Annotated in this window: 51 protein-coding genes and 1 pseudogene (2 of these 52 running past the window's edge); 36 read left to right on the forward strand and 16 right to left on the reverse strand. The window is 69.2% G+C overall.

Translation table 11 applies throughout. The features are described from left to right. The 7 genes in view from AC4HOU_RS26130 to AC4HOU_RS26160 are tightly spaced (each overlapping or abutting the next) and all read left to right on the forward strand, a layout consistent with a single transcriptional unit that may run on beyond the window. Positions 1-1,840 carry the 3' portion of an AMP-binding protein gene (locus AC4HOU_RS26130; RefSeq protein ID WP_490725485.1) on the forward strand. Its footprint begins 1,670 nt before the window's first position, so 1,840 of the gene's 3,510 nt are visible here — the last part of the coding sequence; its start codon lies off the left edge, out of view; it ends in the stop codon at positions 1,838-1,840. Then, a complete protein-coding gene (locus tag AC4HOU_RS26135; RefSeq protein ID WP_194992316.1) occupies positions 1,837-2,097 on the forward strand; it encodes an acyl carrier protein in 261 nt (86 codons plus the stop codon). The genes AC4HOU_RS26130 and AC4HOU_RS26135 overlap by 4 nt, the downstream gene beginning before the upstream one ends. Then, a complete protein-coding gene (locus AC4HOU_RS26140) occupies positions 2,094-3,179 on the forward strand; it encodes an SDR family oxidoreductase (protein WP_490725486.1) in 1,086 nt (361 codons plus the stop codon). Before AC4HOU_RS26135 ends, AC4HOU_RS26140 begins: the two co-directional genes overlap by 4 nt. Next, complete coding sequence (locus tag AC4HOU_RS26145; protein ID WP_195021388.1) at positions 3,176-4,096, forward strand: nucleoside-diphosphate kinase; 921 nt, start codon at positions 3,176-3,178, stop codon at positions 4,094-4,096. The genes AC4HOU_RS26140 and AC4HOU_RS26145 overlap by 4 nt, the downstream gene beginning before the upstream one ends. Further along, entirely contained in the window at positions 4,093-5,085 is a 993-nt protein-coding gene (locus tag AC4HOU_RS26150; protein WP_163814121.1) for a ScbA/BarX family gamma-butyrolactone biosynthesis protein, read from the forward strand. Before AC4HOU_RS26145 ends, AC4HOU_RS26150 begins: the two co-directional genes overlap by 4 nt. Then, positions 5,085-5,702, forward strand: a complete 618-nt coding sequence (locus tag AC4HOU_RS26155) for a nitroreductase family protein (protein ID WP_195021387.1) — start codon at positions 5,085-5,087, stop codon at positions 5,700-5,702. The genes AC4HOU_RS26150 and AC4HOU_RS26155 overlap by 1 nt, the downstream gene beginning before the upstream one ends. Then, on the forward strand, positions 5,678-6,676 hold the full coding sequence (locus AC4HOU_RS26160) for a hypothetical protein (protein WP_324197446.1): 999 nt from the start codon (positions 5,678-5,680) through the stop codon (positions 6,674-6,676). Before AC4HOU_RS26155 ends, AC4HOU_RS26160 begins: the two co-directional genes overlap by 25 nt. Positions 6,677-6,742: 66 nt before the next feature. On the opposite strand, the gene AC4HOU_RS26165 is transcribed toward AC4HOU_RS26160, so the two are convergent. From AC4HOU_RS26165 to AC4HOU_RS26180, 4 genes are all read right to left on the reverse strand, one after another. Beyond that, positions 6,743-7,840 carry a methyltransferase gene (locus AC4HOU_RS26165; protein WP_195021386.1) on the reverse strand — a complete coding sequence of 366 codons (1,098 nt, stop codon included), beginning with the start codon at positions 7,838-7,840 and terminating at the stop codon, positions 6,743-6,745. A gap of 85 nt (positions 7,841-7,925) precedes the next feature. Beyond that, positions 7,926-8,699: a MerR family transcriptional regulator gene (locus AC4HOU_RS26170; protein ID WP_163814118.1), complete on the reverse strand. Its 774-nt coding sequence runs from the start codon at positions 8,697-8,699 to the stop codon at positions 7,926-7,928. A gap of 92 nt (positions 8,700-8,791) precedes the next feature. Then, the gene (locus AC4HOU_RS26175) at positions 8,792-9,730 is read right to left on the reverse strand and encodes a D-isomer specific 2-hydroxyacid dehydrogenase family protein (protein WP_490725487.1); all 939 of its coding nucleotides are present in this window, start codon (positions 9,728-9,730) and stop codon (positions 8,792-8,794) included. 186 nt (positions 9,731-9,916) lie between these two features. Then, the gene (locus AC4HOU_RS26180; protein WP_163814116.1) at positions 9,917-10,390 is read right to left on the reverse strand and encodes a hypothetical protein; all 474 of its coding nucleotides are present in this window, start codon (positions 10,388-10,390) and stop codon (positions 9,917-9,919) included. A gap of 227 nt (positions 10,391-10,617) precedes the next feature. Between AC4HOU_RS26180 and AC4HOU_RS26185 the strand changes: the two genes are divergently transcribed. From AC4HOU_RS26185 to AC4HOU_RS26195, 3 genes are all read left to right on the forward strand, one after another. Continuing rightward, positions 10,618-12,741, forward strand: coding sequence for a RecQ family ATP-dependent DNA helicase (locus tag AC4HOU_RS26185; RefSeq protein WP_490725488.1), 2,124 nt, complete (start codon positions 10,618-10,620; stop codon positions 12,739-12,741). A gap of 54 nt (positions 12,742-12,795) precedes the next feature. After that, the gene (ligD, locus tag AC4HOU_RS26190) at positions 12,796-13,746 is read left to right on the forward strand and encodes a non-homologous end-joining DNA ligase (protein WP_194989890.1); all 951 of its coding nucleotides are present in this window, start codon (positions 12,796-12,798) and stop codon (positions 13,744-13,746) included. Positions 13,747-13,903: 157 nt separating this feature from the next. Next, on the forward strand, positions 13,904-15,127 hold the full coding sequence (locus tag AC4HOU_RS26195) for an RtcB family protein (protein WP_490725489.1): 1,224 nt from the start codon (positions 13,904-13,906) through the stop codon (positions 15,125-15,127). A gap of 99 nt (positions 15,128-15,226) precedes the next feature. Here AC4HOU_RS26195 and AC4HOU_RS26200 read toward each other — a convergent pair whose 3' ends face one another. Together AC4HOU_RS26200 and AC4HOU_RS26205 are read right to left on the reverse strand one after the other, a co-directional pair. Further along, positions 15,227-16,102, reverse strand: coding sequence for a ribokinase (locus AC4HOU_RS26200; RefSeq protein ID WP_490725490.1), 876 nt, complete (start codon positions 16,100-16,102; stop codon positions 15,227-15,229). Beyond that, positions 16,099-16,587 carry an NADPH-dependent F420 reductase gene (locus tag AC4HOU_RS26205; RefSeq protein ID WP_194989887.1) on the reverse strand — a complete coding sequence of 163 codons (489 nt, stop codon included), beginning with the start codon at positions 16,585-16,587 and terminating at the stop codon, positions 16,099-16,101. Before AC4HOU_RS26205 ends, AC4HOU_RS26200 begins: the two co-directional genes overlap by 4 nt. 96 nt (positions 16,588-16,683) lie before the next feature. On the opposite strand from AC4HOU_RS26205, the gene AC4HOU_RS26210 reads away from it, so the two are divergent. Continuing rightward, a complete protein-coding gene (locus tag AC4HOU_RS26210; protein ID WP_490725491.1) occupies positions 16,684-17,049 on the forward strand; it encodes a winged helix-turn-helix transcriptional regulator in 366 nt (121 codons plus the stop codon). Position 17,050: 1 nt separating this feature from the next. Here AC4HOU_RS26210 and AC4HOU_RS26215 read toward each other — a convergent pair whose 3' ends face one another. Continuing rightward, the gene (locus AC4HOU_RS26215; RefSeq protein ID WP_490725492.1) at positions 17,051-17,722 is read right to left on the reverse strand and encodes a pentapeptide repeat-containing protein; all 672 of its coding nucleotides are present in this window, start codon (positions 17,720-17,722) and stop codon (positions 17,051-17,053) included. A 136-nt stretch (positions 17,723-17,858) separates the two neighbouring features. Here AC4HOU_RS26215 and AC4HOU_RS26220 point away from each other — a divergent pair, with 136 nt between their 5' ends. The 13 genes and pseudogenes from AC4HOU_RS26220 (at position 17,859) to holA (ending at position 35,281) form a co-directional block, all read left to right on the forward strand. Then, positions 17,859-19,124 (forward strand): glutamate-5-semialdehyde dehydrogenase, encoded by a 1,266-nt coding sequence (locus AC4HOU_RS26220; RefSeq protein ID WP_490725493.1) that lies wholly within the window; start codon positions 17,859-17,861, stop codon positions 19,122-19,124. Positions 19,125-19,184: 60 nt separating this feature from the next. Next, positions 19,185-20,081, forward strand: coding sequence for an AAA family ATPase (locus AC4HOU_RS26225; protein ID WP_175585906.1), 897 nt, complete (start codon positions 19,185-19,187; stop codon positions 20,079-20,081). A gap of 4 nt (positions 20,082-20,085) precedes the next feature. Then, the gene (locus tag AC4HOU_RS26230; protein WP_194989884.1) at positions 20,086-21,510 is read left to right on the forward strand and encodes a vWA domain-containing protein; all 1,425 of its coding nucleotides are present in this window, start codon (positions 20,086-20,088) and stop codon (positions 21,508-21,510) included. 51 nt (positions 21,511-21,561) lie between these two features. Beyond that, complete coding sequence (locus AC4HOU_RS26235; protein WP_490725494.1) at positions 21,562-23,397, forward strand: HSP90 family protein; 1,836 nt, start codon at positions 21,562-21,564, stop codon at positions 23,395-23,397. Between the two features lies 1 nt (position 23,398). After that, on the forward strand, positions 23,399-26,041 hold the full coding sequence (locus AC4HOU_RS26240) for a hypothetical protein (RefSeq protein WP_490725495.1): 2,643 nt from the start codon (positions 23,399-23,401) through the stop codon (positions 26,039-26,041). A 51-nt stretch (positions 26,042-26,092) separates the two neighbouring features. Beyond that, the gene (gene nadD / locus AC4HOU_RS26245) at positions 26,093-26,734 is read left to right on the forward strand and encodes a nicotinate-nucleotide adenylyltransferase (protein WP_081597211.1); all 642 of its coding nucleotides are present in this window, start codon (positions 26,093-26,095) and stop codon (positions 26,732-26,734) included. A gap of 28 nt (positions 26,735-26,762) precedes the next feature. Then, the gene (rsfS, locus tag AC4HOU_RS26250) at positions 26,763-27,167 is read left to right on the forward strand and encodes a ribosome silencing factor (RefSeq protein WP_036534670.1); all 405 of its coding nucleotides are present in this window, start codon (positions 26,763-26,765) and stop codon (positions 27,165-27,167) included. Beyond that, positions 27,164-27,826 carry a histidine phosphatase family protein gene (locus tag AC4HOU_RS26255; protein WP_490725496.1) on the forward strand — a complete coding sequence of 221 codons (663 nt, stop codon included), beginning with the start codon at positions 27,164-27,166 and terminating at the stop codon, positions 27,824-27,826. The genes rsfS and AC4HOU_RS26255 overlap by 4 nt, the downstream gene beginning before the upstream one ends. Positions 27,827-28,502: 676 nt before the next feature. Next, positions 28,503-29,240 (forward strand): diglucosylglycerate octanoyltransferase, encoded by a 738-nt coding sequence (octT, locus tag AC4HOU_RS26260; RefSeq protein WP_163814104.1) that lies wholly within the window; start codon positions 28,503-28,505, stop codon positions 29,238-29,240. 3 nt (positions 29,241-29,243) lie between these two features. Next, positions 29,244-30,083, forward strand: a complete 840-nt coding sequence (locus AC4HOU_RS26265) for a DegV family protein (RefSeq protein WP_490725497.1) — start codon at positions 29,244-29,246, stop codon at positions 30,081-30,083. A gap of 651 nt (positions 30,084-30,734) precedes the next feature. Next, complete coding sequence (locus tag AC4HOU_RS26270) at positions 30,735-31,406, forward strand: ComEA family DNA-binding protein (RefSeq protein ID WP_324191401.1); 672 nt, start codon at positions 30,735-30,737, stop codon at positions 31,404-31,406. Between the two features lie 359 nt (positions 31,407-31,765). Then, positions 31,766-33,328, forward strand: a pseudogene (locus tag AC4HOU_RS26275) (ComEC/Rec2 family competence protein); the annotation flags it as partial. Positions 33,329-34,312: 984 nt separating this feature from the next. After that, positions 34,313-35,281, forward strand: a complete 969-nt coding sequence (holA, locus tag AC4HOU_RS26280; protein WP_280499110.1) for a DNA polymerase III subunit delta — start codon at positions 34,313-34,315, stop codon at positions 35,279-35,281. 120 nt (positions 35,282-35,401) lie between these two features. Here holA and AC4HOU_RS26285 read toward each other — a convergent pair whose 3' ends face one another. Together AC4HOU_RS26285 and AC4HOU_RS26290 are read right to left on the reverse strand one after the other, a co-directional pair. Further along, a complete protein-coding gene (locus tag AC4HOU_RS26285; protein WP_490725498.1) occupies positions 35,402-35,665 on the reverse strand; it encodes a DUF2798 domain-containing protein in 264 nt (87 codons plus the stop codon). A 138-nt stretch (positions 35,666-35,803) separates the two neighbouring features. After that, positions 35,804-36,868 (reverse strand): aldo/keto reductase, encoded by a 1,065-nt coding sequence (locus AC4HOU_RS26290; RefSeq protein WP_490725499.1) that lies wholly within the window; start codon positions 36,866-36,868, stop codon positions 35,804-35,806. A gap of 118 nt (positions 36,869-36,986) precedes the next feature. Here AC4HOU_RS26290 and AC4HOU_RS26295 point away from each other — a divergent pair, with 118 nt between their 5' ends. Further along, on the forward strand, positions 36,987-37,949 hold the full coding sequence (locus tag AC4HOU_RS26295; RefSeq protein ID WP_490725500.1) for a helix-turn-helix domain-containing protein: 963 nt from the start codon (positions 36,987-36,989) through the stop codon (positions 37,947-37,949). Between the two features lie 130 nt (positions 37,950-38,079). Here the strand turns inward: AC4HOU_RS26295 and AC4HOU_RS26300 are convergent, their stop codons facing one another. Continuing rightward, positions 38,080-38,325: a hypothetical protein gene (locus AC4HOU_RS26300; RefSeq protein WP_163814100.1), complete on the reverse strand. Its 246-nt coding sequence runs from the start codon at positions 38,323-38,325 to the stop codon at positions 38,080-38,082. Positions 38,326-38,460: 135 nt separating this feature from the next. Then, the gene (gene rpsT / locus AC4HOU_RS26305; protein WP_014349721.1) at positions 38,461-38,721 is read right to left on the reverse strand and encodes a 30S ribosomal protein S20; all 261 of its coding nucleotides are present in this window, start codon (positions 38,719-38,721) and stop codon (positions 38,461-38,463) included. Positions 38,722-39,116: 395 nt separating this feature from the next. Here rpsT and AC4HOU_RS26310 point away from each other — a divergent pair, with 395 nt between their 5' ends. Then, positions 39,117-39,905 carry an aquaporin gene (locus tag AC4HOU_RS26310; RefSeq protein WP_163814099.1) on the forward strand — a complete coding sequence of 263 codons (789 nt, stop codon included), beginning with the start codon at positions 39,117-39,119 and terminating at the stop codon, positions 39,903-39,905. A gap of 52 nt (positions 39,906-39,957) precedes the next feature. Here the strand turns inward: AC4HOU_RS26310 and AC4HOU_RS26315 are convergent, their stop codons facing one another. Continuing rightward, positions 39,958-40,539, reverse strand: a complete 582-nt coding sequence (locus tag AC4HOU_RS26315) for a type II toxin-antitoxin system PemK/MazF family toxin (RefSeq protein ID WP_194989910.1) — start codon at positions 40,537-40,539, stop codon at positions 39,958-39,960. Positions 40,540-40,701: 162 nt separating this feature from the next. On the opposite strand from AC4HOU_RS26315, the gene lepA reads away from it, so the two are divergent. The 3 genes from lepA to AC4HOU_RS26330 all read left to right on the forward strand — a co-directional run bounded on the left by lepA (position 40,702) and on the right by AC4HOU_RS26330 (position 47,044). Further along, positions 40,702-42,579 (forward strand): translation elongation factor 4, encoded by a 1,878-nt coding sequence (lepA, locus tag AC4HOU_RS26320; protein WP_130919267.1) that lies wholly within the window; start codon positions 40,702-40,704, stop codon positions 42,577-42,579. 223 nt (positions 42,580-42,802) lie between these two features. Next, positions 42,803-45,133 carry a hypothetical protein gene (locus AC4HOU_RS26325; RefSeq protein WP_490725501.1) on the forward strand — a complete coding sequence of 777 codons (2,331 nt, stop codon included), beginning with the start codon at positions 42,803-42,805 and terminating at the stop codon, positions 45,131-45,133. Between the two features lie 105 nt (positions 45,134-45,238). Continuing rightward, entirely contained in the window at positions 45,239-47,044 is a 1,806-nt protein-coding gene (locus tag AC4HOU_RS26330) for a dynamin family protein (protein WP_163814096.1), read from the forward strand. A 70-nt stretch (positions 47,045-47,114) separates the two neighbouring features. Here AC4HOU_RS26330 and AC4HOU_RS26335 read toward each other — a convergent pair whose 3' ends face one another. Then, positions 47,115-49,085: a glycoside hydrolase family 15 protein gene (locus tag AC4HOU_RS26335; RefSeq protein ID WP_163814095.1), complete on the reverse strand. Its 1,971-nt coding sequence runs from the start codon at positions 49,083-49,085 to the stop codon at positions 47,115-47,117. 80 nt (positions 49,086-49,165) lie between these two features. Continuing rightward, positions 49,166-49,822, reverse strand: coding sequence for a class I SAM-dependent methyltransferase (locus AC4HOU_RS26340; RefSeq protein WP_490725502.1), 657 nt, complete (start codon positions 49,820-49,822; stop codon positions 49,166-49,168). A 95-nt stretch (positions 49,823-49,917) separates the two neighbouring features. On the opposite strand from AC4HOU_RS26340, the gene AC4HOU_RS26345 reads away from it, so the two are divergent. Next, entirely contained in the window at positions 49,918-50,193 is a 276-nt protein-coding gene (locus tag AC4HOU_RS26345; protein WP_194989912.1) for a hypothetical protein, read from the forward strand. A 66-nt stretch (positions 50,194-50,259) separates the two neighbouring features. On the opposite strand, the gene AC4HOU_RS26350 is transcribed toward AC4HOU_RS26345, so the two are convergent. Continuing rightward, the gene (locus AC4HOU_RS26350) at positions 50,260-51,327 is read right to left on the reverse strand and encodes a M48 family metallopeptidase (protein WP_194989913.1); all 1,068 of its coding nucleotides are present in this window, start codon (positions 51,325-51,327) and stop codon (positions 50,260-50,262) included. Between AC4HOU_RS26350 and AC4HOU_RS26355 the strand changes: the two genes are divergently transcribed. The 5 genes from AC4HOU_RS26355 to AC4HOU_RS26375 all read left to right on the forward strand — a co-directional run bounded on the left by AC4HOU_RS26355 (position 51,262) and on the right by AC4HOU_RS26375 (position 55,515). After that, positions 51,262-51,486 (forward strand): Ms4533A family Cys-rich leader peptide, encoded by a 225-nt coding sequence (locus AC4HOU_RS26355; protein WP_375139397.1) that lies wholly within the window; start codon positions 51,262-51,264, stop codon positions 51,484-51,486. The genes AC4HOU_RS26350 and AC4HOU_RS26355 overlap by 66 nt on opposite strands. Positions 51,487-51,673: 187 nt before the next feature. Continuing rightward, the gene (locus AC4HOU_RS26360) at positions 51,674-52,720 is read left to right on the forward strand and encodes a sulfate ABC transporter substrate-binding protein (RefSeq protein ID WP_163814091.1); all 1,047 of its coding nucleotides are present in this window, start codon (positions 51,674-51,676) and stop codon (positions 52,718-52,720) included. A gap of 98 nt (positions 52,721-52,818) precedes the next feature. After that, positions 52,819-53,667, forward strand: a complete 849-nt coding sequence (cysT, locus tag AC4HOU_RS26365) for a sulfate ABC transporter permease subunit CysT (RefSeq protein WP_178127973.1) — start codon at positions 52,819-52,821, stop codon at positions 53,665-53,667. Then, positions 53,664-54,470 carry a sulfate ABC transporter permease subunit CysW gene (gene cysW / locus AC4HOU_RS26370; protein WP_194989914.1) on the forward strand — a complete coding sequence of 269 codons (807 nt, stop codon included), beginning with the start codon at positions 53,664-53,666 and terminating at the stop codon, positions 54,468-54,470. The genes cysT and cysW overlap by 4 nt, the downstream gene beginning before the upstream one ends. A gap of 49 nt (positions 54,471-54,519) precedes the next feature. Next, positions 54,520-55,515, forward strand: a complete 996-nt coding sequence (locus tag AC4HOU_RS26375) for a sulfate/molybdate ABC transporter ATP-binding protein (protein ID WP_036534722.1) — start codon at positions 54,520-54,522, stop codon at positions 55,513-55,515. Here the strand turns inward: AC4HOU_RS26375 and AC4HOU_RS26380 are convergent. Continuing rightward, on the reverse strand, positions 55,473-55,829 hold the full coding sequence (locus AC4HOU_RS26380; RefSeq protein ID WP_194989916.1) for a hypothetical protein: 357 nt from the start codon (positions 55,827-55,829) through the stop codon (positions 55,473-55,475). The genes AC4HOU_RS26375 and AC4HOU_RS26380 overlap by 43 nt on opposite strands. Between AC4HOU_RS26380 and AC4HOU_RS26385 the strand changes: the two genes are divergently transcribed. Further along, on the forward strand, positions 55,822-56,778 hold the 5' portion of the coding sequence (locus tag AC4HOU_RS26385) for an Hsp70 family protein (RefSeq protein WP_280498745.1). It continues 129 nt past the right edge of the window; only the first 957 of its 1,086 coding nucleotides appear in the window; its start codon is at positions 55,822-55,824; its stop codon lies beyond the right edge, outside the window. The genes AC4HOU_RS26380 and AC4HOU_RS26385 overlap by 8 nt on opposite strands.

Genomic DNA, 56,778 nt, shown 5'->3' on the forward strand with positions numbered 1-56,778 from the left:
CGTGGTGCACGAGGCCGACGGCACCGCGTCCTCCGCGGCCACCGGCGCGGCACCGGCCGATGCCGGCACGCCGACGCCGACCCTGTCCGCCGACCGCACCAGGGAACTGCTCGACGCCGCGCTCGCTCAGGTGGCCATTCCGGCGGATTCGGCGGTGCTGTTCGAGGGCTCGCTGGCCGAGGGCTTCGGCAACGAGGGCTCCGATGTGGACTTCCTGGTCGTCGCACCCGGCGCCGAGGAGCTGCCGACCCTGCCGACGGTGCTGTTCATCGATGGTCGCCGCGTCGAAGTGCGCACGCGTTCGGAAGCCCAGTTGCGCAGGCAACTGGACACGGTCGCTCAGGCCGCCGATCCCACGGTCCTGGACGAGGACCTGCTCAATCGCTGCCAGCGGTTCCTGCGCGCCACCGTGGTGCGCTCGGGCACACCCGCGATCGACGATCTGCGCGCCGCCCTGCCGCACGGCGAGTTCGCGGCCGCGCTGGCCGACTGGTGGGCCGCGCGCGCACGTCAGGCGCTGCGGTACGCGGTGGCGCTGCGCACCCTCGGCGCGGACGCCGAAGCTCGCGAGTGGGCGCAGGACGGGCTGCGGCAGGCGATGAAGGCCTGGGCGGCCGGAGTGAACGAGACCTACCTCGAAACCAAATGGCTGCCCCAGCAGTTGACGCGCATCGGCGCGGACGAGCGGATCACTCGATTCCACGATCTGCTCACCGGCGGTCATGCGGCGATCGCCTGCGCCACCGGCGAGCAAGTCGGCGCTGGTGGCGCTGGAGAAGCGGATTCCGTTCGTCCGCAAGGCATCCTGGGTGCGGGCACCGAGCGGGCCCTCGAACAGCGCCTGTGGTGGGAGCAGCTGCTCGCGTTGGCCGCCGACCTCGGCGTGACCGGTGTCGCCGACGACGCGGACCAGATCCTGTTCGCCCGGGTTCCCGGCGTGACCACCTGGAAGATCGGCGAGCGTATCCACGTCATCCGCGAAGACCGTGACGTCTACGTGCTGTCCGAACGCGGCGGCCGCGCCTGGCGTTCGGTGGTCTTCCGGCATTCGCTGGCCGCGGTGCTCGGTCGCGCGAGCACAGATCTGCGGGCCGAACTCGCCGAGTTCCTGCGGCTGGGCTTGGTCGGCCTGCACTGGCGCGGTGACCGGCCCATCGAACCCGCGCTGGCCATGTGCAAACCGCTGCGGCCCTATACGCCGGTCCCCTCGTGGGCGGCACCGACGCTCGGCGTCACGGGGGCGGTGAGCACCGATCCGATCGCCACCCTCTCGCCGCTGCCCGCCCCCAGGTTCACCGAATGCGCGATGAACCTGGTGTGGTCGAACATCGTGCTGGAGAACGCCCGCGAGGATCTGGCCGGCGCGGTGAAGAACGCGCAGGGCGCGGTCGCCGATATCGCCGCGCACCGGATGATCGCGATGGCGGTGCGGGTGCTGCTGTCCGCCTTCGGGATTCATCCGCTGCCCGCCGACGTCGCGCCCGTCGAGACGGTGCGCCGATTGCTGCCGCCGCACGCCGGGCGCCGCGGTGAACTGCTCGACGCGCTGGAAACGGCGCAGGCGGTGCGCTTCTCGACGGCCATCGGCTCGGGCGCGGACATGATGGCAGGGTTCGCCGCGATCGACGATTTCGTGGTCCTGGTGCGCGCGGTCGCCGGTGGTGCCGACTTCCCGGCCTCCTTCGATTCGCGCGAACAGTGGCGGCGCACCCTCGCCATCGGCTACGACTGGCTGCGCATCGCCGGCTATCTCGACACCGACCTGCCGCTGGACGAGGCCCGCGATCTCCTGAGTACCGGCGGCCGGCAACCCCATCTACGCGAAAGCGAGACCTCATGAGCGCCATCGACACCGCCGTCGCCGACCGGGTCCGCGCCCTCATCCGCGCCATGGCACCGGACCAGGACGCGGCCATGGCCGACGATCAGCGGCTCATGGAGGACCTCGGGTTCGATTCGCTGCGGCTGATGGAACTGACCGTGGTGCTCGAGCGCGCCTTCGAGCTGCCGAGATACAAGCCGGAAGAGCTGGCCGGGGTGCGCCGGGTCGGTGAGGTCGTCACCCTGATCACCGGCAGTCTGGACGGCCGGTCATGAGCGATCGCGATACCGCCCTCGTCACCGGCGCGACCGGCCTGGTCGGCGCCGAAGTGGTGGCCAGGCTGGCCGCGGCAGGTCGCCCGGTCGCCGCGGTGCTGCACAGCAAGGGTGAGATCACCCGCAACGACGGCACTCTGCTGGAACCGGGAAGCGCGGTCACCGGCGATATCCGGGTGTCGGGTTTCGGGCTGAGCGATCGCGACGCCGACGGTCTCGCCGAGCAGGTCGGGGTGATCGTGCACTGCGCGGCTACCACCGCCTTCGACGCCTCCGACACCGACTACGAGCAGCTCAATATCGCGGGCACCGCCAACGCCATCGACCTCGCGCAACGCTGGCAGGTGCCGCTGGTGCACGTGAGCACCGCGTACGTGTGCGGGATGCGCGGCGGCACCGTCCGAGAGGACGAACTCGACACCGGCCACGAATTCGGCAACGGCTACGAGGCCAGCAAGTTCCGGGCCGAACAGCTGGTCCACGCCGCGGGTGAGCGCGGTCTGCGCTGGGCGATCGTGCGGCCCGGCATCGTCACCGGTGCGAGCGGCACCGGCGTCATCCGCGAGTACAAGAACCTCTACACCGTGGTGAAACTGATGGTCGAGGGCAAGCTGCGCTCGCTGCCGGGCCGCTACGACGCGACGCTGTCGTTGGCCCCGGTCGACCATGTGGCCGATGTGGTGGCCGCGGCGGTGCTCGACTTCGATTCGGCCTCGGGACGCACCATGCACGCGCTCGGCCGGGACACGCTGTCATTGCGCGAGGTCTCCGACGTGCTGGCCGAATATCCGTCCTTCGAGGTGGCGACGTTCGTCCCGGAGAGCAGCTTCGCCGAATCGGACCTCGCGCCTATCGAACGCGAGTACTACCGCCGCATCGGCTCGCTCTACACCAGCTACTTCCGGCGCAGGCTGGTCTTCGACACCGAGCACGCCGACGCGCTGCTCGGCAGGCCGTCGCCGGCCACCGGCAAGGACTATTTGCGCACACTGCTCGACTACTGCCTGGAATCCGGGTATCTCGGTGTGCCGCTGCCCTCGATCGAGGACGTCCTGGCGGGCGTCGGCGGGGTGCGCCGATGAGCCACGCGCTGCGCGAGCTGTTGGGCGCGTTGACCACGCAGCCGGAGAAGGTGCACGCCTATGCGGGTGACACCTACGTACAGGAGAGCGTCGATCAGCTCGACCGTGCCGGGGTGGACGCGGCGACATTCGCCAGAGCACATTCGCTGCTGCTGCTCAAACCCGATGCCATCGTGGGCCGTGCGGTCGAGCCGACGTTGGAGTGGCTGGCGGACAACGGTTTCCGGGTGGTGGATGCCGACCGCGTCACCGGTGACCGGCTGCTGGCGCGCGCCCTGTGGTACTACTCGTGGAACATCGCCTCCACCGAGCGCCGCCGCCTGGCCGATCTGCTGGTCGGCATCTGCGATGTGCTGGTGCTCGTGGTGGCCGGAGCCGATGCCGAACTGCCCGTCCCGGTCCGGCTGACCGAGGCCAAGGGCCCCACCGATCCCCGGAAACGCCGCGAGGGCGAACTGCGCCATCGGCTCGGGCAGCACAGCTACCTGCTGAATCTGGTGCATTCGCCCGATGATCCCGCCGACGTGCTCCGCGAGCTGGCCATTCTGTTCGATGAGCCGCGCCGCGCCGAGCTGATCACCCGCGCCGCCGCGGGCGCCGACCGATCCGCTGACGCCGGGCAGCTGGCCGCCGAGCTCTACGCGAGCACCGCGGCCCGCGATTTCGACCGGGCCGCAGCCGCCCACCGCCTGATCGCCGAAGCCGAAGACGCGGGAATCAGGCTGCCCGGTGGCATCGATCCCGAATCCGATCCCGATTGTGCACGGCTGCTGACCACGGCCTGGGATCAGGGCGTCGAGCTCGATCCGTGGTCGGTGATCGTGCTCGGGTCCTACGTACTGCCCATGCGGGTGGGGACGCAACCGCAGACGTTGCGCCCGGTGACCGCATCCGACTGGTTGGAGGCCCGGCCGTGAGCGTCGAGACAGTGAATGCCGACAACACCGCATCGCATACCCGCACCATCTCCCGCGAGTTGGCGCACCGCTGCGCGGTTTCCGAGGTGTTCGTCACCTCCCTCGACAGCCTCGGCGAGGACCAGTTCGTCGCCGGCGCGCAACTACCACGCATGCACTCCTACTACGGCGACCACGCGGGCACCCTGGCGCTGCGCCACGATCCGCTGGTGGTGATGGAGGCTGCCAGGCAGGCCGCGATCGCGTTGACCCACGAGTTCTACGCCGTCCCCACCGACCGGGCATTCCTGGTGCGCACCTTCAACGGTGCCGGCTCGGACACCGCGGCCTGGGACGTCGGATTCGCGCCGGCGGATCTGGTGCTGGCGGTGCGGGTGCCGCGCAAACACCATGACGGCACCGATATGCACGGCGTCGATATGGTGCTCGACATCTCCTGCGGCGGCGTTCCCATGATGACCGTCGACGGGTCGTTCTCCTGGACCACCGGCCGCCGCTGGGAGCGGATGCGCAGCGGCTTCCGCGACAGCCTCGGCCTCGGCCCGTTCGTCGGCGCCTCCGCGTTGACCGAGCGCGCCGAACCGGCGGCGGTGGGCCGGGAGAACTGGCGCAACGTGGTGGTCGGCCCCGTCCGGCGCGAAGCCAGCACCGCGATCGCGACGCTGGTGCCCGATATCGGGCATCCATTCCTGTTCGACCATCCGCTCGACCACGTCCCCGGCAGCCTGCTGATCGAGGCGTGCAGACAGACCGCGCTGGCCATGGTGCTCGAGCAGGCACCGCGGCTGCTCGGCGTCTCGAGCACCTTCGACCGGTTCGTCGAGCTGGACAGCCCCGCCGAATGCCGCGCCGAGATCATCGGGCGCACCGGTGACCGCACGGTGGTGCGCTGCGAGATCCATCAGGCCGGCGCCGTCGCGGCCCGGGTGGATGCCGAGTTCATCGACGACACCGTCGTCGCCGAACCGGGCGACGAGGCGGGCCGGTGATGGGCGGCGCCGAACTGCTCACCACCACCAGGGCGTTCCGGCGCAGGCTGGACCTGACCCGTCCGGTCGAACGCCGCGAGCTACTCGAATGCCTCGATATCGCGGTGCAGGCGCCGAGCGGCACCAACCGGCAGCCGTGGCGATTCCTCGTCGTCGAGGACCCCGATACCAAACAGCAGATCGCCGAGTACTACCGCAAGGGCTTCGCGGCCTATCTCTCCGCGCGCACGCCGCGGCCGGATCAGCTGGGCGACCTGGCCTCCGGGCAATACCTGGCCGCGCATCTGCACGAGGTGCCCGCGCTGGTGGTGGTGTGCTCGCTGGGCCGCCCACCGTCGGAGGCGTCCTCGCGGCTGCTGGCCAGCTTCTACGGATCCATCTATCCGGCGGTGTGGAATCTTCAACTGGCCCTGCACGATCGAGGCCTGGGTTCCTGCCTCACCACCGCGCATCTCGCTTATGAACGCGAGATCGCCGACCTGCTCGGCATCCCGTTCGCGGAGGTGACGCAGGTGGCGCTGCTGCCGGTCGGCCATCTGCTACCCGGCGAGGCGCGCCGGGCCAGCCGAGCCCCCGCGGCCGAGGTGACCATGTGGGACCGCTGGGGTGCGCGGTGAGCGAGGGCGGCAGCGTGCGCACCGGCGAACAGGTCTCCGGCCGGGCCGACCGGGCACCGGGCGGCGCGGGGCCCGTCGCCTCGTTCGTGCGCATCGCCCGCTTCACCGCGGTGATGTACAAGCCGCACTATCTGCTCTACGGCATCCTGTGGGTGCTGGCGCTCGAAGGCACCGCCGCGCTGGTCACCGATCCGGAGGCGAGCTGGCGGCCGAGCTGGGCGACGGCACTGCGCATTGTCGTGGTGGCCGTCGTCCTGCTGTATCTGCGGATGGTCGACGAGCAGAAGGATCTCGACTACGACCGGGTGCACAACCCGGACCGGCCGTTGGTGACGGGCGCGGTCACCGCGTGGGATCTGCGGGCCGCGATGGCCGTCATCGCGGTCGGCGCGATCGCCGCGAGTCTGCTGCTGTCGATCGGTTCGGCCGTGGCCATCGCCGCGGTGCTCGGCTACGGGCTCGGGCTGTGGGGACTGGAGCGGATCTCCGAACCGATTCGCCGCAATATCCTGCTGAATCTGGTGGTCACCTATCCGGTGCAGTTGCTGGTCACCGCTTATGTCGTGGTGTCGGCCATCGACACCGGCGACGTCGCATCCGGCTGGCAGGCGGCTGCCGCCGCGGTGATCTTCGCCGGGGCGTTCCTGCAATTCGAATTCGCGCGCAAGACCTCGCGGATCCCGCGGCCGGGGGAGATGTACTACTCGAACTCGCTCGGCACGGCGGGGTCGGTGTTCGCGGCGCTGGGCTGCGCGGTGGTGGCCGTCGCGGCCGATCTGGCATTGGTGCGGCCCTGGGAGCACCAGGGTGCCCGCGCGGTGCTCGGTTGGATTCCGCTGGTATTGCTGGTGATTCCGCTCCTCGGCGGGCTGCGGTTCATGCGCTCCGCGGACGAGGAATATCCGGTGATTCCGGCGGTGCTGTTCATCCTCACGCTGTACCTGGCGCTCATCGTGCAGGCGGTGGCGGGGTAGGAGCGCTGGAAGGTCGAAAGGTGCGGTGTCCACAGGGATCAGCGAGGCCTGGACATCCGGTCACGCTCAGCCCGCCGGGACGGCTTCGAGCACATTCTCCGGGGACAGGGTCGGTGTCACCGAGGTGAGCGTGAAGCCGCATTCGGCCAGCAGCGCACGGTATTCGGCCTCGGTGCGTTCCCGCCCGCCGGTGTTGACCAGCATCTCCAGATCGATGTACTTGCCCGGATGCGGGCGATCGTCGTCGGGCAGGACGAGTTCGATCAGCAACAGCCGTGCCTGCGGTGACATGGCATTGCGTACGGTGCGCAGAATCCGGGTGACGTGATCGTGCGGCCAATCGTGGATGACGTGTTTGAGCAGATAGGCATCGCCGCCCTCGGGCACGGTGTCGAAGAACGAGCCTGCCACCACCGCGCAGCGATCGGCCACACCCAGCTCGGTCAGCCGTTCACGAGCCTCGCCCACCACCTCCGGCAGGTCGAACAGGATGCCGCGCGACCGCGGTGCCCGCTGCAAGATCTCGGCCAGCAAGGCGCCCTGCCCGCCGCCCACATCCACGAGCGTGCGATAACGGCCGAAATCGTAGGCCGACAGCAGCGGCTCCCGGCCGAGAGTATCGATGCTCGACATCGCGCGATCGAACATCACGCCGAACTCGCGGTCGGTGCGCAGATAGTCGAACAGCGGGACGCCGTCGACGGTATTGCCCACCGCGTCGCCGGTGCGCACCACCTGCACCAGCTGTGTCCAATTGTCCCGGTGGATCTTCGAACCGAAGAACAGGGTGGCGTCGCGCAACGAGACGTCGGCGTCGGCGCGCAGCGCCTGCGCCATCGGTGTCAGCGCGTAGCGGCCGTCGCGGCGGCGGGTGAAGATGCCATGGCTGATCAGCAGCCGCATCAACCGGCGCAATGCGTCCTCGTCGGCGCCGACCGCCTGCGCCAGATCCGCGCTGTCGCGGGGCCCGTCGGCCAGCGCGTCGGCGACCCCGAGTGCCGCCGCGGCGTGAATGGCCTGGGTCAACCAGCCGGCCGCGACCATCTCCAGCAGCGCGATATGGCCCGGCACCATCCGCCGGTGCGCGCTCGCCATGACATTGCGCACCCGCTCCACCACCCGCACCAGGCCCTGCGGCGGCAGCTTCGCTCGATCGGAGGTCATGACGACTCCATTCGTCGGCAACGCTTGCCAAGCAGATTACGGCCCGAACCGTCTCCCGGGCGTGAATCGCGTGTCGTTGCCGTCGCTAGCGGGTCGATTCGCCGGTGGCGGTGGCGCGATTGCGTTCACGTTGGGCCGCGGTTTCCAGGTATTCACCGAGTTCGCGGCGCAGATTGGTGTCCAGCGAGCGGGCCAGCGTGCTGTGCACCGACGCCACTCCGAGTTCGCGCATCTTGTTGAGCATGGCCGTGGTCTCGGCGATCTCTTCACTGGTTTCCGGCAACCAGCCGGGGCCGTGCTCATCGACGATGTGCTGCTTCGCGGCGGTGATCATGATCTTGGTGATGTCGTCGATGTGCGCGGCGAGCTGGGCGTGCACGCTGATCAGGGCGCGTAGGTCGAAGCCGTACTCGTCGAGTTCGGCGAAGGTGCTCAGCAGCTGGCTGTCGGTGAAGACCACCGTGTCGTGCTCGACACGGACCAGGCCGAGATCGCGCAGTTGGCCGACCAGCTCGTCGGCGTCGGCGCCGAGGATGGATTCGATCAGCTCCCGCGAAACCTCGAACGGCTCCTCCTTGGACCAGGTCGCCGTCACCGCGTGCTGGAGGCCGAGCACCTCGGTCAGATCTTTGCCGGTTTCCCAGCTGGTGATGAAATCCGCGATGTGCGCGGTGGTGAAACCGCGCTGCAGCAGCGCGTCGATCAGCCGCAACCGTTCCAGATGAGAGTCGTCGTAGATGCTGGCGCGGCCCTCTTTACCGACCGGTGGCGGCAGCAGCCCGCGCTCCTGATAGGCGCGGACATTACGACTGGTGGTCCCGGCGGCACGTGCGAGGTCATCGATCCGGTAGTTCGGCATCGCTGCACCTCCTCGAGTCCCCACCTGCGCCGGACCGGCGGGCGCCCGGCCGTCGACCGCCCGAGTCTATCGCTCGCCGCTTCCGCCCCACCTCAATACCCACGGTCTGGTTCGATCGGTGCCAGCAACGGCTGCCCATCGGCGAAACGGATGACGTTGGCCCGTACGTGCTCGGCGAATGCCGCCATGCGCAGCTGGGGCGGATTCGAATCATGCGGTGTGACAATGGCATTGGGTAGCGACCAGAGCGGATGCCCATCGGGCAGCGGTTCCGGATCGGTCACGTCCAGCCCGGCGCCGCCGATCGTGCCGGTGCGCAGGGCCTCGACCAGGGCGTCGGTGTCGACGAGCCTGCCGCGAGCCACATTGATCACCCACGATGCAGGCCGCAGCTGCGCCAGCTCCTTCGCGCCCACCAGATGCCTGGTCTCGGCCGTGGCCGGCGCCGCGATCACCACATGGTCGGTGCGCGACCAGACCCCGGCGAGTTCGCCTGCGGGCACCGTTTCCATGTCCTCCGGGATACCGGGCCCGGTCACCGGCCGGCCCGACCGATTGACCGCGATGATCCGCGCCCCCAGCGGCGTCAACATCGGTATCAGCGCCCGGCCGATCCCACCCGCGCCCACGATCGCGACCGTCGCCCCGCGCAACGACCCGACATGCGGAAAGAACTCGCGCTGCCGCCAGCTCTCGGCCCGCACATGTTCCGGCAGATACCGCACCCCCGCCAACAGCAGCATCAGCGTGTGCTCGGCCACGCTCGCGGCGTAAGCGCCTGCGGCAGAAGTGAACCGGACGCCGGGAAAGCGTTCGAACACACCGGCGTCGAACCAGTCCTCGACACCGGCCGCATTCAACTGCACCCACGCGAGGCCCTCCGGAAGCCGATCCGGGAACTGCGCCGGCGGACCATTCCAGATGAGCGCGCGCGCCTCGTCGAGCCCGGCCGGCTCCGCACCCGCCTCCCGCACCGCCTGCTCGAGCAGCGGCTGTTCCCCCGGACCGACCGCAACCCTCGTCCGGCTCATCCTCGGACCTCCTTCACTCAGCGCACCGGCCTTCCCGGGCCCGGCCCTCCTCGCACCGAACGTACCGCCCGATCGGGGAGAGCTGGTTCTCGATCACCTCTGGCCGATAGCAGGAGTGGCCCGCCAGATCGGGTAAAGGGCGGACGCGACTGTTTCGGTGGCCGGTCCCAGTGGGGCGGTGTGCACTCAGCGACGCTTCAACGTCGCGACGACACCCGCGCCGAACAGCAGCGTCCCGACGATCAGCACCATCCCGCTGACCAGCCAGGCATGTAGCGCGACGTGCAGCTCGGCGGCCAGACCGGGAATGTCGCCGATCAGGCGGAAGGTGTCCTCCGGGAAGAAGATCTGGATGATGCCGGGCAGGATCCCCCAGATCAGGCCCGCGATCATGGTCGCGGCCGGCGAATACGCGGCCAGCACCGCCACCAACAGCAGCAGGACCGCACCGAGCACCGACTGTCCGGGTGCGCTCCAGCGGTCCACCGAATCCCACCACCGGCTGGTGGCGAGCGAACCATGCGCGGCGATCCCGATTCCGATCGGCGTCACCACGAGCGCGACGACGGTACCGATCAGGGTGCGGCCGAGCGCGCCACGATTCTGGAACTGCGCTCCGGGCGGCGACCACCCCGCGGGCGACTGAAATCTGTCCGGCATTACGTCCTCCTACCAGGTCATGGCGCCCGGCGCCCCCCACTGCCGCCGCACCGCGATTCGCGGCCGGACGCGGGTGGGTCGACAGTAGCGTCGGCGGCCGGCGGTGACGGGTCGGACAGGTAGCCCGTACCCGACGAGTTACCCACAACACGGCGAAATCAGTCGTCACCGTCGGATTCGGTGCGGGGATCGATGATGTGTCGGTGGTGTAGGGCACCATGGCCCCCATGGACACAGCTGAGGGGACGACAACGGCGGGTATCGACGTTGGCGGGCTGCGGGAGCGGGCCGAGAGCCTGTTGCGGGAGCTGGCCGGGGGCGCGGCGCGGCTACGCGAGGACCAGTGGACCGCCATCGAGGCGCTGGTGGTGCACCGGCGTCGCGCCCTGGTGGTGCAGCGCACCGGGTGGGGAAAATCCGCGGTGTACTTCATCGCGGCGAAACTGCTCCGGGCGCAAGGGCGCGGGCCGACGGTGATCGTGTCGCCGCTGCTGGCGCTGATGCGCAACCAGGTGGCGGCCGCCGAACGCGCCGGGGTGATCGCCGCGACCATCAACTCCGGCAACGTCACCGAATGGGACGACATCCACGTCAAGGTCGCGGCCGGTGAGGTCGATGTGCTGCTGGTGAGCCCGGAGCGGCTGAACAACCCGGATTTCCGCGACCAGGTCCTTCCCAAGCTGGCAGCCGACGCGGGCCTGGTGGTGATCGACGAGGCGCATTGCGTGTCCGACTGGGGTCACGACTTCCGGCCGGACTACCGGCGCATCCGCACCCTGATCGCCGACCTCGGTTCGGATGTACCGGTGCTGGCCACCACCGCCACCGCGAACGACCGCGTGGTCACCGACGTCGCCACCCAGATCGGCACCGACACGCTGGTGCTGCGCGGCACCCTCGACCGCGAATCGCTGCACCTGTCGGTGGTGCGATTCGACGATGCCGTCGAGCGCACGGCATGGCTCAGCCGCCATCTGGGTGAGCTGCCCGGCTCCGGCATCATCTACACCCTGACCGTGGCCGCGGCACAGGACCTGGCCGACGTCCTGAACTCGCACGGCCACACGGTCGCCGCCTACACGGGCCAGACCGATCCCGCCGAACGCGAGATGCTCGAGGCCGCGCTGCTGAACAACGAGGTCAAGGCACTGATCGCCACGTCGGCGCTCGGCATGGGGTTCGACAAACCGGATCTCGGCTTCGTGGTGCACGTCGGTGCGCCCTCCTCGCCGATCTCCTACTACCAGCAGGTCGGTCGCGCCGGGCGTGGAACCGAACGCGCCGAAGTGGTGCTGCTGCCCGGCCCGGAGGACGCACGCATCTGGAGCTATTTCGCCTCCGTCGCCTTCCCGCGTGAGCACATCGTGCGCTCGGTGCTGGCGGCGCTGGACACCGAGCGTCCACAGTCGACGGCGGCGTTGGAGCCGCTGGTGGAGCTGAACCGGTCGCGCCTGGAAATGGTGCTGAAGGTGCTCGACGTCGACGGCGCGGTGCGCCGGGTGCGCGGCGGCTGGTTGTCCACCGGCCAGGACTGGGTCTACGACAGCGAGCGCTACGAGCGGCTGGAGGCGGCCAGATCCGCAGAACAGCAGGCCATGATCGACTATCAGACGACCACCGGTTGCCGCATGGTGTTCCTGCGCGGCCAGCTCGACGATCCGGGCCTGCACGGGGCCGGCCCCGGCAGCGCCGACTGCGGCCGCTGTGACAACTGCACCGGCGTCCGGCCGGACACCGCGCTCGATGCCGAGGCGGTAGCCGCCACGCGTGCCCGCCTGGACCGTCCCGGAATCGACCTGGCGCCACGCAAGATGTGGCCGACGGGAATGGCGAAGCTCGGTATTCCGTTGTCGGGCAAGATCACCGAGGGCGCGGAGACCGGGCGGGTGCTCGGCAGGCTCAGTGCCCTCGGCTGGGGGCAGCGGTTGCGGTCCCTGCTCGACGGCCCGGATCAGCCGGTCCCCGACGCGGTGATCCAGGCCTGCATCGCGGTGCTGCGCGACTGGGATTGGGCGGCCCGTCCTACCGCGGTGCTGGCCCTGGAATCTCCGACGCATCCGGTGCTGACGGCGAGCGTCGCCGCGCGGCTGGCCGAGATCGGCAAGCTCCGCGATCTCGGCACGATGCGCGTGCGCCCGGACCGGCCGCCGGTATCGGCGGTGAACTCCGCGCACCGGGTGGCCGCGCTGCACGACCTATGGGAACTGCCCGATCTCGGCCCGCTGGACGGGCCGATCCTGCTGGTCGACGCTCTCACCGATACGGGCTGGACCTTCACCGCCGCCACGCATCAACTCCGCAGGGCCGGCGCTCCGGCGGTCCTGCCGTTCGCGCTGGCCACTCCGACCTGAGCCGGCGGCGTGGTTCGGCCGGAGGATCTGCCCGGCGCGGGTTATGGTCGGGACGTGGCCAGTGGCAAGGGGTCGGCGATCGAGCTCGAGGTCGGGGACCGGCTGGTTCGTGTCTCCAATCCGGATCGGGTCTACTTCCCTGAATCCGGTGCCACCAAGCTCGATCTGGTGCAGTACTACCTGAGCGTCGGCGACGGCATCGTCAACGCGCTGCGGGATCGGCCGTGCATGCTGCACCGCTTCCCGAAGGGGCTCGCCGGGGACAAGGTGCACCAGAAGCGGTTGCCCGCGGGCGCGCCGGACTGGGTGCCGACGGTGCGGGTGTTCTTCCCTCGCTACGGCAGGCATGCCGACGAACTGTGCGTGTCTCAGTTGGCGGATGTGATCTGGGCGGTCCAGATGTCGACGGTGGAGTTCCATCCGTGGAACTCGCGCCGCTTCGATACCGAGCGCCCCGACGAATGGCGCATCGACCTGGATCCGATGCCCGACTGTCCGTGGACGCGTGTGCAGCGGGTGGCCGGGGTGGTGCAGGAAGTGCTCGACGAGATCGGTGCGGTGGGCTGGCCGAAGACCTCCGGCGGGCACGGGCTGCACGTGTATGTGCGGATCGCGCCGGAGTGGGGCTTCAAGGATGTGCGTCGCGCCGCGCTGGCCTTCGCTCGCGAGGTCGAGCGGCGCGCGCCGGAGGACGTCACCACCACCTGGTGGCGCAAGGACCGCGACCCGCGGATGCTGTTCGTCGACTACAACCAGAACGCCCGCGACCACACCATCGCCGCCGCCTACTCGGTGCGGGGCGTCCCCGAGGCCACCGTATCCACCCCGGTGGCATGGGACGAGATCCCCGATATCGACCCGCGTGACTTCACCATCGCCACAGTGCCCGCCCGCTTTCAGAAGCTCGGTGACCTGCACGCGGGCATCGACGACGCCGTCTTCGAACTCGATCGCCTGATCGAGTGGGCCGACCGGGACAAGGTCGAGCTGGACGACGAGGACTGACCGCGGCCGACATTCTGTCGCATGGCCGCGAAGGCTCTTCGAATCACATCTCGCTGCCCTCCCTTCCGCCGAAATTCAGGTGCGTCGCGGCGGTGCCGTGCCTACCGTTGATTGTGTAAGGCGAAGCGAATTCGCAAGGAGTGAAAGGACCGAGACAATGTTTCCCGTCGAGCTGCCCGGCACCCGGGCGCGGACGTTGATGTGGGCCTCCGAGCACGATATCGAGCCGGCCGCGCTGCGCCAGCTGCGGAATATCGCGCAACTGGAATGGGTCCACGGCGTGCGCGTCATGCCGGATGTGCACCTCGGGAAGGGCGCGACAGTCGGTTCGGTTATCGCTATGAAAGACGCGGTCGCACCCGCCGCCGTCGGTGTGGATATCGGCTGCGGCATGGAAAGCGTCAAGACCAGCCTTACCGCCGCCGATCTGCCCGCCAACCTGCATTCGCTGCGCAGTCGCATCGAGGCCGCGGTACCGGTGGGATTCCACGCCCACGACGACCCGGTGGATGTGCGCCGAATCGGCGCCGAGGTTTCGAGGCTCGGCGCGAGTACTGCGACGTTGCGTTCGGGTTGGGATCGGTTCTGGGGATCGTTCGGCGACCTCGACAGGAGTGTTCGGGACCGCGAGTCCAAGGCCCATAAGCAGATGGGGACGCTGGGATCTGGCAATCATTTCATCGAGATATGCCTGGACCAGGACGACGCGGTGTGGATTCTGCTGCATTCCGGAAGCCGGAATATCGGCAAAGAACTTGCAGAACGTCATATGGCTGTCGCTCGTAAACTTCCGCATAACGTGGACTTGCCGGATCGGGATCTGGCCGTGTTCCTTTCCGGCACTCCGGAAATGGAAGCCTATCGTCGGGATCTGACCTGGGCGCAGGAATACGCTGCCCGCAACCGGGCCGTCATGCTTGCGCTCGTATGCCGTGCGGTCCGCGACGAATTCGCCGGTCGGCCCGTTCATTTCGATGCACCCATTTCATGCCACCACAACTATGTGGCCGAGGAGATCATCGACGGCATGCCGATGCTGGTGACCCGAAAGGGCGTGGTACGTGCGGGTAAGGGCGACCTGGCCCTGATTCCTGGTTCGATGGGAACTCGCTCATATGTCGTGCGCGGCAAGGGAAATCCCGACTCCTTCCAGTCCGCCTCCCATGGCGCGGGTAGGCGGATGAGCCGTACCGCCGCGAAGAAGCGCTACAGCGTCGCCGACCTGATCGCTCAGACCGAGGGCGTTGAGTCGCGCAAGGACGCAGGCGTGGTGGACGAGATCCCGGCCGCGTACAAGGACATCGACGAGGTCGTCGCCGCCCAGCGAGACCTCGTCGAGGTCGTGGCGACACTGCGTCAGGTGCTGTGCGTGAAGGGATGAGCGACACTCCGGCCGTACCGCCATGGTTCGGCCGGAGTTCCGCCCGGCCCGCCACCTTCTCAGCGGTCGCCCGCTTGACGTGCCCAGACGGCGTTCGGCTCAGCCGTCACCGAGGGCGGCGTCGATCTCGGCGCGGCCGGGTATCGAGGCGCTGGCGCCCAGCCTGGTGGTGGCGAGGGCGCCCGCCGTGCAGGCGAAGCGCAGGGCCTCGGCCGGTCCGCGCTGCCATGCGACGGCGAGGGCGCCGGTGAAAGTGTCGCCGGCGGCGGTGGTGTCGACGACGTCGACCACCGAACCGGGCACGGCGAGTTCGGTGCCGTCGGGGCCGCGGTAGCGGGCTCCGTCCGCGCCCAGCGTCACCACCAGGTGCGGGACCGGTTCGAGGGCCGATCCGAGGTCGGTGAATTCGCCGGAGTTGACCACCGCGACGTCGACGGCGGCCCACAGCTCCGGTGGAAGCTGCCGGGCCGGCGACGGGTTGAGCACCACCACGGTTCCGTTCGCCTGCGCGTGCGCGGCCGCGGCGGCCACGGTCGGCACCGGAATCTCCAACTGGCACAGCAGGATATCCGCGGCGGCGATGACGTCCAGATCCTCGCCGGCCAGTTCGGTCACCGTGGCATTGGCCCCACCCACCACGATGATGCTGTTCTCCCCGCTGGCGTCCACGACGATGGCAGCGATACCGCTCGCCCCGTCGACGGTCCGCAACCGCGCGGTCCCGACGCCGGATTCCCGCAGCACCGCGCGCAGCCCGTCGGCGAACACATCGTCACCGACCGCGCCGATGAACTCCACCCGCCCACCGGCCCGCCCCGCCGCGACCGCCTGATTCGCGCCCTTTCCGCCCGGCACCATCGTGAACCCGGTGCCGAGCACCGTCTCGCCCGGCTCCGGCCGCCGCTCGGTCGTGGTGACCAGATCCATATTGATGCTGCCGAGCACCGCGATCACGGGCTCACGTCCGTCGGTCATACCGGCACGGTAGCGGCAGGCCGGCTGCCGTCGCCGCACATCGCCACCGTCACCGGCCCGGCGACCGCATCGGTCCACTGCTGCGCGGGAAACAGGTGGAACGCCTTCACCACATGGGCGCCGGGGGCCAGCGCGGCGATCCGCTCCGCCTGAGATTCGCCAGCGCCGGTGAGCAGTATCCCGATGCCGTGGTCGACGGCATTCGTCGGGTCGATCAGCGTTGCGCCGCACAGCGAGCCCTTCCCGGCCCCTGCCTCGCGCAAGATGTCGGTGACACCGTGCCAGCTCACCGCGAGCAGCACGGCCTGCCGCCCCTCGACTGCCGCACGCGGAACGGCCGCACGCGTACCGTGACCGATTCGCGCCGCCAAGGCCCGCGCCTTGTCCATAGAACGGCCACCGATCACCAGGTCGTGACCCGCCCTTGCCCACATCGCGCCCAGGGATTCCGCCAGTAGGCCCGTTCCCAAGATGGTGATCCGCATCGTGTTCTCCTCTGTTCGATCCGATGGCCGACCGGCGCGAGAGTAGGCATTCCGGCGCGCACCGATCGGTGCGAATCGGCCGGTCATACTGGGGCGATGACGCAGCACATCGACCGGATCGTGGATTGCAGGCTCCGGGCGGCGACCGAGCTGTTCACCCATGGCTGGGATCCACTGGTGCTGGCCGCGCTGCGTGCGGGCCCGCGCCGACGCCGGGAGTTGCGGTTGGCGATCGGCGGGATCAGCGACGAGGTCCTCACCGAGTCCCTGCATCGGCTGACCGGAACCGGTCTGGTGCGGCGGCGGACGTTTCGAGAGGCGCCGCCACGAGTGGACTATGGCCTGACGGCCCTGGGTTCGAGCCTGGTCGAGGGCCCGTTGGTGGCGCTGGCCGAGTGGATCACCGAGCACGGAGACGCGCTGCTGGAGTCGAGTGAACGCGCCGATCCGATCACCGGTTGATTCACCACTGCACGATGATCCCGGCGTCGCGCGCCAGACTCGCGGCGAGGCCGAGCAGGTCGCCACCGTCGACGGTGGCGCCGCGCAGGCCGGCTACCCCGTCGATGTCGGCGAGGGTGCAGTCGGTGAAGCGCAGATTGTGGCGGGGTGCGGTGCCGGTGAAGCGGGCGCCGGTGAGGTTGCAGTGTTCGAAGACGACGTTGCGGAATTCGACGCCCTCGAAATCGGCTTGGCGTAGATCGCAGTCGCGGAAGACGACGGTGCGCAGCTTGGAGTAGCGGAACGAGGTGAGATCGGCGCGGGTGCCTTCGAGCAGGACGTCGCGCCAGCTGCCCGCGGTCCACGACATGCCGGTGAGCCTGCTGGTGCTGATCGCGCATTCGGCCATCGAGCATTCGTCGGCCAGCAGGTTGGCCAGATCGCAGACCGACAGTTCGGACTCGTAGATCGTGACACCGCGCATGACTCCGCCGAACCGGCAGTTGTCGAACAGGCAGCCCTCCAGGCCGAGGGCGTGGGTTTCGGCGCGGGTGAGGTCCGCACCGGAGTATTCGACCTCGTCGATCGTGGTGTCGTCGTCGAAATCGTCGCGCGGTGACTCGGCCGGGCGGCGTGGCCGCGACCGGGGTGCGCTCGGCACCACCCGGACATTGCTGTGACGAGAGGCTGCCACCGTTGCTCCGCTCTGTATCGAGGACGAGCCGTCTCCGGCAAGCTACGCGACAGCACCGACAGCCCGCCGTGACCAGTGCGTCCGCGGCGCGCAACGCGATGATTCGGTGTCATAGCGGGTGCGTAGTCTGTAACCCATGACGGTAGGAACGACAGCCGAGCTCGATACCCGCGAGGCCGTGCACGACGCCGCGCGTAAGGCACGGGTCGCCGCGCGTGCGCTCGCCCAGTTGACCACCGCCCAGAAGAACGAGGCGCTGCACGCCGCCGCCGATGCGCTGCTCGCCGCCGCCGACCGGGTGCTGGCCGCCAATGCCGAGGACATCGCCGCCGCGCAGGCCGCGGGCACCGAGGAATCGTTGCTCGACCGGCTGCGGCTGACGAAGGCCCGCATCGACGGCATCGCCTCGGGGCTGCGTCAGGTGGCGGGCCTGCCGGATCCGGTGGGTGTGGTGGAGCGCGGTTCGACCTTGCCCAACGGGCTCGAGATCCGCCAGGTGCGGGTGCCGCTCGGCGTGGTCGGGATGGTGTACGAGGCCCGGCCTAATGTCACCGTCGATGCCTTCGGCCTGGCCTTGAAGTCCGGCAACGCGGCGTTGCTGCGCGGCTCGTCGTCGGCGGCGCGGTCCAACGCCGCGCTGGTCGAGGTGCTGCGGGAAGCGCTTGTCGCCCAGGATATTCCGGCCGACGCCGTGCAGCTGCTGCCCAGCGAGGACCGTTCCAGTGTCACCCATCTGATCCAGGCCCGCGGTCTGGTCGACGTCGTCATCCCGCGTGGCGGCGCCGGCCTGATCAACGCGGTCGTGCGCGACGCGCAGGTGCCCACCATCGAGACCGGCACCGGCAACTGCCACGTCTACGTGCACGCGGGCGCCGATCTGGAGATGGCCGAACAGATCCTGATCAACGCCAAGACCCGCAGGCCGAGTGTGTGCAATGCCGCCGAGACGGTGCTCATCGACGCCGCCATCGCGGAGACGGCCGTACCGCGGCTCACCAAGGCGCTCGAGGACAGCGGCGTCACCATTCACGGCGATCTACCCGGCCAGGTCCCGGCCACCGATGCCGACTGGGGCGAGGAGTACCTGACCCTCGACATCGCGATGAAGGTGGTCGACGGCCTGGACGCCGCGGTCGAGCACATCAACACCTGGGGTACCGGCCACACCGAGGCCATCGTCACCTCGGAGCTGGCCGCCGCTCGCGAGTTCACCAGCCGGGTCGACGCCGCGGCGGTCATGGTGAACGCCTCCACCGCCTTCACCGACGGCGAGCAGTTCGGCTTCGGTGCCGAGATCGGTATCTCCACCCAGAAGCTGCACGCCCGCGGCCCGATGGCGCTGCCGGAACTCACCTCCACCAAGTGGATCGTGTGGGGCGAGGGGCAGGTGCGCCCGGTCTGAGCCGGAGCGCGGTTCCGCCGTCCCGTAGCGTGGGGCCGGTAAGTCGCAGGGAAGGGACGCGTGGTGGATCGCTCGAATTCGGATCAGGTCGCGGTTCAGGAGCCGATCTTCGCGTCGGTGGACGAGGTGATCGATCGGCTCGCCGAGACCGGTTATCTGGCCGATAAGGCCACCGCCACCTCGGTGTTCCTGGCCGATCGGCTGGGTAAGCCGCTGCTGATCGAGGGCCCGGCCGGTGTCGGCAAGACCGAGCTCTCGCGTGCGGTCGCGCAGACCGCGGGCGCCGAGCTGGTGCGGTTGCAGTGCTACGAGGGCGTCGACGAGGCCCGCGCCCTCTACGAGTGGAACCACGCCAAGCAGATCCTGCGCATCCAGGCCTCCAGCGAGAACGACTGGGAAGAGACCAAGGCCGACGTCTTCACCGAGGAGTTCCTGCTGGCGCGGCCGCTGCTGACCGCGATCCGGCGCACCGAACCCACGGTGCTGCTCATCGACGAGACCGACAAGGCCGACGTCGAGATCGAGGGCCTGCTGCTCGAGGTGCTCAGTGATTTCGCGGTGACGGTGCCGGAACTGGGCACCATCACCGCACAGCACAAGCCGTTCGTGGTGCTCACCTCGAATGCCACCAGGGAACTGTCGGAGGCGCTCAAGCGCCGCTGCCTGTATCTGCATCTGGATTTCCCCGATGCCGAGCTGGAACGTCGCATTCTGGCCAGCCGGGTCCCGGACCTGCCGGAGGCGGTCGCGGCGCAGCTGGTGCGGATCGTGCACGTGCTGCGCGGGATGCCGTTGAAGAAGTTGCCGTCGGTGGCCGAATCCATCGACTGGGGGCGCACCCTGCTGGCCCTCGGCATGCAGGATCTCGACGACACGACCGTGCGCGCCACCCTCGGCGTGGTGCTCAAGCATCGCAGCGACCACGAGCGGGCGCTGGCCGAGCTGAAACTGGCCTGAGCCGATGTCCGCGCGTTCGGTCCCCGCGCAAACGCCGGATTTCCGTGCGCCACACGGGTTCGCGGGTCATCTCGTCGATTTCGTGGAGGCGTTGCGGGCGCGTGGCGTTCCGGTCGGTCCGTCGGAGACGGTGGACGCGGGCCGGGTGCTGACCGTGCTCGACCTGCTGGACCGGGAAGCGGTGCGCGAAGGTCTGGCCTGCGCATTGTTGCGGCGCACCACCCACCGCGCCACTTATGACGGCCTGTTCGATCTGTGGTTCCCGGTCGCCATCGGCGCCCGCACCGATTCGGTCGATGATGTGGAGATTCCGCGCACGCCTGCGGGCGACGTCGATATCGACGCGCTGCGTGAACTGCTCGCCGAACTGTTGACCGACGAGGGCTCGGCCGCCCAGCTGGAGTCGCTGGCGGGGCAGATGGTCGAAGAGCTGGGGCAGTATCAGTCCGCGCGCGGACCATCGTTTTCGACATATCAGGCACTCAAAGAGGTGCAGCCGCAGACCTTGCTGGCCAAGATCCTGGCCGGACTGGCCAGTCCGAATGCGAGCGCCTTCGAGTCGGAGGTCGCGCGCCGCGCCGCCCGTCAGCGGATCGATGCCTTCCGTGCCACCGTCGATGCCGAAACCCGCAGGCGCGTCGCCGAGCGGATCGGGCGCGAACGGGTGGCAAGTTACGGTGTCTCCCGGCAGGCCGAGGAAGTCGATTTCCTGCGTGCCTCGGAATCGGAGCTGGCCGAGTTGCGCCGCAGCAGCCAGCGGCTGGCCCGGATTCTGGCCTCCCGGCTCGCGGTGCGGCGCAGGCATTCCCGGCGCGGTGAGATCGATCTGCGGCGCACGCTGCGCAAATCCATGTCCACCGGCGGGGTACCGATCGATCTGGTCAGCCGCAAACCGCGGCCGGGCAGGCCGGAACTGGTACTGCTGTGTGATGTTTCGGGCTCGGTCGCCGGATTCAGCAACTTCACCCTGCTACTGGTCAGTGCCCTGCGTGAGCAGTTCTCACGGGTGCGGATCTTCGCGTTCGTCGACCAGACCGATGAGGTGACCCGATTCTTCGACGCGCGAACCCAATTGGACGAGGCGATGAAGCGGGTGTTCACCGAGGCCGAGGTGGCCGGGTTCGACGGGCATTCCGATTACGGCAGCGCGCTGTCCGGATTCGCCGCGAAGTGGCCCGACGCCGTCACCAGCCGCAGTTCGCTGTTGATCCTCGGCGATGCGCGCACCAACTATCGCGACCCCGATCTGGAAACATTGCGTGAGCTGGTGCAGGTGGCCAAGCACGCGCACTGGCTCAACCCGGAACCGAGAACCCAATGGGGGTCGGGAGATTCGGCCGCCGACAAGTACCAGCAGGTGATCGAGATGCACGAGTGCCGGTCGGCGGCGCAGTTGACCGCGGTGGTGTCGCGACTGCTGCCGGTGTGACGATCAGCGCTTGTTAAGCGAACCTTATGGTGCTGCCGCGACAATGCGCGAATGGTCAACACAGCTCCGGTGGACAACAATTTTCAGTTCCAGGTCGATCTGCGCGGCATCGTGGATCTGCTGTCGCACCACCTGTACTCGAGTCCGCGGGTCTACCTCCGGGAGCTGTTGCAGAACGCCGTCGACGCCGTCACCGCCCGCACGGCCCTCGACCCCACCGCCCCGACCACCATCCGGCTGCACCTGGACGGTCACGGGCTGCGCATCACCGACCCCGGCATCGGGCTCACCGAGGCCGACGTGCACCGCTTCCTCGCCACCATCGGTCGCTCCTCCAAACGGGACGACATCGAAGGGGCCCGGCGCGAATTCCTCGGCCAATTCGGCATCGGCCTGCTGGCCTGCTTCACCGTCGCCGAATCCCTTCGCGTGCGGACCAGGTCGGCCGTCGACCCGGACGCGCCACCGGTGGAATGGATCGCCGAGGCCGACGGCACCTACTCGCTGCGCGTACTGGAGCCGGGGGAGTTCCCCGACCCCGGTACCACGGTCGAGCTGACCCCGCGGCCGGGTGCGCAGACCTGGTTCACCGCCGAACGCGTGCTGGAACTGGTCACCGATTACGGTTCGCTGCTGCCGTACGAGGTCACGGTCGAGTCCGAAGGCGGCGTGGTGCGGGTGACCGATCCGCCGCCGGTCTGGCGGCGCCCGTTCGACTCGCCCGCGTTGCGTCGTGCCGCGCTGTTCGATTACGGCGAACGAGTGCTCGGCTTCGCGCCGCTGGACGTGATCGACCTCAACGCGGAACCGGCCGGCGTCAGCGGTGTCGCGTACGTGCTGTCGCAACCGGGCAATCCGGCCGAATCCAGTGCTCACCGCGTGTATCTGAAAGGCATGTTGCTCGGCGATGCCGTGCGCGGTGTGCTGCCCGATTGGGCGTTCTTCGTCCGCTGCGTCATCGACACCGATTCGCTGCGGCCCACTGCCTCGCGCGAGGGACTGTACGAAGACGAACGGCTGGCCATCATCCGTGAGGCGCTCGGTGACCGGGTGCGGGAATGGCTGACCGAGATCGCCGCCGAGCAGCCCGATCGGCTGGCCGCCTTCCTGTCGGTGCATGCGCTCGGGGTGAAGGCGATGGCCAGGCATTCGACCGAGTTGCTGCGGATCATGATGCCGCATCTGCTGTTCGAGACCACCGAAGGCCGCATCCCGCTGACCGAGTTCGTCCGCAAGCATCCGGTGGTCCGGGTCAGTGCGACGGTGGAGGAGTTCCGTCAGGTCGCCCAGACGGCGTCGGCGCAGGGTATCGGCATCGTCAACGGTGGCTACACCTATGACGCCGAACTGGTCGCGCTGCTGCCGCAGATCATGCCAGGCGTCGAGGTGGCCGAACTCGACGGCGCCGCCCTGACCGCCGCCCTCGACCCGGTGGACGCGGCCGAGGAGCTGGCCTTGGCGCCGGTGCTGGCGATCGCGCGCAGCACGCTCGATCCGTTGTCCTGCGATGTGCTGCTGCGTGCCTTTCATCCGGTGTCGGTGCCCGCGCTCTACCTCGACAGCCGCGGCGCCCGCAACGAGCGCGTCAGGGCCGACACCGTCGCCGAGTCCGACGGTCTGTGGTCCGACATTCTCGGCGCGCTCGAATCCGCCACGCCACGGGCACAACTGGTGCTCAACTTCCACAGCCCGGTGATCCGCAGACTGGCCCGCATCGCTGATCCGGCCTTCCTGAAGACGGCCGTGGAATCGCTGTACGGGCAGGCGCTGCTGATGACCCACCGGCCCCTGCGGCCCGCCGATACCGCCCTGCTCAATCGTGCGTTCGGGGAGTTCCTGAGCTGGGCGACCGAACGTGCCGCCGGCGGCGACCAGGGGGAGAACTGAGATGGAACACCTCGATATCGACGGCGAACTGCGCCGCTGCCGATCCCTGCCACACGGCCGTTCCCGCACCCAGCGCCTGGAAACACTTGCCGCCGCCGCCCGCTCCGGCACCGACCGCGCGCTCGAGGGCAGCGTGCTGCTCGAACTGGCTCGCTCCTACATGTACGCGGGCGAACGCGACCTCTCACCGATGGCGTACGGCCGCCTGCTGAGCATCTACGACGCGCATTCGGCCGAGCTCGGGCATCTGAGCTACTCGGTGCACTGGCAGCTGAAGTGGATGACGTGGGATCTGATCGGCAATCCGGCCGTGCCGCTGCCGACGGTTCATCGCTGGCTCGACGAGATGGACAACCGCTACCGTCAGCGCGCTTACAGCGCCCGTCCCGTGCTGAGCCTGCGCGCCGACCTGGCCAGCGCGATCGGTGACCACGACACTGCGATCGCGCTACGCGACTCCGCACTGGCCGCGCAGCGCGATCAGATGGCCGACTGCGACGCCTGCGAACGCAACGGCTGGGGTGTGATCAGCGCGGCCGCGGGCGACGACGAGGCGGCGCTGGAACAGTGGCGTCCGGTGATCGACGGGGAACGCAGCTGCGCTGAGGAACCGCACCGGACGCTGGCCAAGGCGCTGGTGCCGATGCTGCGGACCGGCCGCACCGCCGCGGCCCGCAGCGCCCACCTGACCGGATATCCGCTGGTCCGGCACAATATCGAGCTGCGCGCGTCGGTGGGCGAGCACATCGAGTTCTGTGCGCTGACCGGAAATGAGGCCCGTGGGCTGGAGATCCTGGCCGAACACAGCGGCTGGATCACCGAACAGGCGGCCGATATCGGCAGCCGGCTGTCGTTCATCACCGGTGTGAGCGTGCTGTTGCGGCGGCTGGTCGCGCTGGATATGGCGGATCTGCCGGTGGGCGATGCGACGGCATCGTCGGTGCTGGCCGGCCTGGAGAACGAAATCGACGAGATCGTGCGGCGCTACGACACCAGGAACGGCACCGGCGAGTACCGCAAGCGGGTGGATGAACGGCTGACCAGGCAGCCGCTGGCCGAACTGCTGCCGTTGGGACTGCGTTCACGATCATTCACTGGGCACGCGCCGTCCACCGCTGTCGGCCAGGGAGCGGCGCCCGCGGTATCCACCGTCGCTGCCTCGGTATCCACCGTGACCGGCTCGGGAGCTTCCGGCCCGGGACCTGCCGTTGCGGGCTCGGAACTTACCGCCGACTCCGGAGCTGCCGCCGACTCAGAGGCTGCCGCTGGCACAGAGGCCGCCGCTGGCACAGGGGCCGCCGCTGGCACAGGGGCCGCCGTTGCTGACTCGGTGGCTGCGGTGGGCTCGGAGGGTGCCGTCGCGGGTTCGGGGGCTGTCGTTGCCGAGTCGGGAGCTGCCGCTGGCACGGGGGCTGCCGTTGCTGGCCCGGCGGTCGCGGTGGGCTCGGAGGGTGCTGCCGTGGGTTCGGGGGCTGTCGTTGCCGAGTCGGGAGCTGCCGCTGGCACGGGGGCTGCCGTTGCTGGCCCGGCGGTCGCGGTGGGCTCGGAGGGTGCTGCCGTGGGTTCGGGGGCTGTCGTTGCCGAGTCGGGAGCTGCCGCTGGCACGGGGGCTGCCGTTGCCGGCTCGGCGGCCGCGGTGGGCTCGGAGGGTGCCGCCGCAGGTTCGGGGGCTGTCGCCGTGGGCTCAGCTGCCGCCCCGGTGCCGCCGGGTACCGGCACGGCCGTTGGGGGCACGGCCGACCTGTCCCGGACGACGGTATCGGCAAGCGCCGAACCGGCCGACGATGCGGCCGTGGACCGAGCGGCCGAGACCGCCCGGTTGATCGAAGCGGCCACCGCGCGCCTGCACACCGACCCGGCCGCGGCCGAGACCCAGCTCCGACGCGCCTTGGCGCTCGCCTCCGGTGTGCTGCCCCGCGAGGACCTTGCACGGCTGAACTCGCTGCTCGTCTCGGCCCTTGCCGGGCAGCCGGGCCGGGAGGCCGATCTGGCCGACGCGGCCCTGTACGCCGCCGCGCGCTGGTCGGGGTTGTCGGAGGCCGACGCCGCGCACCACAGCTGTGTCGCGGCACGCGCCTTCCATCGCGCAGGCCAGCACGGCCCGGCCGCCGCGCTGTTCGAGCAGGTCGTCGGCGATCCGGACCTCGGGTACCCGGCCTCGGAACTCGCGGTGATCGGGGCGCAGTACGGGGCCTCGCTGTCGGCGCTCGGCAAACCGGCCGAGGCCGCACGTCAATTCGCATCGGCGGCGCGACTGATCGAGCAGCTACCCGGCCACGACCGGCTTCGTGCCGAACTCGCCGAGGCGGCAGCCGAGGCCCTGTCGCGCGCGGGTCGCAGCGCCGAGGCGCTGGCCGCGTTTCTGCGGGCCGCACAGCTGTGGGGCGATCTGGGCCGGATCGGCGCGCGCGGCGAATGCCTGCGCCGCGTCGCCTGGATGCAGACCTGGGACGCCGACGCCGACTCCGCGTCACCGGCTTGGCTGGCCACCATCGACGGCCTGATCGCGGAACTGAGCGCCGCGCTCGCTCGAGATCCGGCACCCGAGCCCGCCGCTGCGCTGGCTGCGGAGCTGGCGATCACCCGCGAGCAGCGGGCGCGGATGCGCGCGGAGATCGACGGCGAGGATGGCGACGACCGATAGCCGCCATCACGCCCACGGTGCGGCGGCACCCACCCGTTAAGCTCGGCACTCATGCACACGACAGGCCGGCCTCGACGCAAGCTCGGGGTGATGGGCGGAACGTTCGATCCCATCCACCACGGCCACCTGGTCGCCGCCAGCGAGGTCGCCAACCGCTTCGACCTCGACGAAGTCGTCTTCGTGCCCACCGGGCAGCCGTGGCAGAAGGCAGGCAAGCAGGTCAGCCCGGCCGAGGATCGCTACCTGATGACCGTCATCGCGACGGCGTCCAACCCGCGCTTTTCGGTCAGCCGGGCCGACATCGACCGCGGCGGGGTCACCTACACCGTCGACACCCTGCGCGACCTGCGTGCCCAGCATCCGGACGCGGAGCTGTACTTCATCACCGGAGCGGACGCGCTGGCCAATATCCTCACGTGGCAGGATTGGGCGGAACTGTTCGAACTGGCGAGGTTCGTCGGGGTGAGCCGTCCGGGTTACGAACTGCACACCGATCATCTGGAGGAGCACCTGCGTGATCTTCCGGCCGATGCGGTGACCATGATCGAGATCCCGGCGTTGGCGATCTCGTCGAGCGAATGCCGTCGCCGTGCCGCCGAGAACCGGCCGGTCTGGTACCTCGTGCCCGACGGTGTCGTGCAGTACATATCGAAGCGGCACCTGTATGTGCCGGCAGGAGCGGAAGGTAGCTGAGCGTGAGCGAGCGCAGCGAGGTGCGGGCATGACGGCCTCTGTCGAAGCGGTGGAGATGGCGCAGGTCGCCGCACGGGCAGCCGATGAGAAGCTGGCTTCCGATGTGGTCGTGCTCGACGTATCCGAGCAGTTGGTGATCACCGACTGCTTCGTGATCGCGTCCGCGCCGAACGAACGTCAGGTCAACGCGATCGTCGACAATGTCGAGGAGAAACTGCGCGCCGCCGGGCACAAGCCGGTCCGTCGCGAGGGCACTCGCGAGGGCCGGTGGGCGTTGCTGGACTACGTCGACGTGGTGGTGCACATCCAGCACAACGACGAGCGCAACTTCTATGCGCTGGAACGCTTGTGGAAGGACTGCCCGGTAGTTCCGGTCGACGGCCTCGCCGGCCCGGCCGCCACCGAAGCGGCGACTTCCGAGGACGGCGAGTGACCTCGAAGTACAGCCATGTGCGCAAGCTGATCCTGTTGCGCCACGGGCAGACCGAATGGAATGCCATCGACCGCATGCAGGGCCAGATCGACACCGATCTCACCGAACTCGGCCGCCGCCAGGCCAAAGAGGCTGCCCGAGAGCTGGTGACCCACAACGCGATCGCCATCATCTCCTCCGACCTCAAACGGGCCTACGAGACCGCGGTCGCACTGGCCGACCACACCGGGATCGAAGTGGTTCGCGACCCGCGACTGCGCGAAACCAACCTCGGTGACTGGGAAGGCCTCACCCATATCGAGGTCGACGCGGGATACCCAGGGGCCAGGGTGGCGTGGCGGCTGGACGCCGGGTTCACCCCGCCCAACGGCGAGAGCAAGCTCGAGGTCGGCGCGCGAGCGCTGCCGGTGGTACAGGAACTGTTCGCCGAACGGCAGGATTGGCCCGGCGGGACTATCATCCTGGTGGCGCACGGCGGGCTGATCGCCGCCCTCACGGCCGCGCTGCTCGACCTGCCACCTCGCAGCTGGCCTGCCCTCGGTGGTTTGGCCAACACCAGCTGGGTGCAGTTGAGCAGCCACGGCCCGAGCATCGACCAGCCCGGCTGGCGCCTCGATGTGTGGAACGCAGCGGCGAAGGTAGCATCCGATGTCCTCTGAAGAGCCCCTCCGGCAGGTGCCGGACGAACTGTTCCGGAAGGTGTCCGCCCGACCGGAACGCGCCCTCCCTGATGCCCTGTTCGGCCCGCCACCGACCCCGCGCACGCCGGAAACCGTTCCGGCCGGCGACCGGCCCGGCGCGACCGATGACGTCGTGCCCGAACCGCCCACCGAACCTCCGGATGCCGCTGACGACAGCGTGAAAGCCGCAGCCTCGGAGGGTGTTCCGGAGCAAGCTGCGCTCGCGGCCGCCGGATCCGCGGAGGGGATCGCTGAAACGTCGGCTGGGCCGGCCGGTTCTTCGGACGAGTCGACGGAGTCTTCGGCTGTTCCGGTCGAGGCTGTTGACACGTCGGGTGCGATCGAGCCCGCGGCAACCGTGGGATCCGCGGTCGAGTCCGCGGCTGCGGCGGATGAAGCTTCGGCTGAACCGAAAGGTGCCCCGGTCGAGTCGGTCGAACTGCCCGATGACGCGGGCCGAGCACACTCGGCACCGAACGAATCCGGGATGGCCGCAACGAGTTCGGCTGTCGCGGAAACCGATCGGAGCGCATCCGTTGAATCCGGCGAGCTCGGCTCGGCGCTGGAATCGGTCGCTTCCGGGGTAGAACCCGCGGACGGTGGGGATCGCGCTGCCGCCGAGCCCGGAATCCCCGCCGGGACCCCGGTCGCGGCCGTGTCGAAGGAAGTCGCTCCACCTGCCCCGGAGCAGCGGCCGGTCCTGCTGGTGATCGCGGACTCGCTGGCCTACTTCGGGCCCGAAGGCGGCCTGCCCGCCGACCATCCTCGCATCTGGCCGAACCTCGTCGGCGCGGAATTGGATTGGGATGTGGAGCTGGTTGCCCGGATCGGCTGGACCTGCCGTGACGGTTACTGGGCGCTGATCGGTGATCCGCGCGTCTGGGCCGCGGTTCCGCGTGCGGGCGCGGTGGTGTTCGCCGTTGGCGGCATGGACAGTCTGCCCTCCCCGTTGCCGACCGCGCTGCGCGAGCTGATCCGCTACGTGCGTCCGCCCGCCGTACGGCGCGGAGTACGGGCCACCTATCAGTGGTTGCAGCCGAAATTGTCGAAACTCGGTCGGCCCGTGGCGCTTCCGCCGAAGGTCAGCGTCGGCTACCTCGAGCAATCGCGTGAGGCGCTGGCGCAGCTGCGTCCGGATCTGCCCGTGGTGGCGGTGCTGCCCTCGGTGCACAATTGTGCCGCCTACGGACGGGTCCACCGTGGCCGTGAGCGTGCCGTGCGAGCGCTGCGCGCCTGGTCGGAACGGACCTCGGTGCCACTGGTCGACCTCGGTGAAGCGGTGCGCGAGAACATCTTCTCCGATGCCGCCAACCCGGACGGCATCCACTGGGGCTGGGATGGGCACACCGCCGTCGCGAACGCGATGGTGAAGACCTTGCAGGAGGTTCGGTAGTCCGTGTCCGTCGTGGTCGTCACCGATTCGTCGGCGAGTCTGCCCGCTGATCTCGTCGGCGAACTGGGCATCGGTGTTGTGCCGCTGCATGTCCTGATCGGTGACCGGGCAGTGCGCGAGGGCGTCGACGACCTCGACATCGACTACACCAGCGACACCGTGACCACCTCGGCGCCGTCGCCGGGTGAGCTGCGTGCCGTCTACGAATCGGCGCTCGACCGCAGTGACGGCGACGGCGTGGTGGCCGTACACCTGTCGCGTCAGCTCTCGGGCACCTGGGAGGCGGGCAGACAGGCCGTGCGCGATATGGGCGCCGATGACACGGTGCGCCTGGTCGATTCGCTCGGTGCCGGATTGGCGACCGGTTTGCCGGTGTTGGCGGCGGCGCGGCGCGCGTGTGCCGGTGCGGCGCTGGATGTGGTCCATGAGGCGGCCGTCGCCGCAGCGGCCAGAGCCAGAACGTTCATCCTGGTCAACCGCACCGAACAGTTGCGCCGCGGTGGCCGGCTCAGCTCCGCCGCCTCGTTCTTCGGCAGCGAGCTGGTCACCAAACCGCTGCTGCAGATCGTCGGTGGCAGGCTGGAGCTGCGGGAGAAAGTGCGTACTCGCTCCAAGGCCTACGCGAAGCTGGTCGCCGCCGCGGTGGACGCCGCTGGCGAAGACGGTGCGGCGGTGGCGGTGCAGCATTTGGGCGCACCCGATGCCGCCGACAGCCTCGCCGCCCAACTGCGGGAACGAGTCCCGGGGGTGGACGAGGTCATCACCGCCGAGTTCGGTCCGGCGCTGGCCGTCCATCTCGGCGTCGGGGCGGTGGGTGTGCTGGTCTTGCCCGGTGGCTGCTGACACCGTCGAATAGTCGCATCCGGCCATCGGTCCGAGACCTGGTTCGGGCTCGCCGCCGCGGCGTGTCCGCGTGAGTTGTCCACAGGCCCGCAGTTATCCACAGGTTTGTCGAAGTCCCTGGTCGGCGTCGGCGGCGAGCCGGCCGGCGGCCCTAGCGTTGCCGCCATGTCACGACACGAGGAGCGCGAACGGATCCGGGAACGACTCGGCGTGCTGACCGCACGGGTCGGCGCGACGCGGGCAGTCGCCGGGTCGGCCACAACGAAGAGACCGGGGATCGTCGCGCGATCGGCCGCGACATCCCGGCCGGGAACGGAGGGGAATCCCGGGCGGGGCGAACAATTGCCGATCCGGCAGCCGCACGACGCAGCGGAGCTGACCGGGCGGCCACCTTCGGTCGGTCGAGGTCCGGAAGACGCAGGGGGCCTTCCGGACTCGAACACAGCACGTGAATCCGGGCGATGGCATCTGACGGAGTTGCCGCCCGATGACCCACCGCGACGTCTCGATCAGCCCGACGACGCCGGTGAGGTTGGTGCTCCCGGCTGGTTGGACGAACCGGACCGTGCCGCGAGTCGATGGCGAGACCGGCTGGTGCCGCCACGTTTTCGTCGGGCGCGGATGGACCCCGGCCGGCGCGGTGTGATGACGATGGCCGGAGTCGGTCTGGTCGCCGTCTTGGTCGCGGTCGGCGTGGTGCTGTGGGAACGTCCCACCGCACAACAAGTTCCGCCGGTGGCGGCGGTCTACACCGCGGCTCCGGCGCAGCACACTCCTCCCGCCGTGGTCGGCCCGGCTGCTACACCCGGCGGTGCCGTCCCCGCACCCGACAGTACCGGCGCCGAGCTGGTGGTGAGCGTGGTCGGCTTGGTGCACGAATCCGGACTGGTGCGCCTGCCACCCGGATCCAGGGTTGCCGACGCGGTGGCCGCAGCCGGCGGTGCTCGTGACGGCGCCGATCTGACCGGTATCAATCTCGCTCAACGGCTCTCCGATGGCGACCAGGTGATCGTCGGCACGGCAGGCGGCGAACCCGGCGTACCCCGGCTCGGTAGCACCACCATCGGTGCGTCCGGACGACCCTCCGGCACGGCTGGACCTACCGCACCGGGATCGAGCGCCGAACCGGGGACTCGGGTGAACCTGAACTCCGCCACCGAATCCGACCTGGATGCGCTTCCGGGAATCGGGCCGGTCACCGCTCGGGCCATCATTGCCTGGCGCACCACCAACGGCCGATTCACCGACGTCGAACAACTCGGTGATGTGGAGGGCATCGGCCCCGCCCGCCTCGCGCGGCTGCGGGACCTGGTGACGGTATGAGCCGAGAATCGGCTGCCGCCACCGAGCCCGGCATCGGGCGCGCGGAGAGCGAGGACGGTGCGCCGGACGCCCGGCTCGATGGGCGGCTGCTGCCTGCGGCGGTGTGCTGCTGGGTGGCGACCGTGCTGGTGCTCGGTGCCGGGTGGCGGGTCGGGGTGATGATCGCCGGGGGCGCGACGGTGGCGGCGATCGGGTTGTGGATGGCACTGATGTGGGCGGTGGCGCATCGGCGGGAACGGTGGCGGGCCGTCGCGGTGGTCGCGTTGGGCGCGATCGTGTTGGGTACCGGTTTCGCCGTGGCGGGGGCCTGGCGAGAACATCGGGTGCAGACCCATCCGCTGCGGGCGGTCCCGGCGGGGATGTCCGTGCGGGTGGTGGTGACACCGGTCGATGATCCGAAACCGGTGCGCGGTGCGGCGTTCGGCGGCGAACGGACCTGGCTGGTGCGGGCGGGCCTGCGGGAGTATCAGCACGGTTCGACCATCGTGCGGAGCGGGGGAGCGGTCGTCATTCTGGCCACGGGCTCGGCATGGGCGACGCTGCCGCCCGGGCAGCCCGTCGAGTTTCGCGCTCGTGTGGCACCGCCGCGCCTGCGCGATCTCACCGTAGCGACCTTGCGGCCCCTCGGTGCCCCGGCGCCCGCGGGGCCCCTGCCGTGGTGGCAGCGGCTCGCGGGTTCGGTGCGCGCGGACCTGGTCACCGCTTCAGCCGCGGCGCTACCGGATGCGGCCGCCGGATCGCTGCCGGCGCTCGTCGTGGGGGACACCTCGGCGCTGTCCGACGATGTTCGCCGCGACTTCGAAACAGCCGGACTTACTCACTTGACTGTCGTCAGCGGGGCGAATTTCACGATTCTGCTCACCGTCGCACTGTTTCTCACCCGATTGCTCACTCTCGGTCCGCGAATGACCGCGGGGGTCGCGGCCGGGGCGCTGGTGATGTTCGTCGTCATCGCCAGGCCGGATCCGAGTGTGCTACGGGCGGCGGCGATGGGGGCGGTGACGTTGCTGGCGCTGCTGACCGGCCGCCGTCGGCAAGCTCTGCCCGCCCTGTGTGCCGCGGTGATCGGGCTGCTCGCGCTGTGGCCCGAGCTGGCGATGTCGGCGGGCTTCGCCCTCTCGGTGCTGGCTACCGGCGCGTTGATCCTGCTGGCGCCCAGTTGGACGGACTGGCTACGGGCGAAGGGGATGTGGCGATTGCCTGCGGAGATCCTCGCGGTCTCGGCGGCGGCGTTCGTTGTGACCACGCCGATCGTGGTGGCCTTGACAGGCAAGATCAGCCTGGTGGCCGTTGTCGCGAATGTTCTTGTCGCGCCGGTCATCGCGCCGATCACCGTGGTCGGCGCCGCCGGTGCGGTATCGGCGACGGTGTGGATGCCATTGGCGGAGATCGTGTTACGTTGCGCGACGCCGCCGATGTGGTGGTTGCTGTCGGTGGCCGAGTACTTCGCCGCGATGCCCGGCGCGATGGTGGCGGTGCCCGGCGGTTCGAGCGGTGGGCTGATCGTCTGTGCGGTGGTCGCAGCGGGGATCTGGCTATTGCGCTCGGCCCTCGTGCGCCGACTGGCGGCGGCCGTGCTGATCGCCGCGGCGGCCGTGCTGATTCCGGTCCGGCTGTGGTTCTCCGGCTGGCCGCCCGACGGCTGGGCCCTCGCCGCCTGTGATGTCGGGCAGGGAGACGGCTTGGCGCTGGCCGCCGGCGCCGGGAGTGCCGTCGTCATCGATGTCGGTCCCGATTCCCGCGCCATGCGGGCGTGTCTGGACCGCCTCGACATCACCCGCATACCGTTGTTGATCCTCAGCCACCCGCACGCCGACCACATCGCCGGACTCGATGGAGCATTGCACGGGCGCGACGTCGGTGCGGTTGCCGTCGGCCCCGGCGAATTGCCCACGCACCGCAGCGATCCGGCATCCGGCCGGGCAAGCCGGGTTCCTGGTGATCAACACCGGCCGGCGCCCACGCGATGCGGCCCGACGCCCGGCACTACGGCCCATTTCGGCGCCGCCGACGCGCAGCCATCGGGCGCTATCGGAGACATGTCGGCGCCGTCGCCGGGTCCCGGCATCGGGGTGGCATTCGGCCGGCCCGCTGGTTTTCGCAGTCTCACCGGTGGGGACGATCTGGGGCGAAGCGGGTTCGACGGGGCCGACGCGGATCGTGGAGCGCGCGACGACGGGGTCGATGATCGCGATGAGGGTGCCCTGGCCGAGGGCCACGGAAGTCACCGTGACCGCAGCAGAGCTGGTCCGGCCGAGGTCGCGCAAACTCTTCACGACACCGGCATCCCGGTGGTGGAGCTCGTCGCGGGCTGTCGGCTGACCGTCGGCGACCTCGTGCTCGACGTGCTCGCACCAGCCGCGCCGCGCTCACCCCGCGGAGCTCCGCTCGATCTCGATACCGCCAACGACCGCTCGATCGTGCTCGCCGCACACACAGCGGTCGGCAGCATCCTGTTCACCGGCGATATCGAAGCCGCGACTCAGCGGTCGCTGCTGGCCTCCCGCGCGCCGATCCACGCCGACATCCTCAAAGTCCCGCACCACGGCTCCCGCACCACCACGCCCGAATTCCTGCGCGCGGTACACCCACGCCTGGCCATCATCAGCGCGGGCGCCACCAACACCTTCGGCCACCCGCACCCGGGCATCCTGTCCGACCTGGAATCCATGGGAACCGTCATCGCCCGCACCGACCGTGACGGCAGCATCACCCTCCGCGCCGTTGACGGCAACCTGGAAATCCGCACCACCGGTGCCACGCCCACGCACAGATCGCGCAGACCGCCGCAGCGTCGGCGGGGAGTGCGGCGCGGGCTCGATCCGGGAGGAGGGAGCAGCCCTCGGCGAGCCGGGGTGCCCACCGCCGGCCGAACCCTGTCGGGCCTCGACCGTAGGATCGGGGGCGTGAGCGAACGGCCTGCGGCGGTCCACCTGGTGCTCGGGGACGAGGAGTTGTTGATCGAGCGTGCCATCGCGAGCGTGGTCGCGCAGGTCAGGGCGGGGGCGCCGGATCCGGAGGGCGTGCCGGTGGACCGGCTGCGGGCAGGGGAGGCGAGTACCGCCGAGTTGGCCGAGCTGCTGAGTCCGTCCCTGTTCGCCGAGGATCGAGTGATCATCCTGGAGTCCGCCGCCGAGGCAGGTAAGGATGCGGTCGCGGTGATCACCGAGGCGGCGGCCGAACCACCCGACGGCGTGGTGCTCATGGTGGTGCACTCCGGCGGTGGCCGCGCCAAGGCGCTCGCGCCCGCGCTGCAGAAGGCGGGGGCGGTGGTGCACAACTGCGCCAAACTCACCAAGGCCTCCGAGCGCGCCGAGTTCGTCCGCGCCGAGTTCCGGGCCGCGGGTGCACGAGTCTCGGGTGAGGTCGTGCAGGCCGTGATCGAAGCCGTGGGTTCGGACCTGCGCGAGCTGGCCGCCGCCAGCTCCCAGCTGGCCGCCGACACCGGCGGAAAGATCGACGTCGCGGCGGTGCGCCGCTACTACTCCGGCAAGGCCGAGGTGACCGGATTCGACGTCGCCGAGCTGGCAGTCACCGGTGACCGTCCCGGCGCCATGGAGGCCCTGCGGTGGGCCAACGACCGCGGCGTGCCGCACGTCCTGCTGGCGGACGCGCTGGCCGATTCGGTGCACACCATCGCCAAGGTCGGCTCGGCGGGCCGCGGCGATCCGTTCAAACTGGCCGGTCCGCTCGGTATGCCGCCGTGGAAGGTGAAGAAGGCCCAGGCCCAATCACGTGGCTGGACCCCCGCCACCATCGGCTCCGCCCTGCAAGTCGTCGCGACGCTGAACGCGGACGTGAAGGGCGGTGCGGCCGATTCGGCCTTCGCGCTCGAGCATGCGCTGATGCAGATTCTCGACCTGCACGGCCGCTGATCATCATCCGAAGGACCCGCTCGCCGAGCCGATGGCCGTCACCTCATCGGCGTCGATCCCCTGCCCGCCCGCGCCACAGAATGCGCCGGCGGCAGCCGGAACCGCCCGCGCACCAAGGCTTTACGCCGCCCGGACCACCAGCGTCGTGATCCGCCGCACGATCGGCAGCACCAGCAGCAGCGTCGGATAAGCGATCGGCCAGGACCCCGCCCACGACCGCAGCCACAGCCCGACGTCGAGGCCGTGACTCATCAGGGTGCTGATCAACGAGACGATGCAGGTCATCAATAGCGACAACAGCAACGGCAACACGAAGGACGCGGCGCGGGCGGGCAGTTTGCAGCGCTCGACGCTGACGCGAGGCGTGGGATTCGCGGAATTCATCTGTACTCCATAAACATTCGGGGGCAACGACCACGCCGGATGGCGAGGCCGGTGCGTTGATTCACGTGAACGCTTACGGCGAACGGATGTCGCGGGCCGAGCCTAACCAGACCCAGCGCCGCGACGCAACCGCGTACCTCAGGCGGCGCCCTCGATCTTCAGGTCGCCGAAGGTGACCTCGCGGGTCATGGGGCGGGCCAGAAAGTCGTGCGGGAAGCCGAGTTCGATGGCGCTCGCCTGTTCCAGCCGGGCCAGCTGCGCGGCGTCGAACTCGATGTCCAGCGCGCCCAGATTGTCCTCCAGCTGCGCGGCGGTACGGGCCCCGGCGATGGGCGAGGCCACGCCCGGATTCCGCAGCGTCCACGCGATGGCCACCTGCGCTGGCGACCGGCCGAGCTCATCGGCTACCGCGCCCACCACGTCGGCGATCGCCAGCCCACGCTCGGTCAGCGCACCGCTGGCCACGGCGACGTTCTTCCGCGTGCCGCTCGGCGAGGCCGAGGCCGCGTCGGCCAGATCGGCGCGCGAGTATTTGCCGGTGAGCACTCCGCTGCCGAGCGGCGACCACGGAATGACGCCGAGCCCCAGTTCGCGGGCCATCGGAATCAGGTCGCGCTCCACGGTGCGCTCGATGAGGCTATACTCGATCTGCAACGCGATCAGCGGCGACCAACCGCGCAGGTCGGCCATGGTCTGCATGCGCGAAACCTGCCAGGCCGGAGCGTCGGAGATGCCGACGTAGAGCACCTTGCCCGCCCGCACCAGATCATCCATGGCGCGCAAGATTTCCTCCACCGGGGTGAGGAAATCCCAGGCGTGCAGGTAGAGCAGGTCGATGTAGTCGGTGTTCAAACGCCGCAGGCTGGCTTCGACCGAGGCGAACATGCTCTTGCGATGGTTGCCGCCGGAGTTCGGATCGCCTGCGCGGCGCAGCATCGTGTACTTCGTTGCCAGCACCAGCGATTCACGGTTGGCGGCGGTGAATTCACCGAGCAGCTGTTCGGAGCTGCCGTCGGTGTACTGGCTGGCGGTGTCGATGAAGTTGCCGCCGCGGTCGGTATAGGTGTCGAAGATCTTGCGCGCTTCGTCCTTGTCGGCGCCCCAGCCCCAGTCCGCGCCGAAGGTCATGGTGCCCAGCGACAGTGGCGAGACCCGCAGGCCCGAACGGCCGAGGGTCCGGTAGGTGTCGAGGGTTGTGCTCATGGAAACTCCTGTCGTCGTGCGTCGACAGCAAGTCTGTGGCGCTGGCGCCCGGTTGGTAAGGGAAGGTTCTTCCTGGGAAAACCGGTCCCACCCTGGCCGCGCCGTAAGATCGGTGCCGATGACCGGGACGATCGATGCGACGCGGGAACTGGGCGCCTTCCTCCGCGCCCGCCGGGAACGGCTGCGCCCCGCCGACCTGGGCCTGGCCATCCGCAAACAGTCGCGCCGCACGCCCGGGCTGCGCCGCGAGGAAGTCGCGGAACTGGCCGGGGTGAGCACCGACTACATCGTTCGGCTCGAACAGGGCCGCGGACTGCGGCCGTCGGCGGAGGTGCTGGAGGCGCTGGCGCGGGCGCTGCGGTTGACCCTCGACGAGACGGCCTACCTGTTCGATCTGGCGCAGCAGCGGCTGCCCTACTGCGACACGGCGAGCACCGTCCCGTCCGCGACGCTGGTCATGCTGGTCGAGGACCTGGCGCCACTGCCGGCGATGCTGGTCGATCACCGCTACGACATCCTGGCCTGGAACCGGGAGATGTCGCGGCTGCTGCTCGATATCGATGGGCTGCCGCCGACGCACCGCAACACCATGTGGTTGTGCCTGATGCATCCCGGTATGCGCGATTTCTATCTCGATCGAGAGCAGATCATCCGGGAGGGCGTCGCCGATCTGCGGGCGGCGTGGGCGGCGCATCCCGATGATCGGGCCCTGGCCGATATGGTGGCCGACTTCAGCGCGCGCAGCCCCGAGTTCGCCATGGCCTGGGCCGAACACGACGTGCGGGTGCGCGGTCGCGGTCGTAAGCGGATGAAGCACCCGGTGGCCGGCCTGGTGACGGTTGATTTCGAGGTGCTGATGCCGTTACAGGAGACCGATCAGCGGTTGATCATCTACCGTGCCGCCGACGCCGCGTCCCAGCAGGCTCTCGACCGCCTCGCCGCCCGCGACCGCACGCCAACGGGCTCCGGGCGTACCGCACCGACGGACGCACCGCCGGACCGGGCGCACAGCGTGAACGGAGGCGGCCCCGGAAAGAGCCGCGCCGCCGTCGGCGCAGCCGCTGATGGATCCAGCTCCTGAAGTGGACGCAGGTGTCTCGAGCGCGGCGGTCCAACCGGTGCTCCGGGTGGTTGGCCGGCGTTCTCGGCGGCGCTGATGATCGGCCCGCTGCGCGAGGCAGCGGGCCGGGGGATGGTCTGGCGGGTTCGCGCTAGTCGACGGCGGTGAGCTCGGCCGGTTCTTCGTCGTCGGATTCCTCGTAGCGGCCGTCCCACTCCTCGTAGGCGGGCGCTTCCTCCTCGCGGGTGACTATCCATTCCATCGAGTAGGTGTCGTCACCGAGCGGGACGGCCACGTTCTCGATCTTCACCCCGATATTGAGCACCTCGGCGGCGCGGATCACCTCCGGGAGATCCTCGGCACGCACCACGGTCTGATTCGCATACAGGGTCACCATGGGGCGAATCGTACGGCAGCCGGCCGACAGCAGCGCGACCGCTGGGGGCGCGCCGGGCAGACAGCGAAAGCCGCCGCGGTCGTCGTGGCCGCGGCGGCTGGAGCGTCGAGACGGTACCGAGCGGTACCGGGTGGATCAGAGCTTGTTGAAGGCCAGCGAGAGGGCCGACTTCTTGTTGGCGGCCTGGTTGGCGTGGATGACGCCCTTCGAGGCGGCCTTGTCGAGCTTGCGGCTCACGAAGCGCAGACGCTCGGCGGCGGCATCCTTGTCGCCGGCGGCAGCGGCTTCGCGGAAGCTACGGATGGCGGTGCGCAGCGCGGACTTCACCGACTGGTTGCGCTGACGCGCTTCCTCGTTGGTCCGGATCCGCTTCATCTGGGACTTGATGTTGGCCACGCCTGTATCCTCTGGTTTCCTTGTCGCTGATGGATGTCTCTGAAGTCTGGTAGCGCGCATCGCGCCCTGCGATTACGCCGGGCATCGGTAACGCTGCGCCGAAGATCGAGGGTACCAGCACGCTCGCGGCACACGAAATCGGTCCCCGAGCCGAGGCCGGGTACCCGGGCGCGGGCAAGGCGGTTTGCGGGTACCGGCAACGCGGCAGGCACGGGCTCAGCGCGGCCGACCCGCATCGACACCGCACCGAACCATCCGCGAAATCATTGTGCAGGTCGATTACCTCGCGTAACGTTCCGTTTCACTTCGGCCGTACCAGTTTTTCCAGCAGGACCCAGGACTACCCGGTGTGTTCTCCGCCGTGGCGGGGACGATCCTCTCGGAAGGCGGATGCCATGTCACCTACTGCGCAGGAAGTCGTCGAGGAAGCCGCCGAGCTGAAGCCGATACCCGAGCCCAAGAAATGGGCCGCGGAGGCGCTCGGCACCTTCATTCTGGTCATGGGCGGTGTCGGTACCGCGGTTCTGGCCGGCGATAAAGTCGGTGCGCTCGGGGTGGCGCTGGCCTTCGGTCTCACCCTGATGTTCCTCGTCTACGCCATCGGCCCGATCTCCGGGTGCCACGTGAACCCGGCGGTGACGATCGGTCAGCTGCTGATGGGCCGGTTGTCCACGGTGAGCGCGGTCGGCTACGTCATCGCCCAGCTGATCGGCGCGTTCCTGTCCGGCCTTGTGCTGTTCGCCATCGCGAAGAATCTGCCGTCCTACGACCGCTCGGTCGACGGGCTCGGTGCCAACGGCTGGGGTGAGCACAGTCCGTCCGCGCAGACCGGCCCGCTCGGGCAGGTGGTGATCCAGGACGGTTACGGCATGGCGGCCATGATCATCGTCGAGGTGATGTTGACGGCGCTGCTGGTGTTCGTGGTGCTGGCCTCCACCGACCAGATCTCCGACGTCCCGCTGGCCGGATTGTCGATCGGTGTGACGCTGGCGGTCATCCATCTGATCTCCATCCCGGTCGACAACACCTCCGTCAATCCGGCCCGCAGCCTCGGTGTCGCGCCCTATCAGGATGGCGCGATGGCCCAGTCCTGGGCCTTCGTGGTCTTCCCGCTGATCGGCGGCTGCCTCGGCGCCCTGATCTACGGCATGCTGTTCGGCCGGTCCCGCGAGATGATCAGCTGATCCCCGCAATCGGCAGCCCCCGCGACCGGATCGGCGCGGGGGCTGTCGCCGTTCAGCTCCAGTTGTATTCGATGACCAGCCGGTGCGCGATCACGTCGAAGGTCTTGCGCGGCAGGATGGCGCCCTCGCGGCGGATGCCAACTTCCGGAACATCGAGCACGCGGTCGAGGCGGACCCAGCTCGGACGGCCGTCGTGGTCCCAGCTGCCGCTGCCGATCCCGACCCAGTTGCGATCGTGGGCGCGCACCGGATTCGACGACAGCATCAGCCCGAGCAGGGTGCGGCGGTCGCGGCCGACCACGAGCACCGGCCGGTCCTTGCCATTGGCCGGGTCTTCCTCGAACGGCACCCAGGTCCACACGATCTCGCCCGGGTCGGCCCGCCCGTCCAGGTGCGGGGCGTAGACGATGTGGCGGGCGCGCTCGGCGGTGGGCACGGGGGTGGAGGCGGCCGGGCGAACCGGCACGGCGGCGGCTTTGCGCGGTGGCGCCAGCGATCCGACTGCCCGCTCCAGCAGGCTGGAGCGCTGCAATTTGCCGACCAGCTTCGGCGCCTGCGACTTGACGATCTTGGGACCCTGCTCCTTCGCGATGAGGCCGAGCTGCTTGCCGAGAGAGTTCCAACTGCGGGCCATCACTGGAATATAACGGCGAGCCGCCGCGATCACATCCGCACCGAAGCGGTCCGCGGGCCCCCGATCATCGTGTGGCCGCCGGTAATTGCGGCAATGCACGGGCCAGCGGAGGGTGCCTGCCCCTACCCATGGGACGATGGAGCGCAGTTCGCCGATACCCGAATGAGGAGTGGAGTGCCCGCCAGCTTCGCCGACACGACGTTCACCGATCCGTCGCGGATCCGGAACTTCTGCATCATCGCGCACATCGACCACGGCAAGTCGACGCTGGCCGACCGGATGCTGCAACTGACCGGAGTGGTCGAGGAGCGGCAGATGCGCGCTCAGTATCTGGACCGGATGGACATCGAGCGCGAACGCGGCATCACCATCAAGGCCCAGAACGTCCGGCTGCCGTGGACCCCGCGCAGCGGCGAACACGAGGGCACCGACTTCGTGCTGCACCTCATCGACACCCCCGGCCACGTCGACTTCACCTACGAGGTCTCGCGCGCGCTGGAGGCCTGTGAGGGCGCGATCCTGCTGGTGGACGCCGCGCAGGGGATCGAGGCGCAGACCCTGGCCAACCTGTACCTGGCGCTGGACAAGGATCTGACGATCATCCCGGTGCTCAACAAGATCGATCTGCCCGCCGCCGATCCCGACCGCTATGCGGCCGAGCTTGCGCACATCGTCGGCTGCGAGCCTTCGGACGTGCTGCGCGTCTCCGGTAAGACCGGCGTCGGGGTGGCCGAGCTGCTCGACGAGGTGATCGCGCAGGTCCCGCCGCCGCAGGGCGAGGCCGACGCACCGGCGCGCGCGATGATCTTCGACTCGGTCTACGACACCTATCGCGGTGTGGTGACCTACATCCGCGTGGTGGACGGCAAGCTCACCCCGCGCGAGAAGATCAAGATGATGTCCACCGGCGCGACCCACGAGTTGCTCGAGATCGGCATCGTCTCGCCCGAGCCCAAACCGACGCAGGGCCTCGGCGTCGGCGAGGTGGGTTATCTGATCACCGGCGTGAAGGATGTGCGCCAGTCGAAGGTCGGCGATACCGTCACCGCGGCTCGCGGCGGCGCCACCGAACCGCTCACCGGATACCGCGAACCGCGCCCCATGGTGTACTCCGGCCTGTATCCCGTCGACGGCTCCGACTACCCGGATCTGCGCGATGCCCTGGAGAAATTGCAGCTCAACGATGCCGCGCTGACCTACACCCCGGAAACGTCGGTGGCGCTGGGCTTCGGATTCCGTTGCGGCTTCCTCGGTCTGCTGCACATGGAGATCACCCGCGAGCGGTTGCAGCGCGAATTCGACCTGGACCTGATCTCCACCGCGCCCAACGTGGTCTACCGGGTGGAGATGGAGGACGGCAGCGAGCAGGTCGTCACCAACCCGTCGTACTGGCCGGAAGGCAAGGTGCGCCGCGTCTTCGAGCCGGTCGTGAAGTGCACCATCATCTCTCCGAGCGAGTTCATCGGCTCGATCATGGAGCTGTGCCAGTCGCGTCGCGGCGAACTCGGCGGCATGGACTACCTGTCGGAGACCCGGGTGGAGCTGCGCTACACGCTGCCGATGGCCGAGATCATCTTCGACTTCTTCGATTCGCTGAAATCGCGCACCCGCGGCTATGCCAGCCTCGACTACGAAGAGGCGGGCGAGCAGGAATCGCAGCTGGTCAAGGTGGATATCCTGTTGCAGGGTGAGGCCGTCGACGCGTTCAGTGCCATCGTGCACCGCGATGCGGCGCAGGCCTACGGCCACAAGATGACCACCAAGCTGCGCGAGCTGATCCCGCGCCAGCAGTTCGAGGTGCCGATCCAGGCCGCCATCGGCTCGAAAATCATTGCCCGGGAGAACATCCGCGCCATCCGCAAGGACGTGCTCGCCAAGTGCTACGGCGGTGACATCAGCCGTAAGCGCAAGCTGCTGGAGAAGCAGAAGGAAGGCAAGAAGCGGATGAAGACCATCGGCCGGGTGGACGTCCCGCAGGAGGCCTTCGTCGCGGCACTGTCCTCGGACGCGCAGTCGGATAAACCGAAAGATAAGAAATAGCGCGCGATCTCGGGTCTGTTCAGGGATAATGGCGCGTCGGCCGGTGCTGGCGTCGCCACCCGGTAACTGGGGGCTGGAGCAATTCGCGTGGCGTTGTTAACTTTTTCAGCGTCCCGGAGGATGTGACAGCTGGGTTCTGCACAAATATGGTGGTACCTGATCTTCACTCTCGGTCGTTCCGGCGTGGTGAGGATGCTGGAAGACCCGAGAGTGGAGTTGTCGTATGACGCGTGACCTGCCCTTCGACGGCGATTTCGATGCCGACGAGCGTGGCGGCGACACTGCCTACCGTGTAGCGAGTGGTGTCGCGCGGGTAGCAAGGGGCGGCGCATACGTCACCGGCGGCGCACTGGTGGCCGCCAACGGCGGTGGAGTTCCGGCTCAGCCGGGCAACGAACACCACCTGGACAGCTGGAATGCCGGCTGGGCCCGCAACAGTGATCCCGATCCCGATGTTCCGAGCCCGGTGCTCACCTTCCCGGATCCCGCTCCCGGCGATTACACCCAGACTCCGGTCGCCGATCAGGGGCCCGCGGTCGACGATCCCGGGGCCGACCCGTGGGTCACCATGCCGCTGCCCCGGCTGGACGGCGGTGTCGGCAGCGGCGGCGCGGGCGGCGGTACCGACGCGGGTTTGGGACTGCCGTCGTTGCCCGGCAACGGTTCCGACGGTATGCGCGTGCCCGGTTCGAGCGGTGAGGGCGTTCCTGGGCTCGGTGGCATCCCCGGCGCCGGCGGTGACGGCGTGCCCGGGCTCGGTGGCATTCCCGGCGCCTCCGGCGAGGGCGTCCCCGGTCTCGGTGGTCTGCCCGGTTCGACGTCCGAGGGCGTGCCAGGTCTCGGTGGAATCCCGGGGACCGGTGGCCCATCGAACGGATTCGGGCTGCCTGGCACCGGCGGGGACGAGCTCGCGGAGCCCGGTGGGCAGGGCTTCGGCCTGCCAGGGCACGGGCTCGGCCAGGCCGGACACGGCTTCGGGCTGCCCGGCACCAATGGCTTCGTCGCCCCCGGCTCCAACCCCTTCGGGCTGCCGGGCGCCTCGCCCGTGGCCCAGCCGGACGCCGCCGCTCCCGGGGCGCCCAGCGCGGGCGACCCGTTCGACGGTATCGGCAACGGCGACAATCTGGGGGTGTTCCTCGGCACCGAGCTGAGCGTCGACTTCGGCATCGGTGCGGATGGCATCTACCTGAACACCGCGATGAAGGTCGACTTCGGCATCGGCAACGTCGGCGATGAGCTCGACCAGTACACCGACTGGCTGGCCGACGGTATCCGGGTACCGGACGGTTCGCGTTCCGCTGCCGAGGCAGGGGAGCCGGGCGGCGCGCATCAGGGCCTGGTCGGCGGTGTCACCATGCCGCACGCCGGCGGTGCGGGTTCGGCCGCGACCGGCGCTTCGGCCGCGCAGTCGGCGTCGCACGGAGCCACGCATTCGGCGACGGCCGCCCCGCATTCGGCTCCTGCGGCCGCGGCCCCGGTCTCTCCCGTGGCGCCCGCTCCCGCGCCCGCGCCGGTCGCACCCGCCGCCTCCGTCGCGCCTGCCGCGATCGCCCCGGTTCCGGCGCCCGCCCCCGCGGCTGTCGCCCCGGCAGCGGTAGCCCAGCCGGTGGTGGCGACGCCACTGCAAACCACCATCCAGCCCGACGCCGCGACGTCGCCGATCGCGAATGTGATCGCGCCGCCGCCGGGCCCGTCCCCGCTCACCGCCCCCGCAGCGGCGGTCCCGGCGATCTTCGAACGCTCGGTGCCCGCCGAGCGGCCGACGCCGCCGGGCACCGGAATCGACGATCCGACCCAGATGACACCCGGCACCACCCCTGGCGGGACGACCACGGTCACCTCGACGCTGCCGACCCCGACAACGCCTGGCAAGACCACCTCGCCGGACCCGAGCACCTCCACGCCCGATGTGAGCGTGACCAAGCTGCCTGGCGCGAGCGTCACCACCCGGCCAGGTAGCTCGACCTCCGACGATCCGATCACCAAGACCCCGGGCGCGAGCGGCAGCCAGCCGAGCACCCGCCCGTCCACGTCGGATCCGGACGACGACGTCACCACGCCCGGAAGCACCGGCGGCGCCACCACCCGCCCGCAGACCACCGACGCTCCGGAGCCGAGCACTCGGCCGCAGCCGACGGTCGACACCCCGACCACGGCGGATCTGCCCTCGACGGTGGACCGGCCCACCGCCGACGTGCCCACCGCCGACGTGCCCACCGCCGATGTCCCCACCGCGGACGTGCCCACCGCCGATGTTCCGACGGTGAGCGCCCCTCGGCCTACGGCACCGACCTACGATCCGCCCACCCAGGCGCCGACCGTGGACATCCAGCCGAACAACCCGGCTCCGACGATGAAACCGCAGATCGGCGTCAAGCCGATCGCCGACTACGACTCCGGTTCGCATGATCCGGCATTGCTCGCGGTGGCCTCGTTCGCCGATCACAGCCCCTACGGTCTGGCCGGTGATGAGCTCAGCGGCGCCCTGCTGCCGGAGTCCGCCATGGCGCAGACCCACCATGTGGTCGCGCACGTGGACCCCGCGATGATGTGACCGGGCGAAGCGGGACGGGTTGACGGCGCTCGCGGGCGCCATGATCGAATGAGAGCCGACAGCGTGCGAGAGATTCGACGACAGCGACGATAGTAAGGAGCAGGGTTGTCTGCCGCAGCCGGACTCGAGGCCGCGACCGTGAAACATCCGGACGCCATGGCCCCGCTCATCCGGATCATCGACGAACTGCGGGAGCTGACCCGGTCCGCCGGCCGTGACGATCTCGGTGGCCGGCTGAGCATGGTCCGGGGCAGGGTGAGCGATCCACGGGTGCGGCTCGTGGTGGTCGGTGACCCGAAGAGCGGGATGAGCAGCCTGGTCAACGCCCTCGTCGGGGCGAAGATCAGCGCCACCGACAGCCCGATCAGCGTTCCCGTCATCATCGAGCACGGCCCGGAGCCGACGGCCACCCTGGTGCGGTCGCTGGGTGGCGGCCGGATCGAACGTCAGCCGGTCGACCCGCTCGATCCGGCGCCTGCGCTCAATGCCAAGGGCGTCATCCGGGCCGAGTTCACCCAGCCGAGCCCGCTGCTGGCCGAGGGCGTGGTGCTGATGGACGCGCCGGGCGCGGCCCGCGAGGACAACACCACCTGGTCGATGATCGCCGCCGCGGACGCCGTGCTCTACGTCGGTGACGCCGCCGCCGAGCTGACGCCCGACCAGATCAGCCATCTGCAGCGCATCCAGCAGATCTGCCCGACCGTGGTCTGTGTGCTGAACAAGATCGACGTGCACTCGCATTGGGCACATACTCAGCAGCGCAACCGGGATCTGCTCGACGCCGCCGGCCTCGGTTTCGCGGTCGCCCCGGTATCGGCGGAGATGCATCGGCAGGCCGGATTGGTGGGCAACTACCAGCGCGATATCGAATCCGGTGTGCCGCAGCTGGTCGATCATCTGCGCGATTTCATCGTCAACCGCGCCGACGAGGTGGCCACCGAAGCGGCGGCGGGCGATATCCGGCTGGTCTGCGACCATCTGGCCGCTTCGCTGCGCACCGAAGCGGAAACCCTGCGTGATCCACGTCGGCGCTCGGAGATCACCGCACAGTTGGCGGCCGCCCGCGACGAGGCCGATCAGCTGCGTCAACGGACCGCCAACTGGCAGGTCACCCTGGCCGACGGCAGTACCGAGCTGATGGCCGATATCGAACACGATCTACGTCACCGCCTGCGCAGCCTGGTCCGCGACGCCGAGGCCGAGATCGCCCAGACCGACCCGGCCCGGCGCTGGAACGAATTCGGCGCCGACCTCGACGCTCGCATCTGCGAGGCCGTCGAGGAGAACTTCGCGATGGCGCACTACCGTTCGGTGGAGCTGTCGGAGCAGGTGGCGGCGAAATTCCCGGCCGATCATCGTGCCCCGCAGCTACCGGAGGTGCGGCTGGAGCAGCCTGGTGAGGTGCTCGAACAGGTGGCGCCGCTGGAGCCGTTGGAAAGCGCGAAGACCAGCCTCACCCAGCAGTTCCTTTCAGCGCTGCGCGGTTCCTACGGCGGCATCCTGATGGTCGGTCTTGCCACCAGCCTGCTCGGAATGTCGCTGGTGAACTGGTATTCGGCCGGCGCCGGTGTGCTGCTGGGTATCAACGCGCTGTGGGACGACCGCCGGGCCCGTAAGCAGCGGCGGCAGGCCGAGGCCAAGGTGGCGGTGGCCCGCCTGATGGACGATGTCGTGTTCCAGGTGAGCAAGGAATCCCGTAATCGCCTGCGTGCCACTCAGCGCGCGCTGCGCGACCATTTCACCGAGATCGCCACCGACGTGCTGCGCAGCGCCGACGAAGCGTTGCGGGTCGCCGAGGAGGCGGGCGCCAAGTACGGCGAGGGCGGGCGTGACCGGCTGGACCGGATCGACGCCGATATGGCGACATTGCGCGCGGTGCGCGAACGCGCCGACGCCTTGGTCACCGCCTGAGCCGGTCGGGCCCGGCGACGCATCCCGCCTGGCATCCCGGCCCGGCGCGACGACCAAGCCGGAGGACGCGCTACCCGTGCTGGGTGGCCGGGGTATGCGCGGGCCGGAACCGTCCGGCCTCGCCCGCCTCCTCGGCACGGATGATGTGGGTGACCGCGTTGATCAACGCCAGATGGGTGAAGGCCTGCGGAAAATTGCCGAGATGGCGGCCGCTGTGCGGTTCGATCTCCTCGGCGTAGAGCCGCAGCGGGCTGGCGTAGCCGAGCAGCCGTTCGCACAGCTGCCTGGCCCGCGGTAGTTCACCGATCTCCACCAGCGCAGACACCAGCCAGAACGAGCAGATGGTGAAGGTGCCCTCGGTGCCGGAGAGTCCGTCGTCGGTGGTTTCGGTGCGGTAGCGCAGCACCAGGCCGTTCTCGGTGAGCCGGTCGGCGATGGCGAGGACGGTGGCGCGGATGCGGTGATCATCGGGTGGCAGGAAACGGGTCAGCACCGCCAGCAGCAGGGAAGCGTCGAGAGTGCTGCCGCCGTAGGTCTGGGTGAGCACGCCGTCGGCGTCGACGCCGTGGGTGAGCACATCGTCTTTGATCTCCTCGGCGATGGCGTACCAGCGGGCCGAGATCTCCAGCTCGCCGTGCAGCTCGGCCAGTTTCGCACCGCGGTCCAGCGCCACCCAGCACATGATCTTCGAGGAGGTGAAATGCTGCGGCTCGCCGCGCACCTCCCAGATGCCGCGATCGGGTTCGCGCCAGTGCCGGATCGCCGCTCCCACTTGACGTTCCAGCAGCGGCCACAATGTCTCCGGCACATGCTGGCGCGATTTGACGTGCAAATACACCGAATCGAGCATGGTGCCCCAGATATCGTGCTGATCCTGGGCATAGGCGCCGTTGCCGATGCGCACCGGTCGCGCCGAGTCGTACCCGGACAGGTGGTCGAGGGTGGTCTCGGTGAGTGTGCGTTCGCCGCCGATCCCGTAGAGCACCTGCAGCGGAACGGGTTCACCGTCCGGGCCGGTGGTCGCGTCGTTGAGGAAGGCGAAGAAGTCGTCGGCCTCGCGGTCGAGGCCGAGGGTGTACAGGCCCCACAGGGCGAAGGTCGAATCCCGCACCCAGCTGTAGCGGTAGTCCCAATTGCGTTCCCCGCCCGGTGTTTCCGGCAGTGACGTGGTCGGCGCCGCCATCAGCGCACCGGTGGGCGCGTAGGTCAGGCCTTTGAGCGTGAGCGCGCTGCGCTGCAAGTAGCTACGCCAGGGATGGTCGGGGAATTTGCCGAGCGTGATCCATTGCCGCCAGCATTCGGTGGTGGTCCACATCTTCTGCGCCGCTTCGTCGAAGGTCTGCGGCGCCGGTAGTTCCGACCAGGTCAAGGCCACATACACCTGATCGCCCTCTTCCATCCGGGTGCGGGCGCGCGCCTCCCGGCCCTCGATGCCCAGGCGCAGATCCGTGGTGAGCACCAGCGTCGGGCCCGCGCTCGGGTCGGCGGCGCATTGCGCGGTGGCCTCCTCGTACACCTTGCCGGTGTACTCCCAGTGCGCCGTCTCCCGGTGGTAGTCGAAGGAGGGCTCGCAGCTCATCTCCAGTTCGACGATGCCGCTGACGCATTTCACGGTGCGCAGCAGCATGTGCTCGGCGTCCCAGTCCATCGGCGTGCGCCGGTGGGTCTTGCTGCGCTGAAAGTTGTTGTGCCACGGCCCGAGTATCAGCGCGTCGCGCACGATCAGCCAGCCGGTCGCGGTCTGCCACGTGGTTTCCAGGATGATGCCGCCCGGCAGATAGCGCCGCGCTGCCGGCACATTGCGTCCGTACGGGCCGATCCGGAAATGGCCTGCGTTGCGATCGAGCATCGCACCGAACACACTCGGCGAATCCGGGCGTGGCACACACATCCACTCGACCGAGCCGTTGCTGGCGATCAGGCAGGTGGTTTCGCAGTCCGACAGGAAGGCGTAGTCGTCGATCGGCGGGAAATTCGAGCGGTGCCGGGATTCGATGAGCGAATGCGCCGTCTGCTGGACCTGCTCCTCGGAGATCGCCATAACCTCATGATCGCGTCCGAGCCGGGGTGCGTCCACCGCACCGCGCCGGTGACCGAACCCGCCACCGGCGCGGTCGGCTCTCACACTCGGCGGATGCGGGCCAGCCAGGCCGCGGTATCGATCGGGCCGTCCTGCGGCAGCCCGAGCCGGGCGACCTCATCGGCCACGACCTCGGTATTGCGGCCGCGGTACCTGGCCGGACGCAGCTCCTCGACCTCCCAGCCGTCGGTGAAGGCGTCCCGGATGATCGCATCGCTGATCCGCGGACCGAATCCGGGTTCGGCATCGGAGAGCGCCAGGATGTGTACCGTCCCGCCCGGCGCGCAGATCGCGTGCAAACCACGCACGTAGGTGGCCCTGGCCTCGGGGTCTTCGCCGAAGACGTGGAACAGTGCGCTGTCGACGATGGTGTCGAAGGGGCCGAAATCATCCGGCCGGTGCTCGGCGATGGCCAGTACATCGACCACCTCGAACCGCGCGTTCGGCGCGCCCTTGGCGGCGGCGTTGCGGCGGGCGTAGTCGACCGCACTCGGCGACAAGTCGATGCCGAGCACGTCGTACCCGAGTGTGGTGAGCAGAATCGTGTGCTCACCGGCGCCGCTGCCGGGATCGAGCACCCGGCCCCGGAGCGCCCCGGTGCGTTCGAGCTCGACGATCGCGGGCTGCGGTTCGCCGATCACCCAGGGGGCGGTGTCGTTGTCGTAGACGGTGTTCCAGAATTCCGCTGCTCGTGTCATGCCTTCCAGGTTGCACTCTCAACCACGGTTGAGGTCAACGCTCGGGCCGTGCCGAGGACGGAGGCCGCTGCCCGGCGTCGATTAGGCTGGTGATCGTGGATCGCATAGCGGGTTGGTGGGACGGCTTCGAACTGTGGGTGGCGGGACTTCCGTTCATCCCGCAGTTCCTGGTGGTGCTGGTGGGCATGGTGCCGATCAGCTTCGCCATCGCCTACGTGCTCGACCGCTCGTTGAAGGTGGTCCAGCATCGGGTCGCGCTGGCTCAGCATCGGGTCCGGGCGGGCCGCTATCGTTCGGCTCGGCTGGCGCAGGCGGCTCCGGTGGAACCGCTGGTCGAGACCCGCGAGCACGCGCAGAGCGGAGCCCGCTGATGCCACGCTCGCGGGTTCAGCTGGCCCTGGTCGCCCTGCTGGTGCTGGTGCTGGTGGCCTGGTTCTTCACTCGCTGACCGAGTCCGAACCCCGTCGCCATTCGGTGAACCGTTTGCCGAGATCGGCCACCGCGCCGCCGACCTCCTGGCCGACGGTGTTCACCGCGGCGCCCACATCGCGCCCCAGCGTGCGCACCGTCCGGATCAACGGATCCTCGGACTGATCGAAGGTGTCGCGATAGCTGCGAGCCGCCTCTTTGATCTCATCGCTGATCTTGGCGTCCTTATCGTGCGCCCGCCGCGGATAATCACCGCCGAGGATGCGCTCGTAGTCACCGCTCTGGATCCAGCGGCGCAGCTCGGCGGCCCGCAGCACCGAGAACGGGTGGCTCTGCAGCTCCAGGTTCAGCAGCTTGAGCACGCCGTCGCGCAGATCACCGGAACGCTCGTAGTCCTCGGCCTGGGCCAGGAACGCGCCGAGATTCATCTCACCGACCCGCGCACCGCCCGCCAGCTTCATATGCACGCGCACCGAGGCCTCCACATCCTGCCCGCACAGCAGGCCGGCCCGGTCGCCGGAGAGTTCGGATTTACGGCTCCATTCCATCAGCGCGGCGACAATGGCGCGCAGGGCCCAGCCGCCGATCGGCATCCAGCCCATGCCATCGGCCATCCGCAGCAGATGCATCAGCATCGTGCGGTAGACCGCGTGCCCGGACAACGCGTGGCCGAGCTCATGGCCGATGGTGAAGCGCATCTCCTCGTGGTCGAGCAGATCGACCAGCCCGGTGGTCAGCACGATGAACGGCTTGTCCATGCCGATGGTGAAAGCGTTCACCTCCGGGCTCTGCACGACGAACAGTTCGGGTGTGGTGGGCGCGTCGAGAATCTCGACGCAATCCTGCCGCAGCTGGTGCAGGGAACGGAATTGGCGTTCGTCCACGCGCACCGCGGTCGCCAGATACATCAGCCGGTACTGGCGTTCGCGTAGCAGCCCCGACAGGGTGCGCAGGACCAGGTCGAAGCCGCCGAGCGAGCGCAACGCCACCAGAGCGGTGCGATCGGCCGGATGTTCCCAGGCGCGCGTGCTGATTTCGGGCAGCCGGGTGCGCAGCCGGTCCGGGCTGGTGGTCATGGTGGTTCCCCCGTCGATCTGGGATTCGTCGATTCGAATCGGCTCGAGTGCTCTGCTACAGTCTGCCGGGTGTCGACGAGTGTTGTGCCGCAGGTCCGCCATGAATTGGCGTTGATCGCGGTGGGCTGCCTCGTTGTCGCGGATATTCACTGTCGGTGATCGGATCCGGGCAGTTCTGCGCGTCTCCTCCTAGACTGGTGCGCACCTTTTTCGCAGCGTTGCCCGAACCCAGCGGCCCTTCCGGCCGGTAAGTCGCGCCACTGCCGTCAGGGCAGGTCTGTTGTCGATCCCGATGTTCTCCGCCAGACACCCCGAGTTCATGGCGGCCCCGAGAAAGGTCCAACCCATGTCACGCACCAGCCGGCTCACCGCACGCCGACGCCGCGCCGCCATCGCTTTCACCGCGATCGCGGCGTTCGCGCTCAGTGCGTGCAGCGGCGGCGCCAGCGATTCGGTCGACGGCCAGGTCGCCGACGGCAGTGGCGGCACCATCAACCTGTACGCCTACGCGGTGCCCAAGCCCGGTTTCGACAAGGTGATCCCGGCGTTCAACGCGACCGAAGCGGGCAAGGGCGTGGCGGTCCAGCAGTCCTACGGTGCCTCCGGAGACCAGTCCCGCAAGGTCAAGGACGGCGCTCAGGCCGATGTGGTGAACTTCTCCGTGGAGCCCGACGTCACCAGGCTGGTGGACGCCGGACTGGTCGACGAGAGCTGGAATGCCGATGCCACCAAGGGCATTCCGTTCGGCTCGGTGGTCACCATCGTCGTCCGCGAGGGCAATCCGAAGGGCATCAAGACCTGGGACGATCTGCTGAAGCCCGGCGTCGAGGTGGTGACCCCGAATCCGTTCAGCTCCGGCTCGGCCAAGTGGAACCTGCTGGCGCCGTACGCGGCCAAGAGCGAGGGCGGTAAGAACCCGCAGGCCGGCCTGGACTATCTGTCGAAGCTGATCTCGCCCGAGCACATGCGGGTACAGCCCAAGTCCGGCCGCGACGCCACCGAGACGTTCCTGCAGGGCACCGGCGACGTGCTGCTGAGCTATGAGAACGAGGCGATCTTCATCGAACGCAACGGCGACCCGGTCGAGCACATCGTCCCGGCCGACACCTTCAAGATCGAGAACCCGGTCGCGGTGCTCAACAACAGCAAGAACAAGGAGAAGGCCACCGCCTTCCGCGACTTCCTGTTCACCACCGAGGGGCAGCGCGCCTGGGCCGAGGCCGGGTTCCGTCCGGTCGATCCCGGTGTCGCCGCCGAATTCGCCGCCGACTTCCCGCAACCGGAGAAGCTGTACACGATCGCCGACCTCGGTGGCTGGAAAACGGTCGACGCCGAACTGTTCGCGCAGGGTACCGGCAAGATCGCCATCATCTACGACAACGCCACCAAGTAGACGGGTGAGCCGGCACACACGCGATACTCGACACCGTGACAGACAGTAGTAACAGCGCCGGAACCGAACCCGCGCCCGGTTCCGGCGCCACCACAGAGCTGAGCAAACCCGCCGCCGCGGGCTCGCGGGGACCGAACTGGTCGTGGCTGCGGGTGACGGGCTCGGTGGGCCCGCTCGGCATCGCCACGGCGGTGCTGTGGCTCAGCATCATCGTGCTGCTGCCACTGGCCGCGCTCACCGTCAGCGCCTTCGACGAGGGCTGGTCCGGCTTCTGGGAGGCGGTCACCTCGCCGGTCGCGCTGGCCTCGCTGCGGGTCACCGTGTTCGTCTCGGTGATCGTCGCGCTGATCAACGTGGTGATGGGCACCCTGATCGCCTGGGTGCTGGTGCGCGACGATTTCCCGGGTAAGGGCATCGTCAACGCGCTGATCGATCTGCCGTTCGCGCTGCCGACCATCGTGGCCAGCATCGTGCTGCTGTCGCTGTACGGGCCGGAGAGCCCGATCAACATCCACCTCAACGCCACCCAGCCGGGTCTGGTGGTGGCGCTGGCGTTCGTCACGCTGCCGTTCGTGGTGCGCTCGGTGCAGCCGGTGCTGATCGAGGTGGACAAGGAAGTGGAGCAAGCCGCGCTGTCGCTGGGTGCGGACAACTGGACCACCTTCCGGCGGATCGTGCTGCCCACCCTGACGCCCGCGATCATCAGCGGTGGCGGCCTGGCCTTCGCCCGCGCTATCGGCGAATACGGCTCGGTGGTGCTGATCGGCGGCAATATCCCGCGCGAGACCCAGATGGCCTCGCAGTACATCCAGCAGCAGATCGAGATCGACCGGCCGGTCGCGGCCGCCGCGGTCTCGGTGGCGCTGCTTGCCATCGCTTTCGTCTCGCTGCTGGTGCTGCGGTTGTTCGCCGAGCGGACGGCCAGGAAGGAGCAGGAGGCGCGATGAAGCTCTCGACACCGGTGCGGCTCTCGCTGCGCGTCGTCGCGCTCGGGTACCTGTTCATCTTGCTCGTACTGCCGCTCGGGGTGATCCTCTACCGCACCTTCGGCGACGGGATCGGTCCGTTCCTCGATTCCATCAGCACGCCTGCCGCGATCTCGGCGTTCAACCTGTCGATGATCATCGTGGCGATCGTTGTCCCGGTGAACGTCGTCTTCGGCGTGATCACCGCGATCGCGCTGGTGCGCGGCCGGTTCCCCGGCCGCAGTCTGGTACAGGGCATCGTCGACCTGCCATTCGCGGTGTCGCCGGTGGTGGTCGGCGTCGCGCTGATCATGCTGTGGGGCGCGGGCGGCTGGTTCGGCGGCCTCGACTCGGCCGGCTTCCGGGTGATCTTCGGACTGCCCGGCATGATCATCGCGACGATCTTCGTGACGCTGCCGTTCGTGGTGCGCGAGGTCGAGCCGGTGCTGCACGAGATCGGCGACGATCAGGAGCAGGCCGCCGCGACCCTCGGCGCCTCCCGCTGGCAGACGTTCTGGCGGATCACGCTGCCCGCGATCCGCTGGGGCCTGACCTACGGCATCGTGCTCACCGTGGCGCGCTCGCTCGGCGAGTTCGGCGCGGTGATCATGGTGTCCTCTGGTTTCGCCGGCGTCTCCCAGACCCTGACGCTGCTGGTGCACGCCAGGTACATGGACGACCACAACACCTTCGGCGCCTACAGCGCCGCCACCCTGCTCATGGGCATTGCCCTGGTCACCCTGCTGCTGATGACCCTGCTCGAACGCAAGCGGGGCAACAAATGATCGGCACTGCCGCGCGCAGGGCACCGATGTCGACTGCCGGAGGCAACCAATGATCACCGTGACCAACGCGCGCAAGAATTACGGATCGTTCGCCGCGCTGGACGACGTCAGCATCGACATCCCCTCCGGGGAGCTCACCGCGCTGCTCGGCCCGTCCGGTTCCGGCAAGTCGACGCTGCTGCGCTCGATCGCCGGTCTGGAGACGCTGGATTCGGGCGTGGTGGTGATCTCCGATCGCGACGTCACCCGGGTGCCCCCGCAGAAGCGCGATATCGGCTTCGTTTTCCAGCACTACGCCGCGTTCAAGCACATGACCGTGCGCGACAACGTCGCGTTCGGGCTCAAGATCCGTAAGCGGCCGAAGGCCGAGATCGCCAAGCGGGTCGACGAGTTGCTCGGCATCGTCGGGCTGGACGGTTTCCAGCACCGGTATCCGGCGCAGCTGTCGGGCGGTCAGCGTCAGCGCATGGCGCTGGCGCGGGCACTGGCCGTCGACCCGCAGGTGCTGCTGCTGGACGAACCGTTCGGTGCGCTCGACGCCAAGGTGCGCGCCGATCTGCGCACCTGGCTGCGCCGGCTGCACGACGAGGTACACGTGACCACCGTGCTCGTCACCCACGATCAGGAAGAGGCCCTGGACGTGGCCGACCGGATCGCGGTGATGAACGCCGGGCGCATCGAACAGGTCGGTACCCCCGAAGACGTCTACGACCGGCCCGCCAACGAATTCGTCATGTCCTTCCTCGGCGCGGTGGCCCGGCTCAACGGTCATCTGGTGCGCCCGCACGACATTCGCGTGGGCCGCGATCCCAGCATGGCGCTGGCCGAGCACGAGGGCACCGCGGAATCGGCCGGGGTCACCCGCGCCACCGTCGAGCGGGTGGTGCACCTCGGTTTCGAGGTGCGGGTGGAGATGCGCAACGCCGCCACCGGCGATCTGTTCGCGGCGCAGGTGACCCGCGGCGACGCCGAGGCGCTGCGACTGTCCGAGGGCGAGACCGTCTACGCGCGGGCCACCCGGATCCCGGAATTGCCCACCAGCTGAGCGCATCTCGGCCTCCGATGCGGTGGCGGCAGTGTCCGCTCGGCAAACCGGATCAGGTCATCCGGCGTGTCCGGTCCGCTTCCGTGCGCGCGCTGGCGTGCCCGCGCGGTGTCAGCGACGGCGCTGGTGAGAGCGCCGGCGGTGCGCGGATCGGCCGGTGCGGGGGAGAGGCGATAGAGGACAACCTGGTGTCCGGTGGTTGGCAGGCCGATCGCGGAATGATTGCCTGATGGGCGTTCGAAGCATGTCCGCTCGGCGATCAGGTGGATTTCGATGGCGTTTGGTCTCGGATTGAGCATCGGCACGGTGAACACGGTTTCGGCAGTAGCACAGCAGGATTCGGTGAAGGCGCCGCCCGGCCGCCGTCGCCGGGCCGCCCGGCCACCGGCCCGCACCCACCGCACCACCCTCGCCTTCGACAGCACGGGCACGGCCCGGCTCGGCATCATTCCCCGGCACGGCCGCGTGGTCACCGAATTCGCGGATCTGACCCAGCGCGGCGCGAGCGCGGCCCGGATCGGCAATCGCACCTTGACCCCCGCCGATCTGGTGGCGGTCGTCGCCGACTGCCTGATCGCGGACGCCCGCGACGACCTGCACGACGACCCCGCGGGTATCACGCTGACCCACCCGGTGGGGTACAGCGACCAACAGGTGGGCGAGCTACGCGCCGCGCTCGACGCCGCAGGCCTGCAACGGGTGACGCTGGTGGCCGAACCGGTCGCCGCCGCCGCATGGCTGGAGGCCGAACACGGTCCGCTCATGCCCGGACTGGCCCTGGTCTACGACCTGGGTGGCGCGAGCCTGGATGTGACGCTGGTGCGGGTCGGGGCCGGATGCCCGGACAACCCGGTGATGGGCACGCTGCGGTCCCGGGATTTCGGTGGGCGCGCGTTCGGGGCCTTGATGACCGCGCGAGCGGTCCATGGCCGGTCGGGTGGGGAACCGGGCGGTTCGCCGGCGCCGGATCTGGCGGGCGAGCTGCGCGGCGAGCATGTCCGCGAGTCGCTGGAGTTGGTCTACCGGTGCCTTCGGCTGGCCGATGTGACGATGGCCGACGTCGACCGGGTGCTGGTGGTCGGCGGCGCGGCCCGCCCGGCCGAGGTGGCGCGGGTGCTGGGGGAGGAGCTGGCCCGCCCGATCGTCATCGCCGCGGATCCGGAGCGCACCATCGCCACCGGTGCCGCGCTCATGGCCAGGCGGGCGGCCGCGTCGGCGGCGCCGGCCGAGCCGGTTTCCGCCGCTCGACCGTGGGTTTTCTCC

This window comes from Nocardia sp. JCM 38205 (assembly GCF_058222935.1).

Excerpts from the sequence above, each read along its gene's own strand:
- AC4HOU_RS26135 (WP_194992316.1), top strand. The coding sequence starts at position 1,837 with ATGAGCGCCATCGACACCGCCGTCGCCGACCGGGTCCGCGCCCTCATC.
- AC4HOU_RS26315 (WP_194989910.1), bottom strand. The coding sequence starts at position 40,539 with ATGGCCCGCAGTTGGAACTCTCTCGGCAAGCAGCTCGGCCTCATCGCG.
- AC4HOU_RS26285 (WP_490725498.1), bottom strand. The coding sequence starts at position 35,665 with ATGAATTCCGCGAATCCCACGCCTCGCGTCAGCGTCGAGCGCTGCAAA.
- AC4HOU_RS26350 (WP_194989913.1), bottom strand. The coding sequence starts at position 51,327 with ATGACCACCAGCCCGGACCGGCTGCGCACCCGGCTGCCCGAAATCAGC.
- AC4HOU_RS26140 (WP_490725486.1), top strand. The coding sequence starts at position 2,094 with ATGAGCGATCGCGATACCGCCCTCGTCACCGGCGCGACCGGCCTGGTC.
- AC4HOU_RS26155 (WP_195021387.1), top strand. The coding sequence starts at position 5,085 with ATGGGCGGCGCCGAACTGCTCACCACCACCAGGGCGTTCCGGCGCAGG.
- AC4HOU_RS26290 (WP_490725499.1), bottom strand. The coding sequence starts at position 36,868 with ATGAGCACAACCCTCGACACCTACCGGACCCTCGGCCGTTCGGGCCTG.
- AC4HOU_RS26145 (WP_195021388.1), top strand. The coding sequence starts at position 3,176 with ATGAGCCACGCGCTGCGCGAGCTGTTGGGCGCGTTGACCACGCAGCCG.
- AC4HOU_RS26355 (WP_375139397.1), top strand. The coding sequence starts at position 51,262 with ATGTTCCCAGGCGCGCGTGCTGATTTCGGGCAGCCGGGTGCGCAGCCG.
- AC4HOU_RS26300 (WP_163814100.1), bottom strand. The coding sequence starts at position 38,325 with ATGGTGACCCTGTATGCGAATCAGACCGTGGTGCGTGCCGAGGATCTC.
- AC4HOU_RS26360 (WP_163814091.1), top strand. The coding sequence starts at position 51,674 with ATGTCACGCACCAGCCGGCTCACCGCACGCCGACGCCGCGCCGCCATC.
- AC4HOU_RS26230 (WP_194989884.1), top strand. The coding sequence starts at position 20,086 with ATGTCCGCGCGTTCGGTCCCCGCGCAAACGCCGGATTTCCGTGCGCCA.
- AC4HOU_RS26195 (WP_490725489.1), top strand. The coding sequence starts at position 13,904 with ATGTTTCCCGTCGAGCTGCCCGGCACCCGGGCGCGGACGTTGATGTGG.
- AC4HOU_RS26235 (WP_490725494.1), top strand. The coding sequence starts at position 21,562 with ATGGTCAACACAGCTCCGGTGGACAACAATTTTCAGTTCCAGGTCGAT.
- rsfS (WP_036534670.1), top strand. The coding sequence starts at position 26,763 with ATGACGGCCTCTGTCGAAGCGGTGGAGATGGCGCAGGTCGCCGCACGG.
- AC4HOU_RS26270 (WP_324191401.1), top strand. The coding sequence starts at position 30,735 with ATGGCCGGAGTCGGTCTGGTCGCCGTCTTGGTCGCGGTCGGCGTGGTG.
- AC4HOU_RS26335 (WP_163814095.1), bottom strand. The coding sequence starts at position 49,085 with ATGGCGATCTCCGAGGAGCAGGTCCAGCAGACGGCGCATTCGCTCATC.
- cysW (WP_194989914.1), top strand. The coding sequence starts at position 53,664 with ATGAAGCTCTCGACACCGGTGCGGCTCTCGCTGCGCGTCGTCGCGCTC.
- nadD (WP_081597211.1), top strand. The coding sequence starts at position 26,093 with ATGCACACGACAGGCCGGCCTCGACGCAAGCTCGGGGTGATGGGCGGA.
- lepA (WP_130919267.1), top strand. The coding sequence starts at position 40,702 with ATGAGGAGTGGAGTGCCCGCCAGCTTCGCCGACACGACGTTCACCGAT.
- AC4HOU_RS26205 (WP_194989887.1), bottom strand. The coding sequence starts at position 16,587 with ATGCGGATCACCATCTTGGGAACGGGCCTACTGGCGGAATCCCTGGGC.
- AC4HOU_RS26340 (WP_490725502.1), bottom strand. The coding sequence starts at position 49,822 with ATGACACGAGCAGCGGAATTCTGGAACACCGTCTACGACAACGACACC.
- AC4HOU_RS26185 (WP_490725488.1), top strand. The coding sequence starts at position 10,618 with ATGGACACAGCTGAGGGGACGACAACGGCGGGTATCGACGTTGGCGGG.
- AC4HOU_RS26200 (WP_490725490.1), bottom strand. The coding sequence starts at position 16,102 with ATGACCGACGGACGTGAGCCCGTGATCGCGGTGCTCGGCAGCATCAAT.
- AC4HOU_RS26175 (WP_490725487.1), bottom strand. The coding sequence starts at position 9,730 with ATGAGCCGGACGAGGGTTGCGGTCGGTCCGGGGGAACAGCCGCTGCTC.
- AC4HOU_RS26165 (WP_195021386.1), bottom strand. The coding sequence starts at position 7,840 with ATGACCTCCGATCGAGCGAAGCTGCCGCCGCAGGGCCTGGTGCGGGTG.
- AC4HOU_RS26375 (WP_036534722.1), top strand. The coding sequence starts at position 54,520 with ATGATCACCGTGACCAACGCGCGCAAGAATTACGGATCGTTCGCCGCG.
- AC4HOU_RS26325 (WP_490725501.1), top strand. The coding sequence starts at position 42,803 with ATGACGCGTGACCTGCCCTTCGACGGCGATTTCGATGCCGACGAGCGT.
- AC4HOU_RS26295 (WP_490725500.1), top strand. The coding sequence starts at position 36,987 with ATGACCGGGACGATCGATGCGACGCGGGAACTGGGCGCCTTCCTCCGC.
- AC4HOU_RS26180 (WP_163814116.1), bottom strand. The coding sequence starts at position 10,390 with ATGCCGGACAGATTTCAGTCGCCCGCGGGGTGGTCGCCGCCCGGAGCG.
- AC4HOU_RS26310 (WP_163814099.1), top strand. The coding sequence starts at position 39,117 with ATGTCACCTACTGCGCAGGAAGTCGTCGAGGAAGCCGCCGAGCTGAAG.
- AC4HOU_RS26170 (WP_163814118.1), bottom strand. The coding sequence starts at position 8,699 with ATGCCGAACTACCGGATCGATGACCTCGCACGTGCCGCCGGGACCACC.
- AC4HOU_RS26240 (WP_490725495.1), top strand. The coding sequence starts at position 23,399 with ATGGAACACCTCGATATCGACGGCGAACTGCGCCGCTGCCGATCCCTG.
- AC4HOU_RS26210 (WP_490725491.1), top strand. The coding sequence starts at position 16,684 with ATGACGCAGCACATCGACCGGATCGTGGATTGCAGGCTCCGGGCGGCG.
- AC4HOU_RS26220 (WP_490725493.1), top strand. The coding sequence starts at position 17,859 with ATGACGGTAGGAACGACAGCCGAGCTCGATACCCGCGAGGCCGTGCAC.